Source organism: Paenibacillus sp. SZ31, assembly GCF_012912005.1.
Taxonomy (GTDB): Bacteria; Bacillota; Bacilli; order Paenibacillales; family Paenibacillaceae; genus Paenibacillus.
The window spans coordinates 1-55,550 of record NZ_JABBEA010000025.1; the positions used below are offsets into that span (position 1 = coordinate 1).

Here is a 55,550-nt window from a genome sequence, read left to right on the forward strand (position 1 = left end):
TCTCAAACTTTTGCGTTCATTCTGCAAGCAGAATGTTTACTCACTCGTTGTTCAGTTTTCAAAGATCAAACTTGTTTTTTCGTCACCGTTTTCTCTCAGCGGCGACTTTTATAATATATCATACTTTGTTTGTTTTGGTCAAGTGTTTTTTTGAAATTCTTTTTCGAAGCTCGTAATGCACTTCTTCATTTCATCAAATCATGTAACCAAGCAAGCAAAGCAACGAGATATAATGTACCATATAAATATTCCAGAAGTCAACTATCCAAACAAAGAAATTTTCAACCCCAATAATAGCCCTACACCTGGCAACCCTAAAACAGTCACAGTTCCTATGGTTGCAGGGTTCAGAGGGATGTAGGTTCCAGTTAACCAACCGGAATAATTAACGATGTATATCCCAACTGCAGCCAGCACCAGATGAATTCCAAATGATGTGAAAAACGATAACACTATCCTCTTCCTGAATAAAATAACGATAAGCCCCAGTAATGATATAACCAATACAGATCCCAGTATGATACTCTTCATATCCAACACCTCCATGTATAGTGCAAACCTGAATCTACATACTAATCCCTCGCTGTGTTTCAACCTCATTATTAGCTCTGGCACGCTTGGCTCTCTTCAAATGGATCTGATACTTCCGCTCTGCTGCCTCCAATACATAGATGGCATAATCAATCTCATCCTGCCCCTGAGCATCTTCAAACTGCCTCATCGCTCGTTCCCACTCCTGCTTTGCCGTCTGAATATCCGCATAAATCTGATTTGCCTCAAGCTCCTTCAACATTCTGTTGTGTTTCTCTACCGAGTTCCGTGCATTTCGCCACATAAACATAAACTCTCCCCCTCCTGATCAGCACAGCATATTCTCATACATATCAGGGAACGGACAAACTTAGAACTTGGACGTTTCATTTTCACCACAAAAAAAAGAGAGCCCCAAGGCTCTCTTTGCACATCCAAACATATTCAGCCTCCGAAATTTCTAAGGAAGCACGCTGTGCTAAACCAATTCAAACACACTAACGCATCTCCCTACGCCCTTCCAGCGCTTTGGAAAGGGTCACTTCATCCGCATACTCCAGATCGCCACCTACAGGCAATCCATGGGCAATCCGGGTCACACTGATTTCAAACGGACGCACCAAGCGGGAGATGTACATTGCTGTAGCCTCGCCCTCAATATTGGGGTTCGTCGCCAGAATGATCTCTTTTATCCGTTCATCACTTAATCGAATCAAGAGCTCCTTCAAACGGATATCGTCTGGGCCAATTCCTTCCATAGGTGAAATTGCACCCTGTAACACATGATAGTACCCATCGAATTCCTTGGTGCGCTCCATCGCCACCAGATCTTTCGAATCCTGAACTACACAGATTACAGAGACATCCCTGGACTTATCCTGACAGATGCGACACGGATCCGTATCAGTGATATTACAACACACAGAGCAGTAATGAAGGTTACGCTTCACACTCACGAGTGCTTTGGCAAAGTCGATAACGTCATCTTCCTTCATGTTAAGCACATGAAAAGCTAAACGCGCTGCCGTCTTGGGACCCACACCCGGCAACCGGGTGAAGGCATCAATCAGCTTTGCTATTGGTTCGGGATAATACAATCGATTGTGTCTCCTTTGACAGGATCAATTTTTAATTAAAATAATCCCGGAATATTCATGCCGCCTGTGAACTTGCCCATATCCTTGTTGGCAATCTCATCAGCTTTGGCCATTGCATCATTAACAGCCGTCATAACGAGATCCTGCAACATTTCAACATCTTCCGGATCTACCGCTTCCGGTTTGATCGTGATAGCAAGCAATTTCTTGTGTCCGTTAACTTCAGCCGTCACAACGCCGCCACCCGAAGTACCTTGGACTGTTTTGTCCGCCAGTTCCTCTTGTGCTTTCAGCATTTGCTCCTGCATTTTCTTCACTTGTTTCATCATTTGGTTCATGTTGTTCATAATTGTTCATCTCCTTTGTTATAGTTATCGCGCTATGCGCATTATTCTTTGATCACTACAAGGTCCTCACCAAAGAGCTGGATAGCTTCATCAATCCAAGGCTGTTTGTTGCCTGAACCGCCGTCTTCATGCTCAGGTTCAAGCTTAAAGTCCTCCTTTGGCGCTTCAGAAGCCCCTTCCATTGCCCCGGTCCAATCTTTGAGCATCATCGTCACCAATCGTGCTGGACGCCCAAGTTGTTCGGACAACACCCGCTCAATGACTTCACGGTTAGCCTGCTTCTCCGTCGTTTCGCGGTGAATATTGTTTTTAAAAGCAACCAGAACATTGTCTTCAAGCAATGATACTGGCTCACCATCCACAAACCAGGCATGAACGGTAACCCTTTCTTCCTTCACTCGTTGCAGGATCTGACTCCATTTTTTGCTGAGATCTGCGAACTCAGGGGCTCCCTTGCGGGCAACATACTGATCCAACTGTGCAGGAAGCTTCGCAGGCGAGTTCCCTCTCGATACAGGGGCTCTCGTTGCCGGTCGCGATGGAGCGCTTGATGCACCCTCTCCACCAGACAACCCGCTCTTAAGTGCACGATCCAACTTCTTCTCCAGCTCAGCAAGCTGCTGCTTCAAGCGGTTGATCTCTCCCCCATCAGCAGGTGCCGCATGTGATGAAGCTCCAACTTGAACAGAGGCCTCTCCTTGTGCTGGAATACTACACAGTTTAAGCAACGCCACTTCAAATAATGTCTGTGGCTGTACGGCATATTTCATCTCACTCTGATACCGATTAAGGGTGTCGATCATGTGGAACAGTTGCTCCTTGGTAAACGACTCCGCCATATCACGGAAAGATTCCGGATTAAGTACCCGGTCCGTCAGTTTATCTGCATCAGGTACCATCTTAATCATAAGCAAATCACGGAAATAATAAAGCAGATTCTCCATGCACTTGTCTGCACTCTTTCCTTCATGCATAAAGCCTTCAATCATCTGCAAAATTTGACCAACATCACCTTTGAGCAGCGAAGCAGCCAGTTTGGCAAATTGCTCCGAAGCAATTCCGCCGGTCATATCCATAACCTGCTGGTACGTTACTCGTCCATCCGTAAATGAAGAGATCTGATCCAGCACACTAAGTGCATCCCTCATTCCACCGTCCGATAAACGGGCAATGTATTGGAGTGCATCCTGGTCAGCTTCCATGCCTTCCTGTTCACAGATCAGTGTAAGCCTTGATGTCTGCTCTTCCAAGGAAACCCGGCGAAAATCAAATCGCTGACAACGCGATATAATGGTAGCCGGAAGGCGATGTGGTTCCGTTGTTGCCAAAATAAACATCACATGTGGCGGTGGCTCCTCCAATGTTTTGAGCAAAGCATTGAATGCCTCCGTCGTCAGCATGTGCACTTCATCAATAATATAGACTTTCTGCCGGACTTCGGTTGGCGCATATTTAACCTTTTCCCGAAGATCACGGATTTCCTCAACACCACGATTGGATGCAGCATCAATCTCCTGTACATCCATCACAGCGCCAGTCGTAATCCTGCGGCAAGCTTCACACTCGTTACAAGGTTCAGGCGCAGGCCCACGTTCGCAGTTCACAGCTTTGGCCAAAATCTTGGCGGCACTTGTCTTTCCCGTTCCTCTGGGCCCGCTAAATAAGTAGGCGTGGGAAGTCCGCTGTTCACGAATCGCGTTCTGCAAGGTCTGAATAATATGCTGTTGTCCCACCATATCTTGAAACGACTGGGGACGCCAAGCCCGGTATAACGCGATATGCTCCATGATGCGTTACCTTCCTTCCACTTCGCATTCGAGTCCTTTGTCGTTCCCCTATTATACTATATTCCGGGGTGAATCCAAACTTTATCTGACTCATTCATGCGTGGTTTTTTAAGACATATCAAAAAGACCTCTGCATACATACAACTGCAAAGGTCTCTACATTTAAATGGTAAGCCGTGCACCTGCTATCGATATTTGCGATCCAAGTGGCACCCCTGAACAATAGCTCGGGCTAGGCGACCCTCCGGCACAAGAGTAATCTCACTTATGGCTGCTTCCTTCCGGACCTGACCAGGTTCATGAGCACTCATTGCGGAGGACCCAACCGTCAACACCACGTTCAGGGACCAAACCTCACATCGACAAAACCTCTAGCAGGAATTCAACCTCGCTATAGCGGATTGCGAGTTACAGGGCACCGCTACCTCCCCATCTAGCACGGTAAGAAATAGTATAACGTAAGGTTATCCAAATTGCAACCAGAAGGAAATTGGAGCCAACTAGGCATGCATAAAAAATATAAAAACCCCCGCCAGATCAGCAGGGGTGTGTTGAATGCAATTAGCAGACAACTCCAAGAATTGTCCTATTAGATTCCGTATTTCTTCTTGAAACGATCAACACGGCCGCCAGCATCGATAAACTTCTGTTTACCTGTGAAGAACGGGTGGCACGCGGAGCAAATCTCTACACGAAGTCCGTCTTTAACCGAACCTGTCTCAAAAGTATTCCCGCAAGCGCAAGATACTTGACCAATCGTGTAATTAGGATGAATTGCTTCTTTCATTACCTTTCACCTCTTTCCGCCCTGAGCCTCAAGCGGACCCAGAGTAAATGGCACAACCCTGAGATTATAACACGGCCTAATGCCTGTTGCAATCCATTATTGTTAAGAGGTAATCAACCGTTTAGGGCGTGCCATTCCAGCTGGTGGAACGTGGGTATACGATCCGATCACCACATCAGGCAGCTCGTCTTCAAAAATCTCAATCATCTGCTTCATGCCCAGGATATCACCTTGAGCTGGAGGAATTAACCCCAGATAGCTCTCGGGATCAATATTGAGATTACGCATCTGAATCAAACGTAGATCCGTTCTTCGCGCAAACTCAATCATCGCCTCAATCTCTTCTTCACGATCTGTTACGCCCGGGAAGATCAGATAGTTAATGGACGTGTATACGCCCTGCTGCGCCGCGTATTTCATCGACTTCTCGACATTAGCCAAGGTATAACCACGCGGCTTATAGTATGCGTTATAATGGTCATCCAGTGCACTAATTGTACTTACGCGCATCAGATCCAATCCAGCGTCTACAATACCTCTAATGTGATCATTCAGACCGGCATTGGTATTAATGTTGATATACCCCATATCCGTTACAGAACGCACTTCACGAATCGCTTCAATAATCAGCTTGGCCTGCGTGGAAGGCTCCCCTTCACAACCTTGTCCAAAACTAATGATGGATTCCGGTGTTTTCAGGTGTTCCATCATGACCTGGACAATCTCATCCACACGTGGACGGAAGTTCATACGTGTCTGCGGTGAAACAAAGCCACTGTCATCCGGTTGCTCGGAGATACATCCGAAACAGCCCGCATTACAGGAATAGGATACCGGCACTCCGCCTTCCCAACGATTCAGGAACGTGTTCGACGAAGTTAGACATTCATATCCGAGCGCACAGTTGGACAGATGGGTATATAGACGGTTCTCGGGATATTGCTCCGTCAACCGTTTAACCCCCGAACGCACATCATCACGATCACAGTTCAGCGGATTCCATTGGTCAGGACTATCCGACTTCGAAGCTGTGACATAGAACCCGCCATCTTTCCAAACTACTGCGGAATAACCGAACAACGGCAACTTATATTCCTTATCCGTCTTCACATAACCAGGGAGACACAAACGAGTGAATCCCTGTGGAAGCAATGCACCAACAGCCTGTGTGTCTGTTGGCATTGGCAGCATCTCACCGGTGTCCGGGTCCATACCAATGGGCCGGGTACTCGGGAGTCCAACCAACGTTGCACCTTCTGGCAGAGGAATCAACTCATCCTCCATAATCTCAACGATCATATCTCCACTGCGGGCAAGCCCGTACAGGGAAGGGTGATCAAATACATTACCTTTTTCATCTGCGTATACTAAATACATGATGTTCTCCTCACATCTAATGGGTTAAACCTAACGACGAGTGTATTGTAAAATTCACAACAACGCTGTAAAAGCATATTATTGGTCGAACGACACTTAAGTCGATGTACCTGACGTAGCTGTCTGTCTCGGTGAGCGACGGGTTGTTGTTGTCCCCGAATTGCTTGTTGGACCATTACCAGCTGAATCAAATGCCGCCAAAAACTCTGCATTCGTCTTGCTGTTACGAAGTTTCTTCAGGAAACCTTCGACAAAGTCATGTGAATCATTCATGTTCTTACGAATCGTCCAAATCGTATCCAGCTCTTCCTTGCTGAGCAATACTTCTTCACGACGCGTACCAGAACGACGAATGTCGATTGCCGGGAATATACGACGCTCAGCCAGACGACGGTCCAGATGCAGCTCCATATTACCCGTACCCTTAAACTCTTCATAAATGACGTCATCCATACGTGATCCGGTATCAATTAATGCCGTTGCCAGGATGGTCAGGCTTCCGCCTTCTTCCACATTCCGGGCAGAACCGAAGAAACGTTTTGGACGATGGAATGCAGCTGGGTCAATACCACCACTAAGTGTACGACCGGATGGTGGAATAACCAGGTTATATGCACGGGCAAGACGCGTAATGCTATCCAGCAGGATAACGACATCCTTTTTCGCCTCAACCAGACGAAGTGCACGTTCAAGCACCAATTCCGCCACCTTGATATGGTTCTCAGGCAGTTCATCAAATGTAGAAGCCACAACTTCCCCTTTTACCGAACGCGACATATCCGTTACTTCCTCTGGACGTTCATCAATCAACAGGACAAATAGTTCAATTTCAGGATTGTTAGTTGAGATGCTGTTGGCAATTTCTTTGAGGAGAAGCGTTTTACCCGCTTTGGGAGGTGCTACGATCAATCCGCGCTGTCCCAATCCTACCGGGGCGAGCACATCCATAATGCGTGTGGACAAATGGTTGGGGGATGTTTCGAGAACCAGTTTTTTCTGCGGATACAGTGGGGTTAGTGCCGGGAAGTGAAGTCGCTCTGCAGCCGCCGATGGATTCTCACCATTTACAGCGTTGACTTGCAACAAACCGAAGTATCTCTCGTTTTCCTTAGGCGTTCTACACTTACCTGATACGAGGTCACCTGTTCTTAAGTCGAACTTGCGAATCTGAGAAGCTGAGATGTAGATGTCTTCCGTACTTGGCAAGTAGTTAATGGGTCTTAAGAATCCGTAACCTTCAGGTAGAATCTCGAGTACGCCTTGCATGAACATCAGACCGCTCTGTTCAGCTTGTGCGCGTAATATAGCAAAGATTAATTCTTTCTTTTTTAACGTACCATAGTAAGGTATCTGATATTTTTTGGCCAGCTTGTAGAGGTCCGTTAGTTTCATTTCTTCCAAATCGGAAATTTGTAGATCCATATAATAACCACCTATTCAATTAATAAGTCCGTGTGAAATGGATAGTTTCGCTAGATGTTCCGGCTATAGAGCGCAGCATCTGCCACAATCTCTTCTGTCCATTGTACGGAATGTAACCGTTATAATGCAAATACTTGTCTTTGAGTGTAAGTTTCCGGGTGGGATGGCCAATATTCGGCAAGATCCGCTAATGAGTGAACACGATGCATTGAGGCGATCAATCCGGATAGACCGGCTATGGAGCGCAGTTCAAACAAAACCGGGGGTTGGGGAAGAGAAATGATGTTCTTACAGCCATATGAAGTTTGATTCAAAAAAAGACCCTCCGGTAAAGGAAACAGAAACATTTCGTTTTATCCGGAGAGACTGAGAACTCTATTAAAACAGGTTTACCCAATTACTGAAAGGATATGCAGTTCAGCTAAAATAAACATGTGTATGACTGAATCATGCATGATACTGCCATATTAATCGGTTTCCCGCCATACATCTGCACCAAGCAGGCGCAGATTGGTCACCAGATGATCGTAACCACGGTCGATATATTCGACCCCCGTTACTTCAGTCACACCTTCACTGACGGTGAGACCTGCAATCACCAGCGCCGCTCCAGCGCGAAGATCGGATGCTTTTACTTTGGCCGCGTTCAATGCACTGCCTTCAATAATCGCTGACCGTCCTTCTACCCGAATCTTTGCGCCCATCCGCACCAGCTCAGGCACATGCTTGAATCGATTACTATATACAAAGTCGCTCAGGACACTCACGCCGGTTGCCTGTGTCAAAACACTGGTCATCGGTGACTGTAGATCTGTTGGGAAACCAGGATATACAAGTGCCTTCACGTCAACATGGTTATAATTCGGTTTACCCATGACACGTATACTTTCATCCAATTCCTCAATGCCAACACCCATCTCCAGCAGCTTTGCCGTTAAAGCCTCCAGATGTTTGGGAATTACATTGTCAATCAGAACATCTCCGCGCGTTGCCGCTGCAGCGATCATATACGTACCTGCTTGGATACGGTCCGGAATGATAGAATGACGACAGCCTTTAAGCTCCGAAACTCCTTCAATACGGATCGTTTCGGTACCTGCACCCTTGATGCTGGCACCCATGGAATTCAGAAGTGTTGCTACATCTATAATCTCAGGCTCTTTAGCCGCGTTTTCGATAATTGTAGAGCCTTTGGCACGAGTAGCCGCCAGCATAATGTTAATGGTTGCACCGACACTGCTTACATCAAGATAAATCTTTGCTCCGCGCAGCTCTTTGGCATGCAAATGAATGGATCCGTGTTCGTTTGTTACGGTTGCGCCAAGCGCTTCAAACCCTTTGATATGTTGATCAATTGGACGAGGCTCAAAATTACAGCCCCCTGGTAAACCTATGGTCGCTTCTTTAAAGCGCCCTAGCAATGCACCCATCATATAATACGAAGCGCGAAGCTTCTTCACAGGACCATTCGGCATAGGAATGGATTTGATGTCAGAAGGATCAATCTTCATCTGACTGCCTTCCCAAGTCACATGTGCTCCGAGTTCCTCCAAAATTTCTGCATAAACCGCCACATCACTCAAAAGTGGCAGGTTGTCCAACACGACTTCTGACTCGGCAAGCAATGCTGCAGGAATAAGCGCAATGGCGCTGTTCTTGGCGCCGCTTATAGTTACAGTTCCCTGCAACGGACGTCCGCCACTAATCATCAATTTTTCCATAAAGCTTAATGTCCCCCTACGTGTTTTGCAGCCGATGAACGGCAATACGTGATGTTGGCTTCCGATGTAGAAATAAGGTGTGAAAATGGAAAGACACCGGCTAGGCGGTGTTCTTCCATTTCACAGTATGGAACTGGTAAAGATAAATTACGCTTTGTTGTTGGAACCAAACTCACGGATTTTACCTTTAACTGTTTCTTTGATTGCGTCACGGCCTGGTACGATGAATGTACGTGGATCGTAAGCATCTGGTTTAGCTGCAAGCACTTCACGAACTACTCTTGCGAAAGAGATTTGGTTCTCTGTGTTTACGTTGATTTTAGATGTACCCAGGGAAATGGCTTTGTCGATGTCGTGCTTAGGAATACCTGTACCACCGTGCAATACGAGTGGAACTTGTACCGCGTCACGAACTTCTTCCATTTCTTTGAAGCCCAAGTTAGGCTCGCCATGGTAAGGACCGTGTACGGAACCAAGAGCTGGTGCCAATGTGTCGATACCTGTTTCTTTAACGATACGGATACACTCGTTCAGGTCAGCGTACATGATGCCGCCGATAACGTCGTCTTCTTGTCCGCCTACAGTACCTACTTCAGCTTCTACAGAAACGCCTTTAGCGTGTGCATATTCAACAACTTTTTTAGTCATTTCGATGTTCTCATCGATGGAGTGGTGGGAACCGTCGATCATAACGGATGTGAATCCAGCATCGATCGCTTCTTTACACTTGTCGAAGCTTGAACCGTGGTCCAGGTGAATTGCAACTGGAACAGTGATTTTCATGTCGTGGATAAGTCCTTCTACCATTTTAACTACAGTGTAGAAGCCACCAATGTGACGTGCTGCGCCTTCGGATACACCCAGGATTACTGGGGATTTCTCTTCTTCAGCAGCACCAAGAATCGCTTGAGTCCACTCAAGGTTATTGATGTTGTATTGACCAACTGCATATTTTCCTTCGAGTGCTTTGTTCAACATGTCTGTCATAGATACTAATGGCATGGTTTCAATCCTCCTAGGGGTTTGGGTTGTGTCTATGGTTTTTAGCCGAAATCACATACGGGCTTATTATACCACATCCCATGTCAAATACTAAACAAGCATTTGCAAAAATGCTGTGCTTTGCAGCACAGTTTTCATAGACACCGCTTTATGACTTCCCCATTTCCAATATTCCCCGGATGAAGGAGCGAAATACCCCATTGTTCCACCAAGTACCCTCTATGTTCTTCACACGCAAAAAAATCCTGTATCTACAGGATTCAGCTGCATTTATTGGCGGCACTATTGCGAAGTTGCATATTCACAGCCACTCGCATCTCATCGATATCAAACGGTTTTGTAAAATGCATGAGCGCTCCGAAATCCGTGGCTTCCTTGATCATGTCCAATTCACCATAAGCGGTCATCATGATGACCTTGATATCCGGATCAATTTCTTTAATATGCTTCAGGATTTCCAGACCGTCCATCCCAGGAATCTTCATATCGAGCAATACCAGATCAGGCTTGTCATTATTCACAATCTCCAGGGCAACCTTGCCGTTGGGTGCTTGAAACGTGTTATATCCTTCACTGCTGAACACTTCCATTAACAGGATTCGAATACCATTCTGGTCATCAACAATCAAAACTTTTTTATCTTCCACTCTGTAACCTCCTAGAATTAGGAAAGCATGTACGTCTTCGAATCTGGATAACTATCCCATAGTCGTCATGATAAGTATTCTACCTCTTCCATTAAAATCCTGCTACCTTCACAAAATGACAAAAAGCATTTCGACCTGCTTTTTACATAAAAAAGGGATGTTCCGGCATCCGCTAAATGGTTGCCAGGAACATCCCCGATATCTATTACGTTAACACTAAAACCATGTATTATTTCTGTGCATTCTCCAGAGAAGCTTTTACAAACTCACGGAACAATGGTTGCGGACGGTTCGGACGGGAAGTGAATTCCGGGTGGAATTGTACTGCCAAGAACCATGGGTGTCCTGGAAGTTCCACGATCTCAACCAGACGTCCATCCGGGGATGTACCCGAGATAACCAGTCCTGCTTTTTCGATCGTTTCACGGTATTCATTGTTGAACTCATACCGGTGACGGTGTCTCTCATACACCAGCTCGTCATCATAACAAGCCATCGCCAAAGAACCTTCCTGAAGCTTACAAGGATACAGACCCAGACGCATCGTGCCACCCAGATTCTCGATATCTTTTTGCTCAGGCAACAGATCGATCACAGGGAATTCCGTAGCAGGATTAATCTCGGAGCTGTTCGCACCATTTAAGCCAACGATGGAACGTGCATACTCAATAACGGAAACCTGCATACCCAGGCAAATACCGAAGAACGGAATTTGTTTCTCACGAGCATAACGGATTGCCGATACTTTACCTTCAATACCACGATCTCCGAATCCACCAGGAACAAGGATACCGCCAATACCATGTAACAGGTCGCCTACATTCTCATCTGTAATATCTTCAGAAGGAACCCAGCGAATTTTTACATCGGCGTTGGATGCAAATCCTGCATGAGATAAGGACTCAACAACACTCAGATATGCATCATGCAGCGCTACATATTTACCAACAATAGCGATCTCAACCGTGTGCTCCAGCTTGTTGATCCGGTCAACCAACCCTTCCCACTCGCTCATATCCGGTGCAGGAGTAGTCAGTTTCAGGTGGTTTACCACAATCTCATCCAAGCCTTCTTCACGCAGGTTCAGAGGTACTTGATACAATGTGTCTGCATCACGACATTCAACTACAGCATTCTCATCAATATCGCAGAAGAGAGCAATTTTAGCTTTCATGTCGTCAGACAATTCATACTCGGTACGGCATACAATCACATTCGGTTGAATACCGATGCTACGCAATTCCTTAACACTATGCTGCGTTGGTTTTGTTTTCACTTCACCAGCTGCTTTGATATAAGGAATAAGGGTTACGTGGATGTACATTACATTGTCGCGACCTACATCACTCTTGATCTGACGAATAGCTTCCAGGAAAGGCAAGCTCTCGATGTCTCCCACTGTTCCGCCAATTTCCGTAATAACCACATCCGAACCCGCTTCACGTCCAGCGCGGAATACACGCTCTTTGATCTCGTTCGTAATGTGTGGAATAACTTGTACCGTTCCGCCCAGATATTCCCCGCGTCGCTCTTTGCTGATGACGGAAGAGTATACTTTACCAGTCGTGACGTTGCTGTTTTTGGAGAGATTGATATCAATAAAACGTTCATAGTGGCCAAGGTCCAGATCCGTTTCCGCGCCATCATCCGTAACAAAAACCTCGCCGTGCTGATAAGGACTCATTGTTCCTGGGTCGATGTTGATGTATGGATCAAATTTCTGAATCGTTACCTTAAGCCCTCTGTTTTTCAGCAATCTGCCCAGCGAAGCAGCCGTAATCCCTTTGCCTAGGGAGGACACAACTCCGCCCGTCACGAAAATATACTTTGTCACTGTTATTACCCTCCTAATATAAGTACAGAAATTCAGGCGATATATGGTGTTATCGTAACCTGTTTCCCAGGTAATCATCGTTAAAAAGAGCAATGGCAGAAATTCCCTGCATCTGCGAACTGCTCTTTCTGCGAAGACGGTTTAAATACACGTTGTTCTACAGCAAAATATGGTGCAAACATTTCGGTAGCCTTCATTTCATTTGGTGTTTTTGATATACAAAAACGGGCCACGAAATGTTGGCCGGGAGCATGCGGAAATGAAAACATTTTGCAAAATTATGCCTCTAAAAATACAAAAAAAAGTACTCCCGCAGGACGGGGCACCTTCTATAAAAAACATAAATATATTATCGCTCATTCATAAGCCCATGCAATAGTTTACCCGTTACCCCGTCTGCTGTCAAGGCTGACTATTCCGGGGAAACGGGTAAATTATAGACGTCAAAAATGACTACCGATTATCAGAATCGTCGTCAAATTCATCCTCGTTTTCGGACTCTTCTTCGTCTTCTTCGAGGTCTTCATCTTCCAGATCATCATCTTCGACCAGCACTTCTTCGTCTTCTTCGCTGTCTTCTTCATCAAAGATGTCGTCTTCGTCTTCATCTTCTTCGTCTTCATCTTCGTCTTTATTCGTGCTGTCGAAGTCTTCGTCGCTGTTATAGCTGTCTTCTTCACCGAAGTCTTCATCTTCCAGATCATCGTCTTCATCGTTGATGATACGCGGACGTTTCGCACCCGTCATGGAATCTTCTGTTCCAGCTACCGGATACCAGCGCTTCAAGCCCCACAGACTCGTACCGACGCAAGCAAAACGACCATCGATATTAATCTCGGTATATAGCTGGGCGATAAACTCGTTGATTTCTTCATCAGTCATTCCGCGCTGCTTCGCTACCTCATTCATCAAGTCACGATAGTAATACGGCGTATTAGCCGCTTTCAGCACCATAAAGGCAAGGTCCACCAAAGGGATCTCTTTTACCTTTTCTTTATCAATTTTCAAATTGAGCGAGGTACTCACTGCAGACACTTCCTCTCACACAAAATTCACTTTTTAACCCCTACGAACTGGACTGTTACGTATAACATATCCATTAACAAACCTAAGTAAAACCTATTTAGCGTTAAAAAGCAAGTTTTTATGTACGGATGTGACGCAAATGCGGATAGCAGCAACAATATGTCCATATATTCAACGCAAAGTAACATCGAACTCCTAGAATTATCCTCATTTGCAAAAAAGACAACTCCATAATAAAAAAGACGGAGTCCCCTCCGCCTTCTGACTGTATACCCTTGAAGGATTGCTCCTCACCAGGTTCCCCGCAAGAGCCCTCTAGCTCTCCATCCATCATATGTCCCTGCGCCCGTTTTGACACGAAGAGAATGTGTTTTTGTAAAAAAAGGGCAAGTTCCCCATGCGGCGGGATGAGCGCATTCATAGAATACCTCAGCATGTTCATCCCGAAGGGGGCTGCCCATTATGGACTATACTGGTTTATTGCATCAATTGATTGACGGAATGCGACGCCCTGAACCAGAACAGGGAGGGCGATATTTGATCCGATTTGCCAAACCGCAGCAGTACGAAGCCTGTCTCCTGGAATTGTCCCGAATGCGGAATGAATTCACCGACCTTGGGGCTGTTCGCTCCTCGCGACTCGCTCGTTCCATTATCGCTCCAGTGCAACGCCCGGAGGATCTGTACCGCTATGGGGATGAGATTACGATTGAAGCAGACGTGCCCATCTCACTTCACGCCACCGCACTCCACAGCAAACCAAGCAATGCTCAAGGCATACCCTGGGGAGTGAAGCAGATTCGGGCACCCAAAGTATGGTCTGTGTCTACAGGACACCGGATTAAAATCGGTGTGATTGATACGGGTGCTGACTACCATCACCCCGATCTTCGTTACTCTCTGGCACGCGGAATCAATCTGTTAAACCGCAGCCTGCTTCCCCATGATGATAATGGACACGGTACCCACATTGCAGGGACCATCGCCGCAGCCAACAGCACCGCAGGTATGATCGGTGTAGCTCCACGCTCCCTAATCTATCCGGTGAAAGCATTTGACCACAATGGATCGGCTTATGTATCCGACATTGTGCTTGGCATCGACTGGTGTGTGCGCAACAAGGTCGATATCATCAATATGAGCTTTGGCATGAAAACACGCAGCAAGGCGCTTCTTGACGTTGTCAATCGTGCATACCATGCTGGAATCGTCATTGTTGCTTCGTCAGGAAATGACGGCAAACGCCGCAGTATTGATTATCCGGCACGGTATCCGCAGACCATATCGGTTGGGGCAACCGACAAAAACAGGCGTATTGCGTCCTTCAGCAATCGCGGCGCATACGTGGATGTGTATGCTCCTGGCGATAAGATCGTCTCCTCCTGGGTACAGGGCAAGCATCACGAGATGAGCGGCACATCCATGGCGACGTCACATGTGAGTGGCGCTATCGCTTTGCTGCTCGCAAAACATCCGGGGTTATCCCCTAGTGAAATCAAGGCACTCGTCAAGCGTGCTACGATCCCGCTGCGCGCTCGCAAGACCACCACCGCCAAAAGCAAGGTACGCGGTGGCGAGATTGACGCCCTGCGGCTAATGCAAGAGTGCGGGGAGTGATCCGGCTCTGCCAGCGGTCAGCAGGACTCAATTGAAGCTTGGCGGTGAAACACAGTAGTTCACCCGGCACCGTACGCGCAAAGAGACCATTGCGTAGCGGCAGAGCCTTTAGCTGGCGCCCGCTGTGATGACAGAGCAGGGCGGGCTTGTGTATCCAGTGGATAGGCCGGTTTCTGTAGCCCTGGGTACACAACAAAAAGTCTCCATGTACCCCGTTGATGACACAACGTGGGCATGGAGACTTTTTTCCTTAGGCAGAGCGGCGATGTGCCGCGAGCCTGGATTTACATTTTGTCTGGAGCGGTTACGCCTACCAGACGAAGCGCTGTGGCGATAACGGTGCGCACAGCACCGATCAGTGCCAGACGTGCTTGAGTTTGCTGCGCGTCTTCCGTAATAACACGTTCTGCACGGTAGTAGCTGTGGAACAGGGATGCCAGCTCGTATACATAACGGATGATACGATGAGGTGCATATCCTGTTGCCGCTGCCGAGATCTCCTCAGGCAGCTCTCCCATTTTGCGGAGAAGGTCATACTCATGCTCTGTTGTCAGCTTGGACAGGTCAATCTGTGCCAGTGGCAGCAGCTCAATACCCTGTTCTTCAGCCTGACGATATACGCTGCATACACGGGCATGCGCATATTGTACGTAGAATACCGGATTCTCATTAGATGTCGAAATCGCAAGGTCCATGTCAAAGTCCAGATGGGAGTCCATGCTGCGCATTGTGAAGAAGTAACGGATGGCATCAATGCCGACTTCATCCATCAGATCTTCCATCGTTACAGCTTTACCTGTACGTTTGGACATCTTCACTTTTTCACCGTTCTGGAACAAGCTCACCATCTGTGCAATCAAGACCACCAATTTCTCAGGGTCATTGCCCAGTGCTTGCATCGCGGCTTTCATCCGTGGAATATATCCGTGGTGATCTGCACCCCAGATGTTGATCATCGTGTCGTATCCACGTGCATATTTGTCGCGGTGATAAGCAATATCTGGCGTCAGGTAAGTATACGTGCCATCGTTCTTGATCAATACACGTTCTTTGTCGTCGCCATACTGCATCGTTTTCAACCAAGTTGCTCCGTCTTGCTCATAGATCTCATTGCGGTCACGCAATTCATCCAGTACGCGCAGCACTTCTCCGTTGTCATACAGGGAAGTTTCGCTGAACCAGATATCAAAGTTAACACGGAAGCGATTCAAGTCACGTTTGATCTTGTCGAGTTCTTTCTCTAGGCCAAAGTCACGGAAATAAGCCGCACGGTCACCGGGGTGCATGGACAGCAATTCTTCACCCTTTTCAGCAACAAGCTGCTTGGCGAATCCTTTAATATCTTCACCGTGATAACCATCTTCAGGCATCTCAGCATCCTGACCCAGCTCTTGCAGATAACGAGCTTCAATGGAACGAGCCAGATTAAACACCTGATTACCTGCATCATTAATGTAGTACTCACGGGTTACATCATATCCTGCGTAGTCAAGGATGTTACATAGTGCATCACCTACAGCTGCTCCACGGGCATGACCCAGATGCAAACTGCCTGTCGGGTTGGCACTGACGAACTCCATCTCGACTTTGCGTCCTTCTCCGATGTTAATTCTTCCGTAATCATTACCCTGCTCCTGCACAAGCCCAAGTACTGGGTAAAGGTAGCTCTTGTCCAACTTGAAGTTAATGAATCCTGGACCAGCAATTTCAGCCTTCTCGATTCCTGCTTCAGCCAGATTCAGATTGGCAATGATCTCTTCAGCAATCTGACGCGGATTGCGCTTGGCAATCTTGGTCAGCTGCATGGCAGCATTGGTCGCCAAGTCCCCGTGTGTCTTCTCACGCGGCACTTCCAATGTGATGGCTGGCAATTCGTCCTGCGTAACAATTCCGGCAGCCACAATGGCGTTACTTATGGCCGTGCTTACCCGTTCGTTAATCGTATCTAGTGGATTACGTGTCATGAAATTGGTTCCTCCTGTATATGCAAACTAATCGCGAAATGTCCGGATTCTTCATCAAAGCGGTAAAAGTCGTAGCTCCACGCTGCACGTGCGCTCAATCCCTGAATGGAAAGTTCCAGCTTCTGTGTATGCGTGGACAGGGCAAACGACATGTATGGCGATCGGTAGAAACCAGGAAGCTTCCGATTCAATTCAAAGGTCTGCTCCGATTCAACCTCACCGTGACGTATAATCTTGATGGATTGTCCGCCCAGCTTCAATGTGGTACGGGTTGTACCTCCCTCAGGTCCAACCTGTGGTTCTTCATAACGAACATAAAGAACAGACCCTTTCAACACAGCTTCACCCTGCATTTCCTGCAGCACATCTTCACCTTCATAACGGCTGTGCAGCCGGATGTGTACCGGTCGCATGTTCGACATGAATGTTAACCTCCATTATATTCGAGGCGACGCAAAATCAGGCACGGCTGGTGAGAACAGCCCTTCCCGTATTGTTGTGTCGCTATACGCGCTCATATTCCCGGATAGCTCGCTATCCTACACTCTACTGTATAACTATATCCAGTTCCCTCGCTCAATTCAAATCCAAATTCAGAGTTTTTTCCTTATCAAGCCAAAAAAGAAGCGCCACACCTGTAAAGTGCAACTCCCTTTTGCTTCATTATAATGAAATTCGTTCAACCGATCAGGCCCATTGCGATTCATAAGGAAAAGGACATGTCGACTCGCTCAGCTTCGCTCGCACCTGTACGAGACAACCACAATGCCGACAGGTTGTGCCATATTGCAATCCCGGACAGGCAGAGCAGATGGATAGTCTACGCTCATATTCCTCATCCTGTACCGTCGAACGTGAGCGTGAGGCAATCTCAATAAGTCTGGCCATTTTGGCATCACTAATCTTCACATCATACTTATCATCGCAGCCCTTGCAAGGTTCCTGCCTCTTCATTCATTAACCCTCTACAGCGATGACCCCAACTGATGCTGGAGCAAGGACAAAACGCAAGGTGTTATTCTCCAGTGTGATTCCATCCCACGCCACAGGCTGAACATGATTCGGCTGTTCAAAGGTATTGAATGCACCAAAATCAGTATGGTGCAGAATCTGCCCGGTTACTTTAGCCGCTTGAGCTGCGTCCAGCTGACATACGACTTCCAACTCATCCGTGTGACTCAGATTGCAAGCCGTCAAATGAATGACCCCATCCTTGTTGCGGGAAGCTGATAAGCTGAGCTGCGGAATGGTCTCTTCTCCGAATGTGTATGCTGGGCTTTCATAATTCAAGTCCAATCGCTGCGCATCCATATGAACCTGATACATATCAAACACATGATACGTAGGGGTCAGGAGCATTTTGTCCCCTTCCGTGAGCACAAGCGATTGAAGCACATTGACGATCTGCGCAAGATTTGCCATCTGTACCCGTTTATTATGTTGGTTGAAAATATTCAGGTTAACGCCTGCAAGCACAGCATCCCGCATCGTATTCTGTTGATATAGGAACCCAGGATTAGTTCCCGGCTCAACGTTATACCATGTGCCCCATTCGTCCACAATAATGCCGACTCTACCTTCCGGATCATATTTATCCATGATCTCAGAGTGCTTCACCAGCAACTCTTCCATATGTAGCGTCTTCTTCAAAGTGGTGAACCACTCAGCCTCGCCGAATCCTGTAGCTGCACCTTTATCATTCCACTCTCCTGTAGGGATAGTGTAATAATGAAGACTGATTCCGTCCATAAAGCGAGCAGCCTCCCGCATCAACACTTCCATCCATTCATAGTTGCCTTCGTTGGGACCACAAGCGATTTTATAAATCTCGTTACCGGAATAGTTACGTACGTATGTAGCATATCGGCGATATTCATCCGCATAATATTCAGGACGCATATTGCCGCCGCATCCCCAGTTCTCATTTCCTACGCCAAAATATTTCAGTTTCCACGGTTCTTCCCGGCCGTTAGTTTTCCGCCAGTTCGCCATCGGGGATTCGCCATCAAACGTGATGTACTCTACCCATTCCTGCATCTCCTGCACTGTACCACTACCCAGATTGCCACTGATATATGGCTCAGTTCCGAGCAACTCACATAATCTCAAGAATTCATGCGTACCAAAGTGGTTGTTCTCTTCCACACCGCCCCAGTGTGTATTGATCATACGAGCACGCTCACTCTTCGGACCTACACCATCTTTCCAGTGATACTCATCGGCAAAACAACCGCCTGGCCAGCGAAGCACTGGAATATTAAGCTTCTGCAAGGCCGTTAACACATCATTTCGAATGCCATCCGTATTCGGAATAGGTGAATCCTCTCCTACCCACAACCCCTCATATATACAACGCCCCAAGTGTTCAGAAAAGTGACCATATATGTTGCGGTTTATTAATCCTTGATCTGAATCCGCCTTTAAAATAACATAGACCATGATTTCAACCTCCATAAAATGTATTGTTATCGCTTACAATAACTCGTTTCGGAGTAGGTTTCAACCGTTTTTATTTCTACGCAAACAAGCCTCTTCCTGTGTAATTGATCAGGAAGAGACTTGTTTGTTATAGAAATTCATGCAGAGACATACCAAATTGATTTTCATTCATTTCTAATTTGGATTTGCCTGGTTGTTATTTCAGAATAACAGGCTATTTAATCCTGCTCTGAAGGTAACAAGATTTTTTGTGTCCAGGTCGTTCCACCATCTGTAGTCTGATAAATCGCAGGTGAGTTATCACTTGTCACTACCAGCCAGCCTGTCTTCGCAGATGGGAACGAGATACGGGAACTATATCCCGGATCTTTCAGGTCAACGTTTTTCCACGTGGAACCTGTATCATATGAACGCCCAATCCCCACTTTACCAGCTGCAGGCGACCCTGCGGACAGATAAGCCGTCTGATTACCGATCAGCGCCATGTTGCCTGGATGACCGCCAGGATTGGCAGGTCCAGTTCCTTTAGCCGTACTGTTCGCACCCGGTGCAGGCCCTCCCCCTGCTGTGGATTGCGCAAATACTTGTGTCCAATCCTTCCCTTGGTTACCGCTCGCATAGAGGGAGTAGGATTGTTGGGACATGCCTGCATCACCATACAGAAGGGCCCATACTTGCTGACCATGTGCATACAGATCCGCTCCGCTCCATGTATCCGATGTAACCCGGAGAGAAGTGGTCCAGTTCTTTCCACCATCACTCGTTTGCTTTAATTGATATCCCAATCCGGGTACAACCACGACAGCATACCCTTGCTTCTCTGTCGCGAAGGTAGCTGCACGCGTGTTGACAGGCGTATTCATTTTGCTCCAGGTTACGCCACCATCCTTCGTCTGATATGCACCATTATAGGTATAACCATAACCTACATCTTTATTGCGGAAATCAATGCGTTTGAATTGAATACCCGGTGTATCGAGCCGCGTCCAGTGAGATCCCCCGTCATTGGTACGGATCAGATAGGTTGCAGGTGAATCCTTCACTCGCGCCAGCGCATAACCGTTCACATTATTTGGAAAATCAAGCTGTGTGAATTGCCACTGCCCGGTATATATGGACTGCCATGTACAGCCTGCGTTCGAGGTACCGATTAGAAACCCCTCACCCCCGGCTCGTCCAGTTGTATCATTAAGAAAATCAATATCAGTAAATTGCAGGTGTTGCTCTTCCACACCACTACCCTTTTTCAATGTAGCAGATAGTCCATGGTCTCCCTTTCCACATGCCTTTGAGGATGCAGCGTTAGCGCCTGATAGCGTATGTACCGGTCCCATCCCCCAAGCCAGCGTTAACGATAATGCCAGCGCACCAATCCGTTTCCATGTCATCGTTCTCTTGGTTGTCATCGTAACACCTCCTTCTATGGTTTTACCCAAATTGAATGCTTTTAACGTAACAATCCGATGAACCCCGATGACAATTTCGCAAGAAAAAAACCACCTTTACCCATGATTGGTATCATGTAGGCAAGGGTGGTTGATTACTAAACGTTGTGTACTCTAAGTTAAATGGGAAATGTCCTGATACCAATGATAACAAAACTGATACTTAAGAAAAGGCATAAACTAAAATATATTTTGTTGTATTTATATTCCCGAATACTATATGCAGCAAAAAGCATCGCCATATTAGCTATTATCAACGTTAAGTTGAGAAATATCGTCACTGCTAATACAAAATTGATGACAAACACTATAAAAACTGCAGTTAGCCACTTGGGATACATATTCAATTGAGCCCGAATCGCATGCATACACGTTCACCTTCCTCTATTTCCATACCATATTATACATAAATATTAAGATAGAGTCATCCCAAAGCATAGTCTGCATGACGATTTCGGTACTAACATATACAACAATTGGTAGTGGTATAAGAACAGACGTGCTATAATCAGTTTTATGGACTTTTGAATAACGGTGGATGTTTTCCAGATCACGGCGCAGCTTCCCGAAAGGGGGTGACGTCGATGGTCAAACTTGTGGCGTTGCTTGATGTAATCCGATGGATTGCTGCGATCCTCAGTCTAGTGCTGAGTATCCGAAAGCTTTACCGTTGGTTGCGCAAAAAGTTTCGTAACAAGCGAAAACCCACCTCATAAGGTTGAAGGCCTGACGGTGGGTTTCGCTTGAATAACAGTATTTAATTCATGCACGCCGTGGCAGTCCACAGCCTTTCGGGTCCTAAGAGTCTTTACCGTTGACGCGGTGAAGGCTCTTTTTTTAGTATATGGTTGAACCCGATCACCATATACTTCACGATTGTAATATATCAATTAATATACTACTGAATACTTATGTAGTCAGTATAGCACAGCTCTGGACAAAAGTTAAATTAAGTTAAGTTAACTTAATTTAACTTTTGTCTTGGCAGAATAGTCTCAGCTCTAACATCCCGTCCGTTCCTTAAGCTCGAATAGTTGAGGACACGCAGATAAACGTTAACAATAAAAAAATGCCCTCCCCTACGCAGATTTGAACCCGCGCAGACAGAGAGCATTATACTTGCTTATCGATTATTCTGTGATTATTTCACGAATCCAAGCAGCATTTCACGGATCAGCTTCGCAGCTACAATCTGTGTCTGTTGTGTTGAATCATAGATTGGTGCAACTTCAACCAGATCACAACCAACTACATTTACATCAGATCCAGCGATCATATGAATGGCTTCCAGCAATTCCTTGGACGTAATACCGCCCGCTTCTGCTGTACCTGTTCCTGGTGCTGCTGACGGATCAAGTACATCGATGTCGATGGTTACGTATACCGGACGATTGCCCATCTTCGGAAGAGCTTCCTTCATCGGAGCTGCCACTTCAAATGGATAGAAGTTAATGTTCTCGCGACCATACTGGAACTCCTCACGGGAGCCAGAACGAATACCGAACTGATAGATGTTTTTGCCACCCATCAACTCAGCTGCTTTACGTACTGGTGTGGAATGTGACAGTGGCTCGCCTTCATAGTTTTCACGAAGATCTGCGTGTGCATCAATATGAATCAAGATAAGATCCGGGTATTTCTTGTACATTTGTTGGATGACCGGCCAAGTAACCAGATGCTCGCCACCGAGACCAACTGGGAATTTGTCGTCAGCCAATAGGCTACCAATGTATTCATGAATTACTTCAAGGCTGCGTCCCGCGTTACCGAAAGGCAAGAGCAAGTCTCCAGCGTCAAAGTACGTCATGTCTACAATGCTTTTGTCGAGGTACGGGCTGTACTCTTCAAGTCCAACCGATGCTTGACGGATATGAGATGGGCCAAAACGGGAACCCGGACGGAAGCTGACGGTATAATCCATCGGCATTCCATAGATAACTGCTTTCGAGTTCTCATAATCCTCAGAACTACAAATAAATACGTTTCCTGAATAAGCTTGATCCAGTTTCATTAATGATTTCCCCTTTATTTCGTTAAATCTTCCACGAATTTAGGAAGTACAAATGCTGCTTTGTGCAGACGCGGAGAGTAATACTTGGTATCCATCTCCGGGATTTGAGTCTCATCCACTTCGAGCGGGTCATGTTTCTTGCTACCCATGGTGAATGTCCACAAACCACTTGGATATGTTGGAATATTACAGCCGTACACATGTACGATCGGGAAGATTTCTTTGACGTCTTTGTTCACCTTCTGGATCAGATCCGCTTTGAACCAAGGGTTGTCCGTTTGGGCAACGAAGATTCCGTCTTCTTTGAGTGCTTCGTAGATACCTTGGTAGAAACCACGCTCAAACAGTGGCGCAGCCGGGCCTACAGGCTCAGTGGAGTCTACGATAATCACATCGTATTCATTTTTATGTTCAATAATATGCATGTAGCCGTCGTTTACGAGCACTTCAACATTAGGCTCGTCCAACTTGCCGGCGATTTCAGGCAAATATTTTTTAGAGTACTCAATGACTTTACCGTCGATTTCGACGAGAACTGCTTTTTCTACAGCAGCATGCTTAATGACTTCACGAATGACTCCGCCATCGCCGCCACCGACAACCAGAACTTTTTTGGGATTCGGGTGAGTGTTCAGCGCAGGGTGTGCCGCCATTTCGTGATATACGAATTCGTCTTTTACGGTAGTCATCACCATGCCATCAAGGAGCAACATGTTACCGAATTCCTCGGTTTCTACCATGGCCAAATCTTGAAAATCGGTTTTCTCTGTAACATAGGTCTGCTTAATCTTCGCGGTGATCCCGAATACCGGGGTCTGTTTCTCCGTAAACCACAATTCCATAATCTCTACCTTCTTTCCGTAAAGTTAATGATCAGCCATATCCGACCAAGCGCTATGCACTATAATCGGTTCGCCCAAGCACGTCCAGCGTTCGGCGCCATATCGCGTTATGATTGCTGGCCTGCGGGAAAGGTCCGCGGTTTACTTCATTATCTAGATTAAATTTGACCAGAGCGTGCAGAGCGTCTGACTAATCAATGAATCAATGACCATTCGTCTGTTCGTCCTTACGCGCTTTAGTATCTTGTGCCGAATCTTACCTTTTCATTACCCTTTTGCATTATACGCGATTGACGTTTATACTGCAAAACGGTTTTTCCTGCGAAAATGCTACATTTTGTTCGCTTATGCACCCGATTGAATATCCCTGCCAATCAAGTCCCATACTGGAAGAAAAGAGAGGAGCCCGTTCCATGACCAAGCCAAATCAACAGACCCGCAAACGCGGGTTCCGTGTACGAAAATTCATTAAAAACCTGTCTCTGCTCGCCGTGCTCGCCATGCTTGCTACCGCGGCGGGATTGGTGTATCTATACGCAACCAGCCTGCCTCTCGCAGACTCGGACCGGAATTCCAGATTGCTGGACAGTCAAGGTGAAGTCATCGCTACCTTCTCCGCAGGTGGCAAAGATTCTGTACCCGTTCAACTGGAGGATATCGCGCCAGATCTGGTCAATGCCACTCTGGCTGTAGAAGACCGAAAATTCTATAATCACTACGGGTTCGACGTGCAAGGGATGGGACGGGCTGTGCTCGTTAACCTCGAACATATGCAGATGTCGCAGGGTGCGAGTACCTTGACTCAACAACTGGCGCGTAACCTGTATCTATCTCATGAGAAAACATGGACTCGTAAAGCCAAGGAAGCCATGTACACGGCGCAATTGGAGATGAAATACAGTAAGGATGAAATTTTGCAGATGTATCTGAATGAAATCTATTATGGGCATGGAGCGTACGGAATCGAAGCGGCTTCGCGGATGTATTTTGGCAAATCAGCCAAACAGCTGGATCTCGCAGAGAGCGCCATGCTGGCAGGAATCCCGAAAGGGCCCACCTACTATTCACCCTATAACCATATGAAGAATGCAAAAGACCGACAGAAGATTGTGCTGAATGCCATGGCAGATATCGGCAAGATCAACCAGGCCGAAGCGGATAAAGCCTATGAGAAAATGCTTTCGTTCAAACCGGAAAGTGAGCGTAAAACAGTGGAAAGCGCACCGTTTTTCCGTGACTATATTCGGAGTCTAGCCATCAAAGAACTGGGAATCAGTGAAGCGATGCTGGATCACGGGGGTTTGAACATCTACACTACACTGGATCTACGTGTACAAAAAGCAGCCGAAGACGCCATAGCAAAAGGTATGGATGCCAAAAGCGAGCTGGAGACGGCCCTCGTGTCCATTGACCCTCGAACGGGCTACATCAAAGCCATGGTAGGCGGCAAGAATTACCGCACCAATCAGATTAACCATGTACTGGCGACCACACGCCAGCCAGGTTCGGCGTTTAAACCGATTATGTATCTGGCAGCCCTGGAATCCAAGCAACTCACCAGTGCATCCATGTTTAACAGTGAACCTACCCTGTTTCATTATGACAACGACCGCAAAACCTATAAACCCGGCAACTTTGGAGACAAGTATCTGGGTGAGATTGATCTAAGACAGGCGATCGCCGCTTCAGACAATATCTATGCGGTGAACACCATTATGCAGATTGGTCCTGAGCAAGTTGTGAGTATGGCGAAAAGCCTTGGCATTACAAGCAACCTGAGCGCCGTGCCCTCTCTTGCACTGGGAACCTCACCTGTCAGTCCGCTAGAGATGGCGTCGGCCTTTTCTGTCATCGCGGCTAGTGGACAACGGACGCCACCTGTAGCCATCCTGCAAGTGACGGATGCCGCAGGACGTGTGCTCTATGAATCGCCCCAGACGAAGGCAGAGACCGTGGTGGAACCTGCGGCAGCTTATGTACTGACTCGTTTAATGGAAAGTGTCTTCGAAAATGGGGGAACGGGTAACCGGGTGTCTGCCGCGATCAAACGTCCAGTAGCCGGAAAGACAGGAACGACCAATACGGATGCTTGGCTGGTCGGATTCACACCGGAGCTCTCCACCGCTGTATGGGTTGGTTACGATCAAGGCAAAGCCATCTCGACTTCGGATGGCCGACGGGCGGCGCCGATCTTTGCCCAGTTTACAGAGCAGGCCCTTGCGAGCGTACCACCCAAAATCTTTACCGTGCCTGATCATGTTGTAAGTGTCTATATCGACCCGGAATCCGGCAAGCTGGCAGGCAACGGTTGTGAAGAGAAAAGGCTGGAAGTTTTTATTGATGGCACTGAACCAACAGAGGTATGTCATGGTACGGCGGATGATTCGGACTCTGGAGAAGATGAGAAGACCCGTCATGTACAGAATCAACAAGGCATACAGGAAGAGAAACATTCCTGGTGGGGAGATTTCAAACGTTGGTGGGTAGAATGACGCAAATACGCGATGACTTAGTTACGCCACCTTTGACTTCTGATTATTTTGATCATTTGGAAATTCACTTCGGATGAAAACTCATAATTATTCAGGTGGATGAATATTGTTAATGTACAAGCAAAAAGGCCCCAACCGAATTTCCCGGTTAAAGGGCCTTTTGCTTTTTTTCTTTTAACTGTGTTGAATGATCTACCTTAGGCAAGTGCTTCCTTCAATACATCCGGAGAAGCATTCCACCAATCTTCGTTGTGTGAGATCAACAGTGTCTTAAGTGCAGCTCGAGCTTCGGGTCCAAGCTCATCCAGCATGAAGCGACGCTTCAAGGCATAATCCATGCGATTCACATGTTCCGCCAGCAGTTTCCATCCACGTCTCGCTTCTGTATCAATCCACATCTCACATGCCGTTGCTCCACCATACAGTTGGCCTTCCTCCGTGCGATCGACAGCTACCCACACCAGCCATACCTGGCGTCCATTGGGCACATCCTCACGATTCGTTGAGAACTTGATATTGCGTTCCACTTTACTCTTCGCATGCATCGCACCGATATCGATTTTGGCTTCGCCATTATCAATAATGACCGGGGAAAGGTTATTCAGTTCAATGGAGCCCGCACCGAAGCCTTTATGCTTGCTTTTTGCACTAACGATATTCAAGGCAATCTGTTTTTTGCCGTTTTGCTCGTTTTGGTCCATGTTTATAGCCTCCAAGGGTTGATACAAATATTTTAACTAATAATTGGCCCATTGCAAACATATACATGCTGTAGATGCTTGTCAACGGGAGGTATTTAACGATGATTCCACGACGCGCCAAGAGCTGGCTCACCGCATCCCTGGCCCTGTGTGTGCTGGCCGGAGGGATATGGATCACTCTGGGTTACACTCGCTCAACTCATTCCGAATTGCCAGTACTCGCCCCGGAATCGGGCAAGCCCAAGGCAATAGCTCCAACACCAGCACCTCCAGAAAGTGTACAGACCCCTACCGCCGAAGTGTACAGCAACCGTATTGTGGAATATCACATGGATGTAAAACTGGCAGAAGGGAACGTATTAGAAGGAACTCAGACGATTACATGGACACATCCAGGCAAAAAAACCGTCAATGAGCTTTATTTTCATATGTACCCTAATGCCTTCTCTTCTGCTGACACCACCTTTATGAAGGAATCCGGCGGAAAGCTTCGGGGTGATGTCATGCCTACCAATGGCTACGGCTCCATGAACATTACCGAAATGAAAACGGAGGACGGGCTCTCTCTGCTGCACCGGATGCAGTATGTGCAGCCAGATGACGGAAATATCAAGGACACCACCCTCATTAAAGTACGTTTGCCCAAACCCGTCAAAGGCGGGGAAAGCATCACACTCCACACCCGATTCGAAGTGAATCTGCCCAAGATTTTTGCCCGGATGGGAACTGCTGATGATTTTGTCATGGCAGGTCAATGGTTTCCCAAACTAAGTGCCTATGAACCTGTGGGTAGGCGCGGACGAACAACGGAAGGCTGGAATCTGCACCAATACCACGGCAATTCGGAATTTTACGCCGACTTCGGTATTTATAGTGTTCGTATTCGGGTGCCTGAAACATACAAGGTGGCTGCTACCGGATTTCCGACGCAGCAAGCCGTGGTGAAGAATGGAGAAAAAGTCTATCAATTCTATGCTGATGATGTGCATGACTTCGCCTGGGCAGCCTCACCCGATTTTGTGTACGCCGAGGAGCCGTTCTCTGCACCCAACGTTCCTGGTGTACGAATCAAGTTATATCTGGACCCTGCTCATCAGGATCTGAAAGAACGTTATTTCTACGCCGCGAAGGCCGCTCTAGCCAATTATAGCAAATGGTTTGGTCCATATCCTTACGCCACTTTATCCATCGTTGTTCCACCCAAAACGGGGAACGGTGCCGGAGGCATGGAATATCCCACGCTAATCACAGCCTTTGGAGCCGATGATACCACGCCAGGTTATGACCTGGAACGAACCGTAGTCCACGAGATTGGACATCAATACTTCTACGGCATGGTTGCCAGCAACGAATTTGAGGAAGCTTGGCTGGATGAAGGATTCACCTCTTATGCAGAAGACAAACTGATGGAGCAGGAATACGGACTGATCCCGAACCTGCCAGTACAATCGGGACTGATTACGTCTCCTTCATCTTTAACACAAGAATCCTGGAAGTTCGATACCCAGAATGAGTATGCAGCCAATGTCTACACACGTGGCAAGCTTGTATTGCTCGGTATCGAACATCAAGTCGGCACAAAAAAGATGGAGCACATTCTCTCTACCTATGTGAAAAAGTACCGCTTCAAACATCCCACTTCGGCTGATTTTCAAAAAGTTGTGGAACAAGTGACCCGTACTTCCTGGTCTGATTATTTTGACCAATATGTCTATGGTAACGGAATGGCTGACTTTGCTGTAGAGAAGATTCATGTTACACCCGTACAGAAAGACGGCCAAACATTGTACGAGTCATCCGTAACGATTGCGAAAAAAGGTAGTGATTACAACGCCGTTCCTGTTCGAATTGCTTTTGAAGACGGACATATCCTCACCAAGCAATGGGATGGCAAAGAAGATCGCATCACCTACAAATTAACTCACACATCCCCTGTGTCCTGGGCCATGACCGATCCCCTGTACACGATCGTGCTGGAGAACCGCCATATGAACAATTTCCTGAAAGCCGGACTGGATGAGCGGGCGAAGTCCCGCTGGAGCATGAGCGTAACCAAACTAATAGAAGCCATATTCGGAAGTCTGTCATGGTGAGGTGGAAACGGTGAAAGCGAAAATACGTGAAGGCTGGTTTCTCGTCCGTCAGCATATGTTCATTGCAGCGCTCTTATTTCTATATCAACTTATATGGGGATATTTCCTCTATCGAATGATACAATCGGCTGTCGTCCCACTACTCCTGCGTTATCCGGATCCCGATGCCGGGGAGCTGAGTACGCTTTTGTTCAAAATGGAAAGCCAACTGAACCTGTCTACCCATCCGGAGGTTCATCGTTATGTGTGGATTCTGGGGGCCATGCTGCTACTTCGCATGTTGATTAGCCCCCTCATTCAGGCAGGACTCCTCTATTCGCTTCAGCACTATAATAGTACAGAAGAGCGAATTCCATTCGTCCGCGGGATTAAAAATCTATGGAAACCGATGCTGCTGCTCCATACCATTCGTACATTATTGATGCTTTTGCCCGGCTACTGGCTCGTGCCCAAGCTGTATTCGATTCTAATGGATGGATTTCATTCCCTTCAATTACTCTTGCCAGGCATACCCTATGTTGCCGCCTGGATCGTATATGGTTGGATTATCCACCATACCCTGCTCTACATGCAGTTTGGTGTTTCCGCACCGGAAGGGGAAGGTGGCGCTCACGGCACACTCAAAGCGCTCTGGATTACAATGCGCCATCTCATCCCCGTGATTGGCATTGCACTGATACTGGGCGGAGTTCACTTACTTGTCTTCGGAGCGTTCACTTCAGCCTCATGGTTACTAACGGGACTTACCGGACTTATACTACAACAGACGTATCCACTTGCCAGATGTCTATTGAGCCTGTGGAAAATATGCGCCCATTTCCGATTATGGCAGTCCAAAACATCCAAAGGTTAGAGCAGATAGTTTAAAAATTGTTACCATCACATGTTAAACTTATGGCCTAATATGTACTTATAAATAGGCAAACCTCAACCTTTCCCCGTCAAAGGTCGAGGTTTTTTTGCTAATTTTGTTGTTAAACGTTGCCAAACCGGTACTCCTCTGTTACAATAATCGCAGTGAGTTTTTAGTAACAACTTTGTAATCTTTACATTCATATTTGTAACTACTTAAAATTAAATCGTCATTTCTTGATTTCGCAGGTGCATAACTAGCATAGCCAAATTCCTGGCACCTGGGAAGCGGGGGAACCAGTTATGGGTGAATTGATCTTGCTACAGAGGGATCATAGGGGACCTTCAACCGAATCCTTAAGCTAACCTCGCAGGCGTTGGAAGGGGTATATCTCTTGTTCAAGAAGAAATTAACCGCAGCTGTACTTAGCCTCACATTCGCATTATCGCTTGGTGCAGGCAGCGCATTCGCAGATTCAAAGATGGACAAAGTAATTGATTCAGCAATGGGAACTACATACAAAAGTGGGGGAACAACGCTTAACGGCTTTGACTGCTCCGGATTTACACGGTATGTATTCGACAAGTTGGGTATTGATTTGGCACGCCAATCCAGTTCCCAATTCGACATGGGTGATTCCGTATCCCGCATGGAGATGAGAGCTGGCGATCTGGTATTCTTCAATACAACAGGTAAAGGCGTATCTCATGTAGGAATCTTTGTAGGGGATGGAAAGTTCGCACACTCCTCTTCTTCCAAAGGTGTTACGATCAGTGCATTGAGTGAAAACTATTGGGCCAATCGTTATGTTGGCGCTAAACGGATTATGAGCACGGACGCATATGAATCACTGGCCCTTGACTAGGGACAAGCTGAGCAACATGATGCTGTAACCATTAACCATACTGGAACGAAGCAAGAAGCATAACAGAACCGCCCGGTACATTCTCCGCAGGAATGTATCCGGCGGTTTTTTTGTGCTTCATTCCCTGTTTACGCTGCAAGTTACACATGAGGTATATCCTGCAACATCAACAGGTTCATTTTGCGTTCGCTCGTCCGTGCCCTTATGATGTTTTTACCCATCCCGTTATAATATAAACGGAATTACCGGAACTTTTGTTTCATTTTTTTCCTGGAAAGGGAGACTTGCTAAATGAACGGCTCTTTTGTAGAGTGGACAGAGAGTTTGGTAATGACTGAGAGGAGCGTGCAGATGTATGAATGAAGCCCCTGTAACGTTTCATGTTGTACCCATGCAAGAAGAACATGCGGAGCTTATCTGCAGTTGGCAGTATGACCCGCCTTACAATATCTATAGCTGGCTACCCTGGGAGCAGATGAAAGCACTGGAAGTTGAATTTGGGGATGCGCAGCTGCGGCAGGAACAATATGCGATTGTTCTTGATCAGCATGATCGCATCTGCGGATTTGCTCAATACTTCCCACTTCAGGGAGTAACCCGGATTGGCCTCGGCATGCATCCAGAGCTGTGTGGTCAGGGTCAAGGGAAAGCTTTTGTCACCGCCATTGTGCAGGAAGCCATTCGCCGGAACCGGACGAATGAGATTGATCTTGAAGTGCTCACCTGGAATGCCCGTGCCATTCAAGTCTATCTTAAGAATGGATTTGTCACTCAGGATACATACGAACGACAGACACCAAGCGGCTTAATGCCCTTTCACTGCATGGTCTATGAAGGGCCTCGCGATTAGAATCCATTGCAAAACAACCCAATCTGCCCCTTGTTATGTGATTAGTTCAAAAAATTACCACAAAATGCTATGATGTCACTACAGGTTCCGTTATAATGATATGGATAGTTTCAGGTTAGATGATCTTTCATTCTGGAGGGGACATAAGGGATGCACAAATGGATCATGAGCGGGGTATTTTTTGCAGCATGCGCTTTAGCTATTGTTTTAATGTTTACGCTTCCAGGGAAAGAGGAAGTGGCTGAAGAAGCCAAACCAACCATGCCAGAAGTAGCACTGGATGCCGGACAGGCTGAAGCACTGGTCAAAGCCAATTGTATTTCCTGTCACGGAGATCAGCTTCAGGGTGGCGTAGGGCCTGCTCTGGCGAACATCGGCAGCCAGGATGATCTGGAGAAGATCTACTCCACGATTGTCAAAGGTAAAGGTGGCATGCCTGCCTTCAAGGGTAGACTGCAGGATGAAGAGATTGCCAATATCGCTATGTGGTTGGCAGAAAAGAAATAATCTTTGCACACGCATAACGAAGAGGCCCTTAATCCCCTGTTGGGAGAATAAGAGCCTCTTTGTTGTATCATTTATTGGACTTCTGGCGCGTGCTCCGCCAGAAAGGCCTCGACTTCACGTGCGGACGGCATCCCGGACTGGGCGCCGAGCTTCGTCACGGATAACGCAGCCGCACCCATGGCGAAGCCTACGGCCGCGTCCAAAGTCTCACCGCGCGCGAGGGCTACCGCCAGCGCGCCGTTGAAGCAATCGCCAGCGCCGGTCGTATCGACGGCGCTTACGGCGTAGCCGGGCGCACGGCACGCGCCGGCACGCCCTGCTTGTACGCGGCCGCCAGGCGCCGCCGCGTACACAGCCCCCTCGGGGCCGAGCGTCGTGACGACAGCGGCCCCGAGGGATGCGGCGAGCTCTGCGACCGCCGCATCCAGGTCTTCCGGCCGGAGATGATCCCGGCCGATAAGCACGGCAAGCTCGCTGCGGTTCGGCGTGACAACGTCGATGCACCGCAGGAGCTCCTGGGGCAGACCCGGCACCGCGGGAGCCGGGTTGAGCACCACCAGTGCGCTGCCTTCAGCCGCCAGTTGGGCGGCGCGGGTAACCGCTGGCAGCGGAATCTCCAGCTGCAGCAGCACCGCTGCGGCTGCAGTCAGGCTTTTTACCGTATCCGCCTCTTCCAGCATCTCAGGCACAACTTGTCCATTCGCACCAGGAATAACGATAATCCGGTTGTCTCCCCGAGAAAGCCAGATGGAAGCCGTCCCTGTAACCGTGTCTTCCAATATGCGAACCTGCGAGGCATCTGCACCACTTTCCGTCAGACTGTGCAGCAGACGTTCGCCAAAACCGTCCGATCCCACCGCACCAATCATCGTAGTCTGTCCACCCAGACGCGCAGCGGCAACAGCCTGGTTTGCCCCTTTGCCACCAGCGAGATAATGCAGCTCCTCACCGCTCACCGTCTCTCCCTCTTCCGGAATCGTATCCGTCTTTACCACGAGATCCATATTGAGACTGCCTACGACAGCAATAAGAGGTTGTTTCTGATTATAGTCTGACATGTATGGTTCACTCACTTCCGGCCGCGCGATAATAACCGATCTCGTTATTCGGACCTCATTTTGTCATAAGCTTCGTTATATTGTCCTGCTTCCTTGATATCTACAGATGTAATACCACCCGCATCCCATGACGTGAGACGCAGCGTAACCGTTGTATAATCAATCGTAATAAAAGGATGATGATTGAATGCTTCCGAGATCGCAGCGACCTCATCCACAAATGCAATCCCTTTCATGTAGTTGGAAAACATAAATTTACGTACAATCCACCGTCCCTCTTCCAGTTCCCAGCCTTCCAGCCTCCCCAGATGAGCTTCGACTTCCTCTTGCGAAAAAACCATGCGTTATCTTCCTCCCCATAGGATGGTACCTTACAGACAACGTGCGTCTGTATAACCACCGACACCTTCGGCGCGATTCACAGCAACCTCAAAGGCCAGGCTCACCGCCATGCGGTTAGCCCATTTCACGACTAACATCTTACCACGGACAAGCTTCAAAATCCAATCAACTACATGGCATAGAACCAATAACCATAAGGCTTTGAGGAGAATCCCTTCTCCATTCATACCCCCGAAAATAGCATGTACACATACTAAATTAACGGCACAAACGTCAACTCTTCTTCCCCAATCAAAATATGAATGCGGTGCTGTTCCTTATCATGGATGACCACTCCACTTCCAACCGGAATGATAGACTCCTCACCTAGCGCATAGAACAGATCCTCCGCTAACGCCTCATCCACTTCAAGTTGCTCAGGTGCCCCGAGTCTATCCCACTCTTCCGCATCCATTTCAAAGAAAACATATCGATCCGGTATGCGCCCGATTGCCGTTGTCAAATCTGTCAAAATTCCTTCATAATCCCGTCCATGCTTTACGCCCATTGGCTTTTCACTCCTATTCGGCCCCTAAGGAGCGGATTTGATCTTATTATACCTGAAAATAACACTTAAAAAAAAAGACCTTCTGGTCGATAAATACTATATATAACCGTTCTAAGTGTTTATGCAGCCACAAGGGATGCCGAACATGTAACGGATTGCGGCACAATGTTCGTCTGGAAGCCCGGATATAGCCGCTTGAAAGGATTCAATTTTATCTCATGGATGAGGTGTATAATGAACATTTCAACAATTATTGGACTTGTTTTGGGACTCGCTTCACTTGTACTCGGTATGATGTTGAAGCATGCTCCCCTAATTAATCTGGTCAACAACCCAGCAGCCTACATGATTATATTTGTTGGTACCGCAGGAAGTATTTTTATGGCATTCCCCATGTCAGAAGTTAAGAGAATTCCGAAGCTTTTCGGGATTTTGTTCAAACAGCAAAAATTGATCGATCGCGTATCCCTGATCGGCACGTTTATGGACTGGGCTTCCACTACCCGTCGTGAAGGTTTGCTTGCACTGGAATCAAAAGTAGAAGATATCGACGATCAGTTCCTTCGTAGCGGTATGCGAATGATTATCGATGGTAACGATCAGGAATTTGTAAGTGATGTCCTAATGGAAGATATTCATACCGCAGAAGAACGTCACCGCAGTGGTGCACTACTCTTCGCCCAAGCAGGTATGTATGCTCCAACACTTGGCGTTCTCGGAGCCGTAGTTGGTTTGATCGCAGCCCTTGCGGACCTTAGCGATATGGATAAGCTCTCTCAAGCCATTGCGGCAGCATTCATCGCTACCCTCTTGGGTATCTTCACAGGTTATGTACTGTGGCATCCAATGTCCAACAAGTTGAAGCGGATGTCCAAGCAAGAGATGGAAATCAAGTTGATGATGGTTGAGGGTCTGCTCTCGATTCAATCCGGTGTTTCCACCGTTGCCATCAATCAGAAATTATCTGTATTCCTGACACCTTCCGAACGTAAACAACTGGATGAGAAGGGGGACTCATCAGGTGAAAAAGGCTAAGAAGCACGAACCACATGAAGAACATATAGACGAGAGTTGGTTGCTTCCCTATTCTGACTTGATGACCTTGTTGCTCGCTTTGTTTATTGTATTGTTCGGCATGAGTTCAATCGATGCAGCTAAGTTCGAGCAGATGGCTTCCGCACTAAACAGTGCATTAAATGGAGGTTCCGGAATTCTGGACCATTCGTCCATGAATCCGGATACGCCAGGTGCTGATTTGGGTAAGAACAAACAAGAACCTACAGAAATCACCAAGAAAACACCAGCTCAGATTACAGATGCACAGATGGCTAAGAAAGAACAAGAAGACCTGGAGAAACTCAAAGAGCGACTCGACAAATATATCTCGAAGAACGGGCTTTCGGACCAGCTGAACACCAAGCTGAATCAGTCTGAATTGAAGATCACCATCAGTGATAATGCCCTGTTCTCCTCAGGACGAGCAGATGTAAAGACTGAATCTCGCTCCCTAGCCAAAGCGATATCAAGTATGCTGCAGGAGTTCCCTGAATACGAAGTGGTTGTATCCGGTCATACCGATAATATTCCCATTTCGAACAACCAATATAAGGATAACTGGGATCTAAGCGCAGATCGCGCGCTCAACTTCCTGAAAATCCTGTTGCTGAACACGCAACTGGACCCTTCCAAATTCACACCAAGTGGTTATGGAGAGTATCATCCCATCGCCAGCAACGACACCAATGCTGGACGAGCACAGAATCGCCGTGTAGAGGTATCCATCATTCGGAAGTATCAAAGTAACAATACGAATGTAAAAGCCGTTGGCGAAGGAAACTAGAAGCCTGCAGCGATTCATTAACCAAAAGACCGTTCTCCAGATACAAGGAGAACGGTCTTTTGGGTTTATATATGGCTGGCGCTTGGTTTATCCTATATATTTTCACATTATTTCGGATGAATTAGTCAAAGTCGAATCGACTATTCCAGTGAATAGTCGAGCAGACCGCCCAGTTCCGCTTTTTCGGCGGCGGTAAGCTCTCTCCATGCACCTGTTGCCATTTCTCCAAGATGGATATTCATGATTCGAACCCGCTTCAGCTTACGAACCTCATAGCCAAAAGCACTACACATCCGCCGAATCTGGCGGTTCTTTCCTTCGGTCAGGATAATTCGGAATACACGATCCGTCATCCGGGTCACTGTACATGGCAGTGTCATTTCGCCCAGAATCTTGACTCCTGTACTCATGCCTCTAAGGAAACTCGGGGTTACGGATCGATCAACAGTGACGATATACTCTTTCTCATGGCGTCCTTCTGCTCTGAGAATCCGGTTAACGATATCACCATCATTGGTCATCAGGATCAAACCTTCAGAGTCCTTATCCAGACGTCCAATAGGAAAGATACGTTCATCGTGCCCGACAAAATCAACGATATTGCCCTGAATATGCTGCTCGGTTGTGCTTGTGATCCCGATCGGTTTATTCAGCGCGATATATACGTGTTTTCTCTTTTCCTTGATCGGCTTGCCATTGATTCGTACATCGTCGCCTTCTTCTGCCTGACTGCCTAGCTCAGCCTTAATTCCATTAATCGTGACCTGACCGCTATCCACCAACTTGTCGGCTTCACGCCGGGAGCAGTAACCTGTTTCACTAATAAATTTATTAATACGCAAAAGGTAATCTCACCTCATCTATTTCTCTTCATCTGTAAGTGGTTCATCCGTTACCTGATCTGCCTCAATAACTTCCGGTTGTTGCTCGGATGCAGGCAGTTCAATAATAACCGTTGTTCCCTTGTTCATGACGCTTTTAATATCCATCATGCCCTTATGTGATTGAATAATGCGCTGACTGACCATCAGGCCAAGCCCTGTTCCAGACTCTTTGTTCGTAAAGAAAGGCTCCCCGAGTTTGGGCATCATCTCTTCCGGGATACCGATCCCTTCATCCTTGATCTCAATTCTGACCAGGTTCAGCTGTTCGTCGTGCTTGAGCTTGATATGGATGCTACCTCCATTGGGCATGGCTTCCATACCATTTTTCAGCAAATTGATGAATACCTGCTTCAACTGGTTCTCTTCACAGTGTACCATAGCCGAATCGGATGAGGCACGCAGTACAAATTCTACACCATGCAAATGCGCCTGACTATCCAGTAACGAGATGACATCGCCGAGAATAAAACGAATATCCCGATTCTGAAAATGAACCGCCTGCGGTTTGGCGAGAATCAGAAATTCACCGACAATAAGGTTGATACGATCCAGCTCCGATAACATCAGATCCAGATGACGATGATTCAGCTTGTTGCTCTCTTGCTGTAACTGCAAGAACCCGCGCAGCGTGGTCAGCGGATTACGGATTTCATGTGCCACACCTGCTGCAAGCTGCCCCACGGTTGTAAGCTTCTCAGAGCGTCTGAGTAGCTCTTCCATCCGATTACGACTTGTAATATCCCTGGAGACACTAATGAGCGCGGTAATCTCTCCAGCCTCGTCTCGTACAGGAGCCGTACTGACACTGACCTCTACCCGAGTCCCGTCTTTCTTCATCCAGGTGGTTTCAGACGTAATAGACATACCCTCAACGAGTTGGGCATGCTGGCGTTTCATTTCTTCTTCTGCCTCTGGCGGGATGATCTTCAGATTACGACCTTCCACCTCACGACTTCGAAAGCCATATAATTGTTCAAATGCCCGGTTAACCCGCAGCACTTTCCCTTCAAGATCCGTAATATGAATGGCATCCGCTGTCTGGTTGATAATGGACTCCAGATGCTCTTTCACCGCTCGATTCTCTTCATACATCTGTTTTAGACGGCTCGTATAATGGCCCAGATTGCGAATCATGGCATTAATCCGATTGGCCAGTTGGCCAAGTTCATCCTTCCTCCGGACTTTCAGACGGAAGTCAAAGTGTCCATCGGCTACATCATTCACTTTGCCCAGTATGGATTGGATCGGGCGCGTAATATACCCTGCGAGCAAATAGCTACCAAAGATCACGATCTCCAGCAAAACCAAAGATATGGAGGCATGGCTCACCAGTTGCTCAGATACCATGGAGGATATTTGCTTATAGTCCATGACAATACTGATGACATAGGAAGACTGATTGGGTGTGAAAATGGGAATAAAACTCTTCAGCACCTTCTGTTCGTGTGTTTCGCTGACAAAAGATACATTCTGCCCTGTTCGAATGGCGCGCACCACAGCACGGTGGTCCTCTTCCGTAGAACCATATTGGTATGTGCCGAAACGAATCGGTCTGTTATTCAACTTGCTAAAGTTCGAATCTCTTCCGTCATCACCCATGTTCGGGCTGCCGAAAGTTAACGGATTGATGCCTGTAATCTCCAGAATGGAGGGATTGACCTCACGAATTTTATTCAAAATCTCATCCGGACTAGAGATTTTCACATAGTCATCAACTTCCGTATTATTATAGAAGGGATTGATTATGTAGTTTCTCTTTCCATCATGGTAATAACCCCAGATATCAATGTCCGAAGGACTGGACGTCGAATACTCGAATCCATCTGACCAGAAATGTTCCAACTTCTGCCCTTGGGGAATCGTCACCTGTTGTTTTTCAAACAACTGCTTAAATGCCTGATACCAATAGGTCATGGATTTGGTGGACAGCCCGAGCTCTCTCGGATCTGAGGAGCGGCTAACCACAATATCATCATCCGTCTGCTCCATTAACGAAATATGCGAAACGCCGACCTTTTGGCTCAAGCGTACAAGTTCTTCATTTGTGATATTATTAATATCTGGGTCTAATTCTTCCGCCGCCATGACGGCAGCAAGCCACAGATTATTTCCAATCTGTCTTTTTACATAATCCGAACTGTATTGATTCTGTTCGACAGCAATTGCAATCTGCTTCGCAGTGAGCACCATCTTGGTTTCACTGTCCTGCCTCAGATTCTCTTCTGTAGTATAATAACTCAGTGCGATATTCAACACTAAAATAACGAGCACTGAGCACGACATAATCATGGATAATTTCGTTTTAATAGACAAGTTTTTTTGTTCACCTCTCGGCTTGTACCCTCTGGCGATATATGGCAAAACCTATATCCATCATAACGCTTGTATGACTTTTTGAAAAGGATAATTGACCTGTGTCCAAAAGTTACCGATTGGCTAAAAAGCTCGAAATTCGTTGTTTCTTGCCATTTTAAACTCTACAATGAAATTAATCACTATATTTATCCACAAATCCACAGGCTTGTGGATAGTTTGTTTATAACTCTGTGAGCAACTACACGGTTATCCACAATTCTATACACAACATGTTAACAACCCGAATACTTGTTCGCTGAATAAACGATTTTGGAAGGAGTTATATAGTAATGACTGACCATTTTCTCCAGACCGATCTTGCGCATTTATCTGAGGAAGCTCAGCATGAGCACTGGATGCGGGAGGCCATTGCCGAGGCCTACAAAGCTGAGGCTCTTGGGGAAGTTCCGATTGGAGCTGTAATCGTACAAAACAACCAAATCATTGGTCGAGGATACAATCTGCGTGAAACTACGCTGGATTCCACCGCCCATGCAGAAATGGTGGCTATCCGTCAGGCCAGCGAGACCATTGGAGCTTGGCGTTTATTGGATTGTTCTCTGTACGTCACACTGGAACCTTGTCCGATGTGTGCAGGTGCAATTGTACAATCCAGAGTTCCCCGCGTCATCTATGGTACGGCTGATCCCAAGGCAGGCTGTGCAGGTACACTGATGAATCTGCTGCAAGAGCCTCGTTTTAACCATCGTACCGAGGTTATTGCAGATATTCTTCAGCCTGAATGCTCCACGATGCTAACTCAATTTTTCAGACGGTTGCGCAAAAAATAACCGTAATCATCGAATATCAACATTTCAAATGGAAAGGAAGTCTGCTGCAATGGCACTAACACTCTATGATACAGCCAATGGCATAAGCCTTCGGTTGCTCACATCTCAGGATACACAATCCTATCTGGACCTGATTCAGGTTACACGTGTCCCCTATCAAGCTGTAGAACCCGTGCGAGAGAATGATTTTTATACACTGGATGCTCAGACTCGGCGGATTGAGGATCGGGTCAAGGCAGCAGAAGATGGTACAGGATATCAATTTGGAATCTATACTATTAAAGACAGCCTGCTGATTGGACAAGTAAGTATCAACAATGTCGTATTGGGCGTTGCCAATTATGCGGATATGGGTTACTTTATCCATCCGGATTATCAGGGCGGTGGACGAATGACAGCAGCGGTTAAACTAGCTGTAGCTTATGGCTTCCGTGCACTGAAGTTAAATCGGATTCAGGCTGCGGTATTGCCCTCCAACAAGGGTTCGCAGAGAGTACTCGAAAAGAACGGATTTCAGGTTGAAGGTACTGCTCGCAAATATCTCAAGATTAACGGTGAATATCAGGATCATCAGATCTATGCTGTACTTGCTGAAGACTTGGACGAACTTGCAAACTAATTAAGAAAAAACTAATCCTCACAACCGTCTGTATTTCCAATTCAGCAATATACAAAATCAATATACAAAACCGCACTACCCTAGCTATGTAGGAAGAGTGCGGTTTTATTTGTATAGCACTTTTTTATTGGGCTTTCAAACTATTCGTTATTTGCTCTACACCGTAAGACTTACTAACCGGCCCAAAACCAAAGGCGACCTGTCCATTTATCTTATAAACATGCCCATTCTTCACTGCCTTGAGTCCTTTCCAGACAGCGCTTTTCTCCCATTCATCCGTTACAGCAGACAGAGATGGATCTTCCATATTGAAGTACCCCAAAAATAGATAATCCGGGTCAAGCTTCGCAATCCCTTCCAATGTAAGCTCTCCAGCCTCTGTGGACGGAGGCGTTAGTCCCAGACCTTCATAATATTCCGAGATATAGTCGGCACCCTGAAGATAGGCCTGTTTCTCACGAACCTGCATGAATGCAACCGTTCCTTCGATGGATTGAAGCCCGCTTTTACCATCTGCAAGTTTTTGATCAAAATCATTAATATACTGCACAGCCGTTTCTTCCTGTCCCAAAATCTGCCCCAGATCTGTAATGACTTTACGCCATTCTTTGAATACATCCTGCTTGGTCTCATCTAGTACAACAGTTGGTGCGATCTGATCGAGTTGCTCCAAAATGTCCTTGTTCGTCTCATTGCCGGCAATAATCAAATCCGGTTCATAAGCGAGTAATGCTTCCAGATTCACTTGTGTATTCTCACCGACGATATCAATCGTGTTTTTGTTTTCAACATAAGGTTTGTACAAGTCACTTTTCAATAACGATTGATCTTCTGTAAAAGGAAGCGTGATGGCCACGGAATCCAGATCAAATACGAGTAGATCATCACTCAATCCCCAATGAGCCAAAGCTATCTTTTTGGGTTGTTGTTTGATTTCCATGTCTCCCCGAGCAGTCTGTACCGTACGTGGATAGTTGTCAGATGATCCATCTGCAGATTCAGATGATGAGCCGGAACTCTCCCCTGTACTGGTAGCACTTTGCTCCGTCTGACTTGTCGTTTGCTCCGATTTTTTTTCACCCGACGCGCAGGCAGCCAATAGTAAAACCAAACTCAATACTGTAATAAGCATGACCCAACCCTTATATCTTGTTCTATGCATCTCCAGTGCTCCTCCAATTACTTCAGCGAATTTATGATAACAATTATCATTATCAATTATATCAGTGATATCCGCCTGTACAATGGACACTGTCCGATTCAGGATGGATTCTTTCCATGTCCCATAATCTTTCTTACTTCAGACGGGGCACAGCCCTTATTCAATTTATACACCCGACTGAAGTAGTAGGGATCCGCATAACCTACCTTTGCAGATACCTCTTTCACGGTGTAACTTCCGATCTCCAGCAGCTCCTGTGCACGATTCAGACGATACTGCATCAGATAACGCATCGGACCCATCCCCGTGTATTTTTGAAACATATGTGAAAAGTATTTCGGTTTCATATCAAATTGAGCAGCAACACCTTCAAGCGTCAGTGGTTCGGCATACTGACGTTGAATGAATTCCTGAGCTGAATCTACCCATGTACCACTTAATGTATTCCTTGAGCTTCTCGCTCCACGTAACACCGAGATTAGCAGTTGATAAAATAGGGTCTGTTTCTCCAGTTGGTTCATATACCCCGGATTGAGAGCAACGTTAAGGAGAGCCAGCATCAATTCCCCTTGAAATCCAGACTCTGAATCATTCAAGCTCATCTGCAGCTCATAGACTTGATCCGTATGAGACGAGTGAAGCCCCTTCTCCTTTTGTATTGCTGGCAAGTAATGAACTAATACATACTCAAAGTCCCTGTCTCCGACATGGATCTCCAGGTGCATATTTTTACCCCCGATAAAGGCCTTGCCTGGTTGCATATGATAAAGATATTTCTTACCATCCGTATTCGTAAAATGAAACGCTGCTTGTCCTTGTAACACCAGCAGCAAAGCACTTTTTTCTGTTCGTTTCTCCCGGTGCCCATCGTAAATCATGTTTGCACGCAATACAGTGCGATAAATACCACATACATGAACAGGATGCTCAATGAATTCATAAGCAAGCTGTTCTTCATCCGGTGTTATCATTGAGTACTCCCCCTGATCCCCTGTCATTTATAAATAGTTTATCCTCCGTCCGATTCATTGTATAGACTCTATTTTCATACAAAAAAAACCGCCTGTATCCAAGCGGAAGGAGATCATCCTTCACTTGAATAACAAACGGTTTATCTTTGGACTAACTCGACGAGATTAGTATCCGTACGAAGCGTTCATCAATTCTTCGAACTCTTGCATGGTAATTACGTCATCGCCCGTAGGGATGTTGATTTTGAATGCTGCTTTTTCATTAATCTTGGTATACGTATTAGAACCGGTAAATGCCAGTTTCACTTCGTCTTTCGTATCTTCTGGCTTGATCAGCACATCAGCGACCATTTTTTGATATACCGGGAAGTCGTTTTTATCCAATGCGAAATCGATGTTGAATTGGTTAATTGTCAGAACATCTTTCAATTTGTCCAAGTCTTTAGCCATTTCAGCCTGATCTGCCTCAGTGATTTTCAAATCTTCTTTAGCTTTATCGATATCAGCCTGATCCATTTGCAGCAATTCACGATATTCCTCTTTGGACAGAATATCCAATACTTTAGGCATAGCTTTTGTTACCAGTACAGTAACTGCTTCTTTAACATTGTCATTATTCACCGAGAATTGTACAACCTGCTTCGCATCTACACCTTCAGGAAGTTGTGCATCTTTGGTGTCTAGGTTTTTGAAGAATTTAGCTTGATCGTATTCGCTCAGCACTGCGTCCATTACTTCGTTGCTCAGCTTTTGCGTTTTGGCTGCGTCCATAGCATCAGGGTTCCATTCAGTACCTTCTTGCTCAGCCAGTTCTTTCAGGTCAAGTTCCAAGAACTTGTTAACAATGTTCTCCGGAATCGGGAAGAACGGAATATTCGGCACTTTCACATAGAGTTTCTCAGCCGTCATCACCATTGGAATGTTAAAGGTCATACCCATGTCGCCTTTAAGTTCGATGCCAAGAGTCATCTCTGTCTGCATTGGCTCACTTTGGTATACACCTGTTACATTCAACTGAGCGTCCTTCAGCATGCTCATAAATTGAGCCATGGTCGGATCAGTTTGTGAAGCATCTCCAGGTTTATAGCTCAATTCATTAATAGTGAAGTTGGAACTCATTTCATACGAAGTCAGTTTGGAAGCATTGGCCGCAGCCGTCTTCAATGCCTCTTTTGGTTCCTGCTTGCTGCTACATGCTGTCAAGGCCATAGATACGGTCAACAGCAACGTAAGAAGAAGCGCCCCCATACGTTTAGTCATTTGTTTCTCTCCTCTCGTGATAACCCCAAAAAAATAATTCAATCTTAATGATATACCATATCACCAGATACCGAAACCTAATTTGGGAAAAATGTGATCTTTCCTCTTTAAAATGGCTACAAAGACCTATGTGAGGTTTGGGAATAAGCATGTGCCTGTCTTTATATATGTATGAATACGCAAAAGCCCCCTGTTAGGTAACAAGGGACTTTTGCGTGAATCTGCTTCTTCTATTAACCTTGGGGATTCAGATGATCCACATGATTTTGATTTTTCACTTTTTTTGAACCTGATAATGGTTCCTGCATGGAGGAGCGTTTGGATGAATGACGATGCTGTTCGGATGCTTGCGCTTCCGGTACGGGAATTGTTTTTGGTTTGCTCATAGTGTTGCCCCCTCATCATTGTTAGGAATGGGATGGATCCCTATCTTCCGTTTTGTCATGATTCAGTGCATCCTGATGACGGCGATCATTAATATCTTGCTGAGTTTGCTGGGCATGATGACTGTTTACGGCTGGGTGCTCCAGATCATCAACTACATTTTGCAGGTTTTTGTCTACTCCCGCTTTGGCCTTCGTCAATTGAAGTTCACTCCTTCAGAATTCAAGCTAATGTCTCGTCTGGGACTGTAACGACTGGGCGCATTCGTGAATGTGCCTTGTATAATCGTGAGCCAGTTCCTGAATCGGTTCTGTACGCTCATCCGTCGTTCGCCCATCCCGTTCCACATCAATCAGCTGTACGCTAACTTCACGGGAATCGACATACGCACATTTGAAATCAAAAGAGTACATCTCGTGACCTGCTGTCGCAATGTGTATCCGAATAGCCTGCTGATCAGCTTCATCAGCCATCACTTGAGCCTGGTCGCCAACATTGAGGACTTCGGGCAAACGTTCTTGCCAGGCCCCTACAAGCTCTGTCTGATCGATGTTTAACTCGCGGTTCATCTTACCACCTCCACTCCTATAAAGTGCGGCGATGAAGATGTTTTTATTCATAACAGTCTTTGTTGAAATATAACATTGTACTGAGCAACGCATACACATCGGCCACTAACCTGTAAGTTCAGACTTGTCGCACGCATAAACGCAAAAAAGGACCCGAGCGAGAACGCTCGAATCCTTGTTATAAGTGTAGTATGGCGGAGAGGGTGGGATTCGAACCCACGTGGAGTTGCCCCCTAACGGTTTTCAAGACCGCCCCGTTATGACCGCTTCGGTACCTCTCCAGGGAAATTAACTTTTATAAACTTGCCACGAAAAGTATCATACCACATCTTAATATCATAATGCAACCTTTTTTATAAGTAATAAAATTCATGTTCAGAATCGGTTCAGAGTTGCCCTATATAATTGAAGTAGACTTTTTCATAATGAGGTGTTTGATTGTTTATAGGTATTTATCGTAAAAATGATCCTTTGAACACGTTGCCCGAGGAGCGAATCAACCAGTTAATCTCGGAAGGAATGAAAAAGGGTGCAGAAGTTTTCTTCTTTGATGCAAGCAGTATTGATATGGAGCGGGAATTGATTAATGCTACTTTCCAGTTAGGAAACTCCTGGGTGCAAAAGAAAATGCCCCTACCAGACGTAGTGCTTAATGAAGCACCTGAACCTGTTAAAGACAGACCAGAGTGCGAGAACTGGCTGCGCAGAAGAACTCCCTTTACAACATTTCTGATTCACGGAAAATACGCCATCCAGAAGAAACTGGTACCTCATTTCAATGATCACCTCATTCCAACGGAGTGGCTACAGGATTTGGATCAATTTCTCGATTTTTTGGATGTGCACGGAGAAGTTTTGGTTAAGCCGGATCAAGGTCGTCGAGGCAATGCCATCTTTACAGTCAAAAGAGAAAATGAACACTATGTATGCCGCGAGCAAAACGAAGAGATCAGGCTTGATTGTTCTGATTTACAGGAATATTTACGTGACGCTCTGGCACAGGGCTCTTTTATTGTTCAGCCTTACCTTCCTTCCCTGACTGATCGGGGCGAAGTTGTTGATTTTCGAGTACATATTCAGCGCGATGGTACTGGGCGTTGGGTTCTAACCAAAATGTATTCACGTATTGGTATGACGGATTCCATCATCAGCAATATAAGTAAAGGCGGCCGTAATGAGGATGCCACTAATGTGCTCGATCGTTCTTTCCCAGTTGAAGGAAATCAGATTAAACATGAGATGGAACGACTCGCTATTTGTATGGCAGAGACAATTAATCGTTCTTACTCCTTTCTTATTGATGAGCTTGGTATGGATTTTATTGTGACACCCACAGGCCAGATCAAGTTTTTGGAAGCCAATATCAGCCCTCAAACACGTTTCCATGAACAGGCACGTGCATCACGTACTATCGAATATGCACAATATGTGGCGAAAGCTGGGCAAAAAGTGAACCATCCTGTGATTGCCATGCTCAGCAGTGACTCAAGTGATAAGCCGTTGGCAGCTGCCTGTGCGTATTCAGCCAAGTGGAGTAACGCAGCCTTTTATTATTTTAGTCACACCGATGTCCATAAGGAATTAGGCTATATCAAAGGATATGTTTTGGAAGATGGGGAGTGGCAAGCCCGCTACTGCCCCTTTCCCGATGTGATCTACGATCGATTAAAAGCGCGTGGGAATGCGCAGTACAGTAGTGTATACACAGATTTAGGGCATGTACCTTTTACCGATGAACGAAATGGGGGTTCCTTTAGCAAGAAAAAAATATATGAAATCCTTCAAAAAAAGGCTGAGCTTGCTGCACATTTGATCCCTTATACTGCCGTCGAAAATGTTCATGAGATTTTGGCTTTTATCGATACTCACGAGACTTCCATCATCAAACCATCTATAGGTTCGTTTGGTAACGGGATTATTGTTGTTCAACGTGAAGAGGAAGGTTTTGTCGTAAAGGATCATGAGCATATCCATAAAATGAACGCTGAGGATTTCGCACAACTCCTCTCCATGCTTGCGGCGAAAAAAGGATTTGTTATTCAAAAGTTCATTCGAAGCGAAACCCGTAACGGACTTCCTTACCATATCAGATTACATCTTGTCCGGAACAGACGCGGGGAGTGGTCTTTTATTTCAGCGTTTCCTTTTCTCTCTACCCAAAGCGAGCATAAAGTAGTTAACCACGCGGGTTCACTTCGTGCATTTACGACATGGGACTGGCTGTCTCGGCATGAGTTTCCTCAGAAGGAGGATGTCATGTTAGCAAGGCTGGAGCGCTTGGCTATTACAACAGCTAATCATATTGCAGCACATGTGAAAGAACGAATATGCGAGTTAGGCATTGATGTGGGGATTAATTCGTTGGGTGAGATTTGGATTTTTGAAGCTAATATGAACAAAATCGGATCAACGCATAGAGAGTTTGAAGTGGCACAACATATCGTTCCGTTTGCTCTTTCTTTGCGTTAATTCTACAAATTATAAGGAGTGAGATAGATGAAAAAGAAAAATAAGAATGTACACCAGCAAATGCTTAAAGCCGGAAATGCTAGGAAACGTGCTGTTAAGACGACCGTACTGGCAGCCGGGTTAATGACACAAGTCTTGGCAGGTAACGCCATTGATTATAAAGCTGATGATGTATATAAGGGTGATTCCATTAGCTATTTCCAGCATTTCTTCGGAATAGAGAAAGCTTCAGCTACGCCTGAGGAAGAGAATGAAGGGAACAGTGCACCTGAGTCTGGTGGCGGTGAGCCTGAGTCTGGCGGCGGTGAGCCTGAGTCTGGCGGCAGTGAGCCTGGGTCCGGCGGCGGTGAGCCTGAGTCCGGTGGCGGTGAGCCTGAGTCTGGTGGCGGTGAGCCTGAGTCCGGCGGCGGTGAGCCTGAGTCCGGCGGCGGTGAGCCTGAGTCCGGCGGCGGTGAGCCTGGGTCCGGCGGCGGTGAGCCTGGGTCCGGCGGCGGTGAGCCTGGGTCCGGCGGCGGTGAGCCTGGGTCCGGTGGCGGTGAGCCTGGGTCTGGTGGCGGTGTGATACCACAGACTGGAGGAAGCAGTAGTTTCTCCACATCCGGCTCTACCACTAACATCTCGATTATTGATGCCTCCGCATCCATCGGTTCTGCGGCCAACAGCCTAAACCAATGGGTACACGGGAAAATGGAGAATGGTACTGTTTCCGTATCCGTGGATACCAGCGTCGTAAGTAAGTTATCTGTCCTCGATCGTCTGGATAATTTGTCCGTAACCGTATTGCCACGTGCTTCGCATGTTCAAATGACTCTGCCTAAGGAAGTTCTTTCCTTCCTACGCTCGCTGGATAAAGCATCTTCGTTTACTCTGTATAGCCAACAGTCTAACATTGCATTAGCCTTGGATAAATTAAATATTGAACGTGCAGCATCTCTACTAAATGTTCCCAAGGAACAACTCGATCTCCAGATAAACATTGATGCCCTATCTGATGATGAGTTGTCCAATCTGAAGCAATCTTTACCGACAGGTCTAACATTGTTGGTACAGCCTTTACGTTTCAATGTACAGTGGGCAGCTGGTGAGCAAACAATCAAGTTGGATCAAGAAGAATTAAAAAATGTAACTCGGATAATCCACCTTGGTTCTACAGATATTAACCCACAAACAGCAACTGTTCTCGGCTTCAATGAAAAGACGCGGACCTATACTTACGTGCCAGCCTATTTTGTCCAAGAAAATGGAGAGTGGAGTGTAAGTCTGAAAGACATGTATTACAGTACTTATGTTATCGCTTCAAACGAACAAATGAATACTACAGACATTAATTCGGCCGTAGGCGATATCCAATACCTGCAGGCTAAAAATTTACTTGCTCTACAGCAATTCAAAGCTGGTGAAGTCATCACCCGCGGAGAAATTGCTGAGCTGTTAGTTTCTGCTCTGGGGGCCACAGGCATCTCAGCTACAGACACATCATTCAAAGATGTGACTGAGAAACAATCGTATGCGGCTACCGCTGCACATCTTGGGCTTGTTAACGGCTATGCTGATGGAACATTCCGTGCCGAACGTGAAGTCACCCGACAAGAACTGGCTAGCATCATCTATCGGGCAATTCAATTTGCAGGCGGAGATTCGGCCGCTGTCGCTGATACGATGTTCTATCAGGACCAAGACGCTATCTCTCCATGGGCAACAACCCAAGTTCAGGCTCTGACATCACTCGGTTTGCTTCAAGTTCCATCCGGTACTTCCTTCGAACCGAAAAAAGCAGTAACTACTGACGAAGCACTTACGCTCTTAACCCGTGCGTTGCGTTCCGTTAAATACATGAATTAAAGCAGTATAATAAGGACTAAAGTACACTCATAACATCAGACAATAAAAAACCGTCTCCATGTTAAATGGCAAGTTCTAAACTTCCATTTGTCAGGAGACGGTTTTTTATTCATTTATATAAGCCCAATAACTAACTCTATGAGCGACGTGCAATCACACTGGCGCCACCCATATAAGGACGCAATGCTTCAGGAATGACAACCGTACCATCTTCCTGTTGATAGTTCTCCAGGATAGCAGCTACCGTCCGTCCAACAGCCAATCCTGACCCGTTCAATGTATGAACAAATTCGGGTTTGGCTTTTGGCTCTCTACGGAAACGAATATTGGCACGACGTGCCTGAAAGTCCTCACAGTTGGAGCACGAAGAAATCTCACGATACGTATTGCTCTCAGGCAACCATACTTCAATATCATACGTTTTAGCTGAAGTGAAGCCCATATCTGCCGTACACAATGTCAGTACGCGATACGGCAAGCCCAACAATTGAAGTACACGCTCCGCATTTTGAGTCATTTGCTCCAACTCTTCATAGGAAGTTTCCGGAGTAGAGAGCTTGAGCAGCTCTACTTTGTTAAACTGGTGCTGACGAATCAATCCGCGTGTATCCCGTCCAGCCGAACCGGCTTCAGAACGGAAACAAGAGCTGTATGCCACAAAATGCTTAGGCAATTGATCTACATTCAGAATCTCTTCGCGATGGTAGTTCGTTACCGGAACTTCAGCAGTAGGAATCAGATAATATTCAGTATCTTTCAACTTGAACAGATCTTCTTCGAATTTAGGCAGTTGACCTGTTCCAAACAAGCTATCCCGATTAACGATGTATGGAGGCAAAATCTCTTCATATCCATGTTGATCGCTGTGCAGATCCATCATGAAGTTAATCAATGCACGTTCCAAACGTGCACCTAATCCTTTATAAAAGGTAAAACGGGAACCTGTTACTTTGGCAGCCGCTTCAAAATCAAGGATATCGAGATCCTGTGCAATTTCCCAGTGTGCTTTTGGTGCAAAAGTAAATGACTTAGGCTCTTCCCAACGACGAATCTCAACATTGTCCTCTTCGGAAGCTCCAATAGGTACGCTCTCGTTAGGAATGTTCGGAATCGCCATTGTGAGATCATTGATCTTCACTTCCAATTCACGAACTTCTTCATCCATGGCTTTGATTCGATCAGAGACTTCACGCATCTCCACAATCAGATCATCAGCATTCTCGCGATTCTTCTTCAGTCTAGCAACTTCTGCGGAGACCGTATTCCGACGGCTCTTCAGTGTTTCACTCTCTTGAAGCAATTCCCGACGCTTAGCATCCATCTCAGTAAATCCAGCGATAAGATCCAGCGATTTACCACGTTTAGTCAATGCTTCTTCTACACGTGCATACTCATTCCGCAATATTTTCACATCAAGCACGATATAACCCTCCTAAATAACCTCACTAAGTGAAGCCTTATGTTTATGTTAAATCCATTCTCAAAACTCTAATGTATATACCTTACTATATACTTATCGGATCCTGTAACCTAAAAAACAACCTATGCCCCCGGTGTCATCCTCCGCTGCGATTCCCGCTCTGAAGCAGATACAGGCAACATCAGGCATCCGTTCAGATGCAACTGCCAACCTGCGGCCTTACAAGGCTTCTGGGGGAGTGATCCGATGACCGGGAGATCATAGGTTGTACATCATGCATTATTTAGAGTCTACCGTGTGTTTATAGGATCTGGCCATGTCTACAAAATAAGTATGTAGACGATAGTCATCCGTCAACTCCGGATGGTAGGAGCAAGCCAGCAAATGCCCCTGACGAGCAGTTACAATCTCATCCTTGTATGTGGAGAGAACCTCCACCTGGTCTCCGACACTCTCGATCAAGGGCGCCCGGATAAACACAGCCCTTACCTTTTCCTCAATGCCTTTGACCGGCAAGTCTGTCTCAAAGCTTTCTCTCTGCCGTCCAAAAGCATTTCGGGATACCGTCATATCCATTAGCTCCAAATGAGCTTCTTCTTGCCCTGCAATGTGTTTGGCCATAACGATCAAACCCGCACAGGTACCAAATACTGGTTTGCCCTCATCAGCGAACGCTCGAATGGCATCCATAAACCCATACTTGCGCATCAGTTTACCGATCGTCGTGCTTTCGCCGCCAGGAAGGATAAGACCATCCAAGTCCTTCAATTGCTGAACCTGTTTGATAGCTACACCTTCTGCTCCAGCAAGTTCAATGCTCCGAATATGCTCTGTGACAGCTCCTTGAAGTGCTAAAACACCGATCTTCATATGTCCATTCTCCTTCTCTGACCAGCCACGATCTTGCATATGGTTAACGAACATTGGACTTTTTCGCTTCATCATACGTGAATTCTAACTTGATATTTTACCGGAAAAATTGTAAATATACAATCCATCCGGTCGGAATAACTTGGATTTTGTCATTGATTTGATCACATAAATATCAAAGTCATGATCATACTCTTTTCATGAAGTATGCTAAGGGTTAGAACAGGTTTTTGATTCCGTCAAAGAGATCCACGAAGAAATCTTTTACAGCACGGAAGAACAGACGGAACCATCCGCCTTTATCGGCCTCTTCGGCAGTGATCAAGTTCACTGTTTTTTCCTGAGGCTCAATTCCCTCTGCTTTATACGTGTACGTTACCGTACCGACCTTTGTACCTGCCTTGATTGGTGCTACCAACTGGTCAGCCTCAGTTACATTGGCTTTGAACGTCACATCCAGGTTTTGAGTACCCTTGGGAACAACGAAACTTACCGCATTATCTGTTACGACAGGAACGGTCGTTTCTTTACCTTTTTTCAAAGGTACAGCTTCCCAGCCCGTCACTTTGGTCTTACCTGCGACAGCCTGTTTTACTTCAAAGTTGTTAAATCCAAAGTCCAGTACCTTTTTGGTTTCTCTGAAACGTGCAGATTCCGAATCCGTGCCCATAACAACACTGATAAGACGCATACCGTTACGTTCCGCTGTACCTGTAAAGTTATTACCTGCGTTCGTGGTATGGCCTGTTTTCATTCCGTCCAGACCTTCATAGGCATAGCTTTTGAAGTTGGTTATATTTTTATTCGCTTCCAGCATCCAGTTGTAGTTGATAATTGGAGCTTTATCATTGGGACGGAATTTGTAGGATTGAATCGTTGTAAATTCTGTGTAGTCCGGGTGATCCATAATGATGTATCGGCACAGAATTGCAGCATCCAGAGCGGACATCACTGTTTCCTTGTCTTCAGCTGGGCGGAAGTCAGCAGGCATATCTGCTCGGTCCAGACCGGAAGAGTTGATGAAGAACGTATCCTTCATGCCCATACGCTTCGCTTCATCATTCATCATTTTCACGAAAGCTTCTTCCGAACCTGCAACATGTTCAGCCAAAGCAACCGTAGCATCATTGGCAGAGCCAACAGCCATAGCGATATAAAGATCCCTAACTGTGTGCTGGTCCCCTTCCGCCAGGAAGATACGTGATCCGACACTTTGTGCAGCATTCTTTTTGACAGTTACAACATCGTCCCAGCCAAATTTCCCTTGTTTGACTTGTTCAGCGACAATGTACTCTGTCATCATCTTGGTCATACTTGCAGGCGGCATAGCTTTATCCGCATCTACATTGAGCAGAACCTGTCCTGTTGAAGCCTCCATCAGCACTGCAGATCTAACCTCAAGCCCAAGTGAGTCCGCCCCAGGAACTTGCACGGCTTTCTCCGTCTTCGTTGTTGTTGCTGCAGCAGTCAGAACCTGACCGGAGTTATCCGCAGCAGCCATGACCGGCATGACTGCAGACATGCAAAGCATGTTAATTAGCATTACCGAGGCTACGCTCTTTTTGAGCATTTGGCGTTTCTTTTTATTCATGTGTTTGGCTTTCAATGATGAATACTCCCTTCGATCTAAAGCATTGTTAATTGCTTCAGTGCAGCTTAAGCTGCGATTTTCTTATTCCCTAACCTGTGCAATGATGTATGAGATGTGTGGTATATGCGCTATATCGAACGAGCAATATTATTGCTCCCAAAGTTCGTTATCGATTGTCAATTAGTCCGCATTTTGCGAATGCTTATGTAGAAGGACGTCCGCGCTTCTGTTTAGCTGGCAACCATTTCTGGCACTGCATTTGCTTTTCAAAACCATATTCATAGATTCACGTCAAATAACCGCCGTAACGCCTTAATCCAACCTTGGATCGTCACCGCTTGTTCTATTCTATCACAGGGGTATCTGCAAAAAAAGACAGACCCGGTGAAAATCACCGAGCCTGTCCTGGAAATGATTAACTCTCTTCAGATTACAACGAGTAGTTAGGTGCTTCTTTCGTAATCTGTACATCATGCGGATGACTTTCACGCAGACCCGCACCTGTAATGCGAATAAAGCCAGTGTCGTTCCGAAGTTGTTCCAGGTTGCTCGTACCACAGTATCCCATACCTGAACGCAGACCACCAATCAGTTGGTGGATCGTATCAGACAATGGACCTTTATAAGCGACACGACCCTCGATTCCTTCAGGAACCAGTTTCTTGTCATCATCCTGGAAATAGCGATCTTTACTACCTTGTTTCATCGCACTAAGGGAACCCATACCACGGTATACTTTAAAACGACGACCTTGATAAATCTCGGATTCACCTGGGCTCTCTTCCGTACCTGCAAACAAGCTTCCCAACATGACCGCATGAGCGCCTGCTGCAATTGCCTTCGTGATCTCACCAGAGTATTTAATACCACCGTCAGCAATGATTGGCACACCATACTCACGAGCTACAGTAGCACAATCGTATACAGCTGTAACTTGAGGAACACCAATACCTGCAATAACACGAGTTGTACAGATTGAACCTGGACCAATACCCACTTTGACTACAGAAGCTCCTGCTTCGATCAAGTCACGAGTTGCTTCACCCGTAGCCACGTTACCTGCAACGATCGTCAAGCTAGGGAAACGTTCACGAAGCTGACGAACCGCCTCGATAATGTTGATGTGGTGTCCATGAGCCGAATCTACAGTAATAAGGTCTACACCGGCTTGAACCAAAGCATCTGCACGTTCGAATGTATCTTTGGAGATACCAATTGCCGCACCAACTAACAAACGACCTTGTGCATCTTTGGCTGCTTTCGGGAATTGAATCGCTTTTTCAATATCTTTAATGGTAATAAGACCTTTCAGTGTGTTCGTCTCATCAACCAATGGAAGTTTTTCAATCTTGTGTTTCTGCAGGATACCCTCAGCTTCTTGAAGTGTAGTGCCAACAGGAGCTGTAACCAAATTCTCACGAGTCATAACTTCGCTAATTTTGATGCCGTAATCGTGAATAAAACGCAAATCACGGTTCGTCAAAATACCAACCAGCTTCTGGTCTCCTTCAATAATTGGTACACCAGAGATCCGGTATTTCGCCATAACCTCTTCTGCATCAGACACCAAATGATCTGCTGTCAGTGAAAATGGATTAGTGATAACGCCGCTCTCCGAACGCTTAACACGGTCCACTTCTTCCGCTTGCTGCTCAACAGACATATTTTTATGGATAATTCCAATACCACCTTCACGGGCAATGGCAATGGCAAGTGTTGCTTCAGTGACAGTATCCATACCTGCACTAATCAAAGGAATATTCAATTTTACGCTATCGCTCAGGCGAACGGAAACGTCTACTTCTTTAGGCAGTGTCTCGGATTTCCGTGGCACTAGCAATACATCATCAAAGGTGAAGCCTTCTTTACCAAATTTATCTTCCCACACGCAGGTGTTCCTCCTTATGTTTGCTCAGCTTTACGGTCCAAAACCCGAAGATTCCAGGCTGTATTTTACGCCGAAAATACGTTTTCTGAAAAATTTATTATTGCCATCTTAGCAAAGCGATATTTAGACTGTCAAGGAAAAGTACTTGGTTATATCAGGTGTGTTGTCTCATGAATACAACTGTTTATCACGTGCGGACAAGTCTGATTAATATAACAAAAAAACGCCTACTCATATCGAGTGACGTTTATCTTCTATATACATAGAAACCAGGTTATTCACGTGGAAGTTTGATGCAAATAGGCTATAAAACCTCCTGTTTCCTAACTATTCATTGAACTCTATCTATCCATTTATAAACAAATAAAAACCACCACCGAATTACATCGGCAGTGGTTAATTGCTTGGCGGCGTCCTACTCTCCCAGGACC

The 55,550-nt window shown here is 46.3% G+C and carries 51 protein-coding genes, 1 tRNA gene, 1 other RNA gene and 1 riboswitch; of the genes, 14 read left to right on the forward strand and 39 right to left on the reverse strand.

The window, feature by feature from the left end; translation table 11 throughout:
• Window positions 1–261: 261 nt before the first annotated feature.
• The 14 genes from HF638_RS27360 to rpoE form a co-directional block, all read right to left on the reverse strand.
• Window positions 262–531 carry a pro-sigmaK processing inhibitor BofA family protein gene (locus HF638_RS27360; protein WP_169483058.1) on the reverse strand — a complete coding sequence of 90 codons (270 nt, stop codon included), beginning with the start codon at window positions 529–531 and terminating at the stop codon, window positions 262–264.
• 34 nt (window positions 532–565) lie between these two features.
• Window positions 566–841: a DUF2508 family protein gene (locus tag HF638_RS27365; RefSeq protein WP_248278290.1), complete on the reverse strand. Its 276-nt coding sequence runs from the start codon at window positions 839–841 to the stop codon at window positions 566–568.
• 187 nt (window positions 842–1,028) lie between these two features.
• The gene (gene recR / locus HF638_RS27370) at window positions 1,029–1,628 is read right to left on the reverse strand and encodes a recombination mediator RecR (protein WP_062838113.1); all 600 of its coding nucleotides are present in this window, start codon (window positions 1,626–1,628) and stop codon (window positions 1,029–1,031) included.
• Window positions 1,629–1,663: 35 nt separating this feature from the next.
• On the reverse strand, window positions 1,664–1,975 hold the full coding sequence (locus HF638_RS27375) for a YbaB/EbfC family nucleoid-associated protein (protein WP_036607248.1): 312 nt from the start codon (window positions 1,973–1,975) through the stop codon (window positions 1,664–1,666).
• Between the two features lie 41 nt (window positions 1,976–2,016).
• Complete coding sequence (gene dnaX / locus HF638_RS27380; protein WP_169483059.1) at window positions 2,017–3,762, reverse strand: DNA polymerase III subunit gamma/tau; 1,746 nt, start codon at window positions 3,760–3,762, stop codon at window positions 2,017–2,019.
• Window positions 3,763–3,936: 174 nt separating this feature from the next.
• Window positions 3,937–4,204: signal recognition particle sRNA large type (gene ffs / locus HF638_RS27385), an RNA gene on the reverse strand.
• A 147-nt stretch (window positions 4,205–4,351) separates the two neighbouring features.
• Window positions 4,352–4,549 carry a 50S ribosomal protein L31 gene (gene rpmE / locus HF638_RS27390; RefSeq protein WP_036607255.1) on the reverse strand — a complete coding sequence of 66 codons (198 nt, stop codon included), beginning with the start codon at window positions 4,547–4,549 and terminating at the stop codon, window positions 4,352–4,354.
• 102 nt (window positions 4,550–4,651) lie between these two features.
• A complete protein-coding gene (locus HF638_RS27395) occupies window positions 4,652–5,926 on the reverse strand; it encodes a radical SAM family protein (RefSeq protein ID WP_169483060.1) in 1,275 nt (424 codons plus the stop codon).
• A 96-nt stretch (window positions 5,927–6,022) separates the two neighbouring features.
• On the reverse strand, window positions 6,023–7,348 hold the full coding sequence (gene rho / locus HF638_RS27400) for a transcription termination factor Rho (protein ID WP_062838116.1): 1,326 nt from the start codon (window positions 7,346–7,348) through the stop codon (window positions 6,023–6,025).
• Between the two features lie 467 nt (window positions 7,349–7,815).
• Window positions 7,816–9,069, reverse strand: a complete 1,254-nt coding sequence (locus HF638_RS27405; RefSeq protein ID WP_169483061.1) for a UDP-N-acetylglucosamine 1-carboxyvinyltransferase — start codon at window positions 9,067–9,069, stop codon at window positions 7,816–7,818.
• Window positions 9,070–9,216: 147 nt separating this feature from the next.
• The gene (fba, locus tag HF638_RS27410) at window positions 9,217–10,071 is read right to left on the reverse strand and encodes a class II fructose-1,6-bisphosphate aldolase (RefSeq protein ID WP_169483062.1); all 855 of its coding nucleotides are present in this window, start codon (window positions 10,069–10,071) and stop codon (window positions 9,217–9,219) included.
• A gap of 260 nt (window positions 10,072–10,331) precedes the next feature.
• Entirely contained in the window at window positions 10,332–10,718 is a 387-nt protein-coding gene (locus HF638_RS27415; RefSeq protein WP_169483063.1) for a response regulator, read from the reverse strand.
• A gap of 229 nt (window positions 10,719–10,947) precedes the next feature.
• A complete protein-coding gene (locus HF638_RS27420) occupies window positions 10,948–12,552 on the reverse strand; it encodes a CTP synthase (RefSeq protein WP_062838120.1) in 1,605 nt (534 codons plus the stop codon).
• Window positions 12,553–13,005: 453 nt separating this feature from the next.
• Entirely contained in the window at window positions 13,006–13,578 is a 573-nt protein-coding gene (gene rpoE, locus HF638_RS27425; protein WP_169483064.1) for a DNA-directed RNA polymerase subunit delta, read from the reverse strand.
• Window positions 13,579–14,040: 462 nt separating this feature from the next.
• On the opposite strand from rpoE, the gene HF638_RS27430 reads away from it, so the two are divergent.
• The gene (locus HF638_RS27430) at window positions 14,041–15,195 is read left to right on the forward strand and encodes a S8 family peptidase (RefSeq protein WP_169483065.1); all 1,155 of its coding nucleotides are present in this window, start codon (window positions 14,041–14,043) and stop codon (window positions 15,193–15,195) included.
• A gap of 284 nt (window positions 15,196–15,479) precedes the next feature.
• Here the strand turns inward: HF638_RS27430 and argS are convergent, their stop codons facing one another.
• From argS to HF638_RS27455, 5 genes are all read right to left on the reverse strand, one after another.
• Entirely contained in the window at window positions 15,480–17,159 is a 1,680-nt protein-coding gene (gene argS / locus HF638_RS27435; protein ID WP_169483066.1) for an arginine--tRNA ligase, read from the reverse strand.
• On the reverse strand, window positions 17,156–17,581 hold the full coding sequence (locus HF638_RS27440; protein WP_017691299.1) for a YwiB family protein: 426 nt from the start codon (window positions 17,579–17,581) through the stop codon (window positions 17,156–17,158). Before HF638_RS27440 ends, argS begins: the two co-directional genes overlap by 4 nt.
• A gap of 265 nt (window positions 17,582–17,846) precedes the next feature.
• Window positions 17,847–18,113, reverse strand: a complete 267-nt coding sequence (locus HF638_RS27445; protein WP_169483067.1) for a DUF6171 family protein — start codon at window positions 18,111–18,113, stop codon at window positions 17,847–17,849.
• Between the two features lie 3 nt (window positions 18,114–18,116).
• Window positions 18,117–19,598 (reverse strand): alpha-N-arabinofuranosidase, encoded by a 1,482-nt coding sequence (locus tag HF638_RS27450; RefSeq protein WP_169483068.1) that lies wholly within the window; start codon window positions 19,596–19,598, stop codon window positions 18,117–18,119.
• A gap of 218 nt (window positions 19,599–19,816) precedes the next feature.
• Complete coding sequence (locus tag HF638_RS27455) at window positions 19,817–21,004, reverse strand: WD40/YVTN/BNR-like repeat-containing protein (protein WP_169483069.1); 1,188 nt, start codon at window positions 21,002–21,004, stop codon at window positions 19,817–19,819.
• A gap of 623 nt (window positions 21,005–21,627) precedes the next feature.
• Between HF638_RS27455 and HF638_RS28840 the strand changes: the two genes are divergently transcribed.
• Window positions 21,628–21,759 (forward strand): hypothetical protein, encoded by a 132-nt coding sequence (locus HF638_RS28840; RefSeq protein ID WP_282435682.1) that lies wholly within the window; start codon window positions 21,628–21,630, stop codon window positions 21,757–21,759.
• A 425-nt stretch (window positions 21,760–22,184) separates the two neighbouring features.
• Here HF638_RS28840 and speB read toward each other — a convergent pair whose 3' ends face one another.
• Window positions 22,185–23,054, reverse strand: coding sequence for an agmatinase (gene speB / locus HF638_RS27460; RefSeq protein ID WP_169483070.1), 870 nt, complete (start codon window positions 23,052–23,054; stop codon window positions 22,185–22,187).
• Between the two features lie 14 nt (window positions 23,055–23,068).
• A complete protein-coding gene (gene speE, locus HF638_RS27465) occupies window positions 23,069–23,896 on the reverse strand; it encodes a polyamine aminopropyltransferase (RefSeq protein ID WP_017691306.1) in 828 nt (275 codons plus the stop codon).
• A gap of 413 nt (window positions 23,897–24,309) precedes the next feature.
• Here speE and HF638_RS27470 point away from each other — a divergent pair, with 413 nt between their 5' ends.
• Window positions 24,310–26,388, forward strand: coding sequence for a transglycosylase domain-containing protein (locus HF638_RS27470; RefSeq protein ID WP_169483071.1), 2,079 nt, complete (start codon window positions 24,310–24,312; stop codon window positions 26,386–26,388).
• Window positions 26,389–26,585: 197 nt separating this feature from the next.
• Here the strand turns inward: HF638_RS27470 and HF638_RS27475 are convergent, their stop codons facing one another.
• Complete coding sequence (locus HF638_RS27475) at window positions 26,586–27,089, reverse strand: YwhD family protein (RefSeq protein ID WP_017691308.1); 504 nt, start codon at window positions 27,087–27,089, stop codon at window positions 26,586–26,588.
• A 101-nt stretch (window positions 27,090–27,190) separates the two neighbouring features.
• Here HF638_RS27475 and HF638_RS27480 point away from each other — a divergent pair, with 101 nt between their 5' ends.
• The 5 genes from HF638_RS27480 to HF638_RS27500 all read left to right on the forward strand — a co-directional run bounded on the left by HF638_RS27480 (window position 27,191) and on the right by HF638_RS27500 (window position 32,257).
• Complete coding sequence (locus tag HF638_RS27480; RefSeq protein WP_169483072.1) at window positions 27,191–29,182, forward strand: M1 family metallopeptidase; 1,992 nt, start codon at window positions 27,191–27,193, stop codon at window positions 29,180–29,182.
• A 10-nt stretch (window positions 29,183–29,192) separates the two neighbouring features.
• A complete protein-coding gene (locus tag HF638_RS27485; RefSeq protein WP_169483073.1) occupies window positions 29,193–30,035 on the forward strand; it encodes a hypothetical protein in 843 nt (280 codons plus the stop codon).
• Between the two features lie 253 nt (window positions 30,036–30,288).
• A riboswitch (cyclic di-AMP (ydaO/yuaA leader) is annotated at window positions 30,289–30,426 on the forward strand.
• 3 nt (window positions 30,427–30,429) lie between these two features.
• Window positions 30,430–30,900 carry a C40 family peptidase gene (locus HF638_RS27490; RefSeq protein ID WP_169483074.1) on the forward strand — a complete coding sequence of 157 codons (471 nt, stop codon included), beginning with the start codon at window positions 30,430–30,432 and terminating at the stop codon, window positions 30,898–30,900.
• Window positions 30,901–31,255: 355 nt separating this feature from the next.
• Entirely contained in the window at window positions 31,256–31,750 is a 495-nt protein-coding gene (locus HF638_RS27495; RefSeq protein WP_169483075.1) for a GNAT family N-acetyltransferase, read from the forward strand.
• Window positions 31,751–31,900: 150 nt separating this feature from the next.
• Window positions 31,901–32,257: a c-type cytochrome gene (locus HF638_RS27500; protein ID WP_169483076.1), complete on the forward strand. Its 357-nt coding sequence runs from the start codon at window positions 31,901–31,903 to the stop codon at window positions 32,255–32,257.
• 71 nt (window positions 32,258–32,328) lie between these two features.
• Here the strand turns inward: HF638_RS27500 and rbsK are convergent, their stop codons facing one another.
• From rbsK to HF638_RS27520, 4 genes are read right to left on the reverse strand one after another with little or no spacing between them, the layout of a single operon-like run.
• Complete coding sequence (rbsK, locus tag HF638_RS27505; protein ID WP_169483077.1) at window positions 32,329–33,315, reverse strand: ribokinase; 987 nt, start codon at window positions 33,313–33,315, stop codon at window positions 32,329–32,331.
• A gap of 44 nt (window positions 33,316–33,359) precedes the next feature.
• A complete protein-coding gene (locus HF638_RS27510; RefSeq protein WP_169483078.1) occupies window positions 33,360–33,656 on the reverse strand; it encodes a 4a-hydroxytetrahydrobiopterin dehydratase in 297 nt (98 codons plus the stop codon).
• 30 nt (window positions 33,657–33,686) lie between these two features.
• Window positions 33,687–33,884 carry a hypothetical protein gene (locus tag HF638_RS27515; protein WP_169483079.1) on the reverse strand — a complete coding sequence of 66 codons (198 nt, stop codon included), beginning with the start codon at window positions 33,882–33,884 and terminating at the stop codon, window positions 33,687–33,689.
• A 26-nt stretch (window positions 33,885–33,910) separates the two neighbouring features.
• Window positions 33,911–34,204: a hypothetical protein gene (locus HF638_RS27520; protein ID WP_169483080.1), complete on the reverse strand. Its 294-nt coding sequence runs from the start codon at window positions 34,202–34,204 to the stop codon at window positions 33,911–33,913.
• Between the two features lie 234 nt (window positions 34,205–34,438).
• Between HF638_RS27520 and motA the strand changes: the two genes are divergently transcribed.
• Together motA and motB are read left to right on the forward strand one after the other, a co-directional pair.
• Complete coding sequence (motA, locus tag HF638_RS27525) at window positions 34,439–35,239, forward strand: flagellar motor stator protein MotA (RefSeq protein ID WP_169483081.1); 801 nt, start codon at window positions 34,439–34,441, stop codon at window positions 35,237–35,239.
• Window positions 35,205–36,044 (forward strand): flagellar motor protein MotB, encoded by an 840-nt coding sequence (gene motB / locus HF638_RS27530; protein WP_169483082.1) that lies wholly within the window; start codon window positions 35,205–35,207, stop codon window positions 36,042–36,044. The genes motA and motB overlap by 35 nt, the downstream gene beginning before the upstream one ends.
• Before the next feature lie 140 nt (window positions 36,045–36,184).
• On the opposite strand, the gene rluF is transcribed toward motB, so the two are convergent.
• Together rluF and HF638_RS27540 are read right to left on the reverse strand one after the other, a co-directional pair.
• Window positions 36,185–36,886: a 23S rRNA pseudouridine(2604) synthase RluF gene (gene rluF / locus HF638_RS27535; RefSeq protein ID WP_169483083.1), complete on the reverse strand. Its 702-nt coding sequence runs from the start codon at window positions 36,884–36,886 to the stop codon at window positions 36,185–36,187.
• 18 nt (window positions 36,887–36,904) lie between these two features.
• A complete protein-coding gene (locus HF638_RS27540; RefSeq protein ID WP_169483084.1) occupies window positions 36,905–39,241 on the reverse strand; it encodes a PAS domain S-box protein in 2,337 nt (778 codons plus the stop codon).
• 332 nt (window positions 39,242–39,573) lie between these two features.
• Between HF638_RS27540 and tadA the strand changes: the two genes are divergently transcribed.
• Together tadA and HF638_RS27550 are read left to right on the forward strand one after the other, a co-directional pair.
• Entirely contained in the window at window positions 39,574–40,074 is a 501-nt protein-coding gene (tadA, locus tag HF638_RS27545) for a tRNA adenosine(34) deaminase TadA (RefSeq protein ID WP_169483085.1), read from the forward strand.
• A 49-nt stretch (window positions 40,075–40,123) separates the two neighbouring features.
• The gene (locus HF638_RS27550; RefSeq protein WP_169483086.1) at window positions 40,124–40,693 is read left to right on the forward strand and encodes a GNAT family N-acetyltransferase; all 570 of its coding nucleotides are present in this window, start codon (window positions 40,124–40,126) and stop codon (window positions 40,691–40,693) included.
• Window positions 40,694–40,817: 124 nt separating this feature from the next.
• Here the strand turns inward: HF638_RS27550 and HF638_RS27555 are convergent, their stop codons facing one another.
• The 7 genes from HF638_RS27555 to HF638_RS27585 all read right to left on the reverse strand — a co-directional run bounded on the left by HF638_RS27555 (window position 40,818) and on the right by HF638_RS27585 (window position 45,320).
• Window positions 40,818–41,855: an ABC transporter substrate-binding protein gene (locus HF638_RS27555; RefSeq protein WP_248278291.1), complete on the reverse strand. Its 1,038-nt coding sequence runs from the start codon at window positions 41,853–41,855 to the stop codon at window positions 40,818–40,820.
• A 98-nt stretch (window positions 41,856–41,953) separates the two neighbouring features.
• Window positions 41,954–42,826: a helix-turn-helix transcriptional regulator gene (locus tag HF638_RS27560; RefSeq protein ID WP_169483087.1), complete on the reverse strand. Its 873-nt coding sequence runs from the start codon at window positions 42,824–42,826 to the stop codon at window positions 41,954–41,956.
• Between the two features lie 165 nt (window positions 42,827–42,991).
• Window positions 42,992–44,086 carry a hypothetical protein gene (locus HF638_RS27565; RefSeq protein ID WP_169483088.1) on the reverse strand — a complete coding sequence of 365 codons (1,095 nt, stop codon included), beginning with the start codon at window positions 44,084–44,086 and terminating at the stop codon, window positions 42,992–42,994.
• A gap of 233 nt (window positions 44,087–44,319) precedes the next feature.
• Window positions 44,320–44,472: a small acid-soluble spore protein P gene (locus tag HF638_RS27570; RefSeq protein WP_036607296.1), complete on the reverse strand. Its 153-nt coding sequence runs from the start codon at window positions 44,470–44,472 to the stop codon at window positions 44,320–44,322.
• Window positions 44,473–44,493: 21 nt separating this feature from the next.
• Complete coding sequence (locus tag HF638_RS27575; RefSeq protein WP_169483089.1) at window positions 44,494–44,670, reverse strand: hypothetical protein; 177 nt, start codon at window positions 44,668–44,670, stop codon at window positions 44,494–44,496.
• A gap of 27 nt (window positions 44,671–44,697) precedes the next feature.
• On the reverse strand, window positions 44,698–45,039 hold the full coding sequence (locus HF638_RS27580) for a hypothetical protein (RefSeq protein WP_169483090.1): 342 nt from the start codon (window positions 45,037–45,039) through the stop codon (window positions 44,698–44,700).
• Window positions 45,040–45,231: 192 nt separating this feature from the next.
• Window positions 45,232–45,320, reverse strand: a tRNA-Ser gene (locus tag HF638_RS27585).
• A 238-nt stretch (window positions 45,321–45,558) separates the two neighbouring features.
• Between HF638_RS27585 and HF638_RS27590 the strand changes: the two genes are divergently transcribed.
• Window positions 45,559–47,508, forward strand: coding sequence for a YheC/YheD family protein (locus HF638_RS27590; RefSeq protein WP_169483091.1), 1,950 nt, complete (start codon window positions 45,559–45,561; stop codon window positions 47,506–47,508).
• 27 nt (window positions 47,509–47,535) lie between these two features.
• Window positions 47,536–49,350: an S-layer homology domain-containing protein gene (locus HF638_RS27595; protein ID WP_169483092.1), complete on the forward strand. Its 1,815-nt coding sequence runs from the start codon at window positions 47,536–47,538 to the stop codon at window positions 49,348–49,350.
• A gap of 136 nt (window positions 49,351–49,486) precedes the next feature.
• On the opposite strand, the gene serS is transcribed toward HF638_RS27595, so the two are convergent.
• The 4 genes from serS to guaB all read right to left on the reverse strand — a co-directional run bounded on the left by serS (window position 49,487) and on the right by guaB (window position 55,119).
• Complete coding sequence (gene serS / locus HF638_RS27600; protein WP_169483093.1) at window positions 49,487–50,770, reverse strand: serine--tRNA ligase; 1,284 nt, start codon at window positions 50,768–50,770, stop codon at window positions 49,487–49,489.
• A gap of 279 nt (window positions 50,771–51,049) precedes the next feature.
• Window positions 51,050–51,640 carry a pyridoxal 5'-phosphate synthase glutaminase subunit PdxT gene (pdxT, locus tag HF638_RS27605; protein ID WP_169483094.1) on the reverse strand — a complete coding sequence of 197 codons (591 nt, stop codon included), beginning with the start codon at window positions 51,638–51,640 and terminating at the stop codon, window positions 51,050–51,052.
• A gap of 217 nt (window positions 51,641–51,857) precedes the next feature.
• On the reverse strand, window positions 51,858–53,246 hold the full coding sequence (locus HF638_RS27610; protein WP_169483095.1) for a D-alanyl-D-alanine carboxypeptidase family protein: 1,389 nt from the start codon (window positions 53,244–53,246) through the stop codon (window positions 51,858–51,860).
• 415 nt (window positions 53,247–53,661) lie between these two features.
• Window positions 53,662–55,119 (reverse strand): IMP dehydrogenase, encoded by a 1,458-nt coding sequence (gene guaB / locus HF638_RS27615; RefSeq protein ID WP_145153749.1) that lies wholly within the window; start codon window positions 55,117–55,119, stop codon window positions 53,662–53,664.
• Window positions 55,120–55,550 lie beyond the last annotated feature (431 nt).

Excerpts from the sequence above, each read along its gene's own strand:
- HF638_RS27360 (WP_169483058.1), bottom strand. The coding sequence starts at position 531 with ATGAAGAGTATCATACTGGGATCTGTATTGGTTATATCATTACTGGGG.
- HF638_RS27365 (WP_248278290.1), bottom strand. The coding sequence starts at position 841 with ATGTTTATGTGGCGAAATGCACGGAACTCGGTAGAGAAACACAACAGA.
- HF638_RS27375 (WP_036607248.1), bottom strand. The coding sequence starts at position 1,975 with ATGAACAACATGAACCAAATGATGAAACAAGTGAAGAAAATGCAGGAG.
- dnaX (WP_169483059.1), bottom strand. The coding sequence starts at position 3,762 with ATGGAGCATATCGCGTTATACCGGGCTTGGCGTCCCCAGTCGTTTCAA.
- rpmE (WP_036607255.1), bottom strand. The coding sequence starts at position 4,549 with ATGAAAGAAGCAATTCATCCTAATTACACGATTGGTCAAGTATCTTGC.
- HF638_RS27395 (WP_169483060.1), bottom strand. The coding sequence starts at position 5,926 with ATGTATTTAGTATACGCAGATGAAAAAGGTAATGTATTTGATCACCCT.
- rho (WP_062838116.1), bottom strand. The coding sequence starts at position 7,348 with ATGGATCTACAAATTTCCGATTTGGAAGAAATGAAACTAACGGACCTC.
- HF638_RS27405 (WP_169483061.1), bottom strand. The coding sequence starts at position 9,069 with ATGGAAAAATTGATGATTAGTGGCGGACGTCCGTTGCAGGGAACTGTA.
- fba (WP_169483062.1), bottom strand. The coding sequence starts at position 10,071 with ATGCCATTAGTATCTATGACAGACATGTTGAACAAAGCACTCGAAGGA.
- HF638_RS27430 (WP_169483065.1), top strand. The coding sequence starts at position 14,041 with ATGGACTATACTGGTTTATTGCATCAATTGATTGACGGAATGCGACGC.
- argS (WP_169483066.1), bottom strand. The coding sequence starts at position 17,159 with ATGACACGTAATCCACTAGATACGATTAACGAACGGGTAAGCACGGCC.
- HF638_RS27440 (WP_017691299.1), bottom strand. The coding sequence starts at position 17,581 with ATGTCGAACATGCGACCGGTACACATCCGGCTGCACAGCCGTTATGAA.
- HF638_RS27445 (WP_169483067.1), bottom strand. The coding sequence starts at position 18,113 with ATGAAGAGGCAGGAACCTTGCAAGGGCTGCGATGATAAGTATGATGTG.
- HF638_RS27450 (WP_169483068.1), bottom strand. The coding sequence starts at position 19,598 with ATGGTCTATGTTATTTTAAAGGCGGATTCAGATCAAGGATTAATAAAC.
- HF638_RS27455 (WP_169483069.1), bottom strand. The coding sequence starts at position 21,004 with ATGACAACCAAGAGAACGATGACATGGAAACGGATTGGTGCGCTGGCA.
- HF638_RS28840 (WP_282435682.1), top strand. The coding sequence starts at position 21,628 with ATGGTCAAACTTGTGGCGTTGCTTGATGTAATCCGATGGATTGCTGCG.
- speB (WP_169483070.1), bottom strand. The coding sequence starts at position 23,054 with ATGAAACTGGATCAAGCTTATTCAGGAAACGTATTTATTTGTAGTTCT.
- speE (WP_017691306.1), bottom strand. The coding sequence starts at position 23,896 with ATGGAATTGTGGTTTACGGAGAAACAGACCCCGGTATTCGGGATCACC.
- HF638_RS27470 (WP_169483071.1), top strand. The coding sequence starts at position 24,310 with ATGACCAAGCCAAATCAACAGACCCGCAAACGCGGGTTCCGTGTACGA.
- HF638_RS27475 (WP_017691308.1), bottom strand. The coding sequence starts at position 27,089 with ATGGACCAAAACGAGCAAAACGGCAAAAAACAGATTGCCTTGAATATC.
- HF638_RS27480 (WP_169483072.1), top strand. The coding sequence starts at position 27,191 with ATGATTCCACGACGCGCCAAGAGCTGGCTCACCGCATCCCTGGCCCTG.
- HF638_RS27495 (WP_169483075.1), top strand. The coding sequence starts at position 31,256 with ATGAATGAAGCCCCTGTAACGTTTCATGTTGTACCCATGCAAGAAGAA.
- HF638_RS27500 (WP_169483076.1), top strand. The coding sequence starts at position 31,901 with ATGCACAAATGGATCATGAGCGGGGTATTTTTTGCAGCATGCGCTTTA.
- rbsK (WP_169483077.1), bottom strand. The coding sequence starts at position 33,315 with ATGTCAGACTATAATCAGAAACAACCTCTTATTGCTGTCGTAGGCAGT.
- HF638_RS27510 (WP_169483078.1), bottom strand. The coding sequence starts at position 33,656 with ATGGTTTTTTCGCAAGAGGAAGTCGAAGCTCATCTGGGGAGGCTGGAA.
- HF638_RS27515 (WP_169483079.1), bottom strand. The coding sequence starts at position 33,884 with ATGAATGGAGAAGGGATTCTCCTCAAAGCCTTATGGTTATTGGTTCTA.
- HF638_RS27520 (WP_169483080.1), bottom strand. The coding sequence starts at position 34,204 with ATGGGCGTAAAGCATGGACGGGATTATGAAGGAATTTTGACAGATTTG.
- motA (WP_169483081.1), top strand. The coding sequence starts at position 34,439 with ATGAACATTTCAACAATTATTGGACTTGTTTTGGGACTCGCTTCACTT.
- motB (WP_169483082.1), top strand. The coding sequence starts at position 35,205 with ATGAGAAGGGGGACTCATCAGGTGAAAAAGGCTAAGAAGCACGAACCA.
- tadA (WP_169483085.1), top strand. The coding sequence starts at position 39,574 with ATGACTGACCATTTTCTCCAGACCGATCTTGCGCATTTATCTGAGGAA.
- HF638_RS27550 (WP_169483086.1), top strand. The coding sequence starts at position 40,124 with ATGGCACTAACACTCTATGATACAGCCAATGGCATAAGCCTTCGGTTG.
- HF638_RS27555 (WP_248278291.1), bottom strand. The coding sequence starts at position 41,855 with ATGCATAGAACAAGATATAAGGGTTGGGTCATGCTTATTACAGTATTG.
- HF638_RS27560 (WP_169483087.1), bottom strand. The coding sequence starts at position 42,826 with ATGATAACACCGGATGAAGAACAGCTTGCTTATGAATTCATTGAGCAT.
- HF638_RS27565 (WP_169483088.1), bottom strand. The coding sequence starts at position 44,086 with ATGACTAAACGTATGGGGGCGCTTCTTCTTACGTTGCTGTTGACCGTA.
- HF638_RS27570 (WP_036607296.1), bottom strand. The coding sequence starts at position 44,472 with ATGAGCAAACCAAAAACAATTCCCGTACCGGAAGCGCAAGCATCCGAA.
- HF638_RS27580 (WP_169483090.1), bottom strand. The coding sequence starts at position 45,039 with ATGAACCGCGAGTTAAACATCGATCAGACAGAGCTTGTAGGGGCCTGG.
- HF638_RS27590 (WP_169483091.1), top strand. The coding sequence starts at position 45,559 with ATGAAAAAGGGTGCAGAAGTTTTCTTCTTTGATGCAAGCAGTATTGAT.
- HF638_RS27595 (WP_169483092.1), top strand. The coding sequence starts at position 47,536 with ATGAAAAAGAAAAATAAGAATGTACACCAGCAAATGCTTAAAGCCGGA.
- pdxT (WP_169483094.1), bottom strand. The coding sequence starts at position 51,640 with ATGAAGATCGGTGTTTTAGCACTTCAAGGAGCTGTCACAGAGCATATT.